45 protein-coding genes, 4 tRNA genes, 3 rRNA genes and 1 riboswitch (1 of these 53 running past the window's edge) are annotated in these 57,671 nt (G+C 47.5%); of the genes, 34 read left to right on the top strand and 18 right to left on the bottom strand.

From position 1 onward, the window contains the following. The 5 genes from dnaA (at window position 1) to LY387_RS00025 (ending at window position 7,039) form a co-directional block, all read left to right on the top strand. Window positions 1-1,407, top strand: coding sequence for a chromosomal replication initiator protein DnaA (dnaA, locus tag LY387_RS00005; RefSeq protein WP_096994000.1), 1,407 nt, complete (start codon window positions 1-3; stop codon window positions 1,405-1,407). Between the two features lie 87 nt (window positions 1,408-1,494). Then, on the top strand, window positions 1,495-2,595 hold the full coding sequence (gene dnaN, locus LY387_RS00010) for a DNA polymerase III subunit beta (protein ID WP_042502452.1): 1,101 nt from the start codon (window positions 1,495-1,497) through the stop codon (window positions 2,593-2,595). Window positions 2,596-2,610: 15 nt separating this feature from the next. Then, window positions 2,611-3,693: a DNA replication/repair protein RecF gene (gene recF / locus LY387_RS00015; protein ID WP_234494899.1), complete on the top strand. Its 1,083-nt coding sequence runs from the start codon at window positions 2,611-2,613 to the stop codon at window positions 3,691-3,693. A 12-nt stretch (window positions 3,694-3,705) separates the two neighbouring features. Then, entirely contained in the window at window positions 3,706-6,123 is a 2,418-nt protein-coding gene (gene gyrB, locus LY387_RS00020; RefSeq protein WP_234494900.1) for a DNA topoisomerase (ATP-hydrolyzing) subunit B, read from the top strand. Between the two features lie 481 nt (window positions 6,124-6,604). Further along, entirely contained in the window at window positions 6,605-7,039 is a 435-nt protein-coding gene (locus LY387_RS00025; protein WP_042478137.1) for an Hsp20 family protein, read from the top strand. Between the two features lie 99 nt (window positions 7,040-7,138). Here LY387_RS00025 and LY387_RS00030 read toward each other — a convergent pair whose 3' ends face one another. From LY387_RS00030 to glyQ, 4 genes are all read right to left on the bottom strand, one after another. Continuing rightward, the gene (locus tag LY387_RS00030) at window positions 7,139-8,398 is read right to left on the bottom strand and encodes a valine--pyruvate transaminase (protein ID WP_234494901.1); all 1,260 of its coding nucleotides are present in this window, start codon (window positions 8,396-8,398) and stop codon (window positions 7,139-7,141) included. A gap of 195 nt (window positions 8,399-8,593) precedes the next feature. Then, entirely contained in the window at window positions 8,594-10,678 is a 2,085-nt protein-coding gene (locus LY387_RS00035) for an alpha-amylase (protein WP_234494902.1), read from the bottom strand. Window positions 10,679-10,884: 206 nt separating this feature from the next. Next, on the bottom strand, window positions 10,885-12,966 hold the full coding sequence (glyS, locus tag LY387_RS00040) for a glycine--tRNA ligase subunit beta (RefSeq protein WP_234494903.1): 2,082 nt from the start codon (window positions 12,964-12,966) through the stop codon (window positions 10,885-10,887). 2 nt (window positions 12,967-12,968) lie between these two features. Further along, entirely contained in the window at window positions 12,969-13,889 is a 921-nt protein-coding gene (gene glyQ, locus LY387_RS00045) for a glycine--tRNA ligase subunit alpha (protein WP_234494904.1), read from the bottom strand. 415 nt (window positions 13,890-14,304) lie between these two features. Between glyQ and LY387_RS00050 the strand changes: the two genes are divergently transcribed. After that, window positions 14,305-14,859, top strand: a complete 555-nt coding sequence (locus LY387_RS00050; protein ID WP_042478147.1) for a TMEM165/GDT1 family protein — start codon at window positions 14,305-14,307, stop codon at window positions 14,857-14,859. 141 nt (window positions 14,860-15,000) lie between these two features. Continuing rightward, window positions 15,001-15,261, top strand: a complete 261-nt coding sequence (locus tag LY387_RS00055; RefSeq protein WP_042478170.1) for a hypothetical protein — start codon at window positions 15,001-15,003, stop codon at window positions 15,259-15,261. A 35-nt stretch (window positions 15,262-15,296) separates the two neighbouring features. Here LY387_RS00055 and tusA read toward each other — a convergent pair whose 3' ends face one another. Continuing rightward, window positions 15,297-15,545 carry a sulfurtransferase TusA gene (tusA, locus tag LY387_RS00060; RefSeq protein ID WP_042478150.1) on the bottom strand — a complete coding sequence of 83 codons (249 nt, stop codon included), beginning with the start codon at window positions 15,543-15,545 and terminating at the stop codon, window positions 15,297-15,299. A 482-nt stretch (window positions 15,546-16,027) separates the two neighbouring features. Here tusA and LY387_RS00070 point away from each other — a divergent pair, with 482 nt between their 5' ends. After that, window positions 16,028-16,969: a LysR family transcriptional regulator gene (locus LY387_RS00070; protein ID WP_042478152.1), complete on the top strand. Its 942-nt coding sequence runs from the start codon at window positions 16,028-16,030 to the stop codon at window positions 16,967-16,969. 66 nt (window positions 16,970-17,035) lie between these two features. On the opposite strand, the gene LY387_RS00075 is transcribed toward LY387_RS00070, so the two are convergent. From LY387_RS00075 to fadB, 3 genes are all read right to left on the bottom strand, one after another. Then, window positions 17,036-18,016 carry an MDR family oxidoreductase gene (locus LY387_RS00075; protein WP_128649930.1) on the bottom strand — a complete coding sequence of 327 codons (981 nt, stop codon included), beginning with the start codon at window positions 18,014-18,016 and terminating at the stop codon, window positions 17,036-17,038. Between the two features lie 160 nt (window positions 18,017-18,176). Continuing rightward, window positions 18,177-19,340, bottom strand: coding sequence for an acetyl-CoA C-acyltransferase FadA (fadA, locus tag LY387_RS00080; protein WP_234494906.1), 1,164 nt, complete (start codon window positions 19,338-19,340; stop codon window positions 18,177-18,179). 26 nt (window positions 19,341-19,366) lie between these two features. Then, on the bottom strand, window positions 19,367-21,535 hold the full coding sequence (gene fadB, locus LY387_RS00085) for a fatty acid oxidation complex subunit alpha FadB (RefSeq protein WP_234494907.1): 2,169 nt from the start codon (window positions 21,533-21,535) through the stop codon (window positions 19,367-19,369). Window positions 21,536-21,754: 219 nt separating this feature from the next. Between fadB and LY387_RS00090 the strand changes: the two genes are divergently transcribed. The 17 genes from LY387_RS00090 to thiH all read left to right on the top strand — a co-directional run bounded on the left by LY387_RS00090 (window position 21,755) and on the right by thiH (window position 37,498). Continuing rightward, window positions 21,755-22,378, top strand: a complete 624-nt coding sequence (locus tag LY387_RS00090; RefSeq protein WP_234494908.1) for a YigZ family protein — start codon at window positions 21,755-21,757, stop codon at window positions 22,376-22,378. A 31-nt stretch (window positions 22,379-22,409) separates the two neighbouring features. Beyond that, complete coding sequence (locus tag LY387_RS00095; RefSeq protein ID WP_112460744.1) at window positions 22,410-23,867, top strand: TrkH family potassium uptake protein; 1,458 nt, start codon at window positions 22,410-22,412, stop codon at window positions 23,865-23,867. A 46-nt stretch (window positions 23,868-23,913) separates the two neighbouring features. Then, window positions 23,914-24,441: a menaquinone-dependent protoporphyrinogen IX dehydrogenase gene (gene hemG / locus LY387_RS00100; RefSeq protein ID WP_234494909.1), complete on the top strand. Its 528-nt coding sequence runs from the start codon at window positions 23,914-23,916 to the stop codon at window positions 24,439-24,441. Window positions 24,442-24,902: 461 nt separating this feature from the next. Then, window positions 24,903-26,454: ribosomal RNA gene (locus LY387_RS00105) — 16S ribosomal RNA — on the top strand. Window positions 26,455-26,543: 89 nt separating this feature from the next. Continuing rightward, window positions 26,544-26,619, top strand: a tRNA-Glu gene (locus LY387_RS00110). A 2-nt stretch (window positions 26,620-26,621) separates the two neighbouring features. Then, a tRNA-Lys gene (locus LY387_RS00115) sits at window positions 26,622-26,697 on the top strand. Window positions 26,698-26,731: 34 nt separating this feature from the next. Further along, window positions 26,732-26,807: transfer RNA gene (locus LY387_RS00120), tRNA-Val, on the top strand. A 356-nt stretch (window positions 26,808-27,163) separates the two neighbouring features. Then, window positions 27,164-30,051, top strand: a 23S ribosomal RNA gene (locus tag LY387_RS00125). Between the two features lie 127 nt (window positions 30,052-30,178). Then, window positions 30,179-30,294 (top strand): 5S ribosomal RNA (gene rrf / locus LY387_RS00130). Together the 16S, 23S and 5S rRNA genes with 4 tRNA genes alongside form the textbook arrangement of a ribosomal RNA operon. Window positions 30,295-30,334: 40 nt before the next feature. Beyond that, a tRNA-Asp gene (locus LY387_RS00135) sits at window positions 30,335-30,411 on the top strand. A 370-nt stretch (window positions 30,412-30,781) separates the two neighbouring features. Next, window positions 30,782-31,165, top strand: coding sequence for a fluoride efflux transporter CrcB (gene crcB / locus LY387_RS00140; RefSeq protein WP_234494910.1), 384 nt, complete (start codon window positions 30,782-30,784; stop codon window positions 31,163-31,165). 57 nt (window positions 31,166-31,222) lie between these two features. After that, window positions 31,223-31,322, top strand: a riboswitch (TPP riboswitch). Window positions 31,323-31,435: 113 nt separating this feature from the next. Further along, window positions 31,436-33,358 carry a phosphomethylpyrimidine synthase ThiC gene (thiC, locus tag LY387_RS00145; protein WP_234494911.1) on the top strand — a complete coding sequence of 641 codons (1,923 nt, stop codon included), beginning with the start codon at window positions 31,436-31,438 and terminating at the stop codon, window positions 33,356-33,358. A 31-nt stretch (window positions 33,359-33,389) separates the two neighbouring features. Next, the gene (locus LY387_RS00150; RefSeq protein ID WP_234494912.1) at window positions 33,390-34,619 is read left to right on the top strand and encodes a thiamine phosphate synthase; all 1,230 of its coding nucleotides are present in this window, start codon (window positions 33,390-33,392) and stop codon (window positions 34,617-34,619) included. Then, entirely contained in the window at window positions 34,612-35,379 is a 768-nt protein-coding gene (locus LY387_RS00155; protein ID WP_234494913.1) for a HesA/MoeB/ThiF family protein, read from the top strand. The genes LY387_RS00150 and LY387_RS00155 overlap by 8 nt, the downstream gene beginning before the upstream one ends. A gap of 20 nt (window positions 35,380-35,399) precedes the next feature. Continuing rightward, the gene (thiS, locus tag LY387_RS00160) at window positions 35,400-35,603 is read left to right on the top strand and encodes a sulfur carrier protein ThiS (protein ID WP_234494914.1); all 204 of its coding nucleotides are present in this window, start codon (window positions 35,400-35,402) and stop codon (window positions 35,601-35,603) included. 3 nt (window positions 35,604-35,606) lie between these two features. Beyond that, complete coding sequence (locus LY387_RS00165) at window positions 35,607-36,374, top strand: thiazole synthase (protein ID WP_234494915.1); 768 nt, start codon at window positions 35,607-35,609, stop codon at window positions 36,372-36,374. Window positions 36,375-36,385: 11 nt separating this feature from the next. Further along, window positions 36,386-37,498 (top strand): 2-iminoacetate synthase ThiH, encoded by a 1,113-nt coding sequence (thiH, locus tag LY387_RS00170; protein ID WP_234494916.1) that lies wholly within the window; start codon window positions 36,386-36,388, stop codon window positions 37,496-37,498. A 79-nt stretch (window positions 37,499-37,577) separates the two neighbouring features. On the opposite strand, the gene LY387_RS00175 is transcribed toward thiH, so the two are convergent. Both LY387_RS00175 and LY387_RS00180 read right to left on the bottom strand, forming a co-directional pair. Beyond that, window positions 37,578-39,365: an aminopeptidase P family protein gene (locus tag LY387_RS00175; protein ID WP_234494917.1), complete on the bottom strand. Its 1,788-nt coding sequence runs from the start codon at window positions 39,363-39,365 to the stop codon at window positions 37,578-37,580. 141 nt (window positions 39,366-39,506) lie between these two features. After that, window positions 39,507-40,448: a LysR family transcriptional regulator gene (locus LY387_RS00180; RefSeq protein WP_234494918.1), complete on the bottom strand. Its 942-nt coding sequence runs from the start codon at window positions 40,446-40,448 to the stop codon at window positions 39,507-39,509. 157 nt (window positions 40,449-40,605) lie between these two features. Here LY387_RS00180 and LY387_RS00185 point away from each other — a divergent pair, with 157 nt between their 5' ends. Beyond that, window positions 40,606-41,751 carry a multidrug effflux MFS transporter gene (locus LY387_RS00185; protein ID WP_234496024.1) on the top strand — a complete coding sequence of 382 codons (1,146 nt, stop codon included), beginning with the start codon at window positions 40,606-40,608 and terminating at the stop codon, window positions 41,749-41,751. A gap of 92 nt (window positions 41,752-41,843) precedes the next feature. Further along, a complete protein-coding gene (locus LY387_RS00190) occupies window positions 41,844-42,128 on the top strand; it encodes a hypothetical protein (protein WP_042478912.1) in 285 nt (94 codons plus the stop codon). A 72-nt stretch (window positions 42,129-42,200) separates the two neighbouring features. Here the strand turns inward: LY387_RS00190 and LY387_RS00195 are convergent, their stop codons facing one another. The 4 genes from LY387_RS00195 to LY387_RS00210 all read right to left on the bottom strand — a co-directional run bounded on the left by LY387_RS00195 (window position 42,201) and on the right by LY387_RS00210 (window position 44,732). After that, the gene (locus LY387_RS00195; RefSeq protein ID WP_042478909.1) at window positions 42,201-42,653 is read right to left on the bottom strand and encodes a DoxX family protein; all 453 of its coding nucleotides are present in this window, start codon (window positions 42,651-42,653) and stop codon (window positions 42,201-42,203) included. Next, a complete protein-coding gene (locus LY387_RS00200) occupies window positions 42,650-43,441 on the bottom strand; it encodes a DNA-binding domain-containing protein (RefSeq protein ID WP_234494919.1) in 792 nt (263 codons plus the stop codon). The genes LY387_RS00195 and LY387_RS00200 overlap by 4 nt, the downstream gene beginning before the upstream one ends. After that, complete coding sequence (locus LY387_RS00205; protein WP_234494920.1) at window positions 43,441-44,298, bottom strand: DUF692 domain-containing protein; 858 nt, start codon at window positions 44,296-44,298, stop codon at window positions 43,441-43,443. The genes LY387_RS00200 and LY387_RS00205 overlap by 1 nt, the downstream gene beginning before the upstream one ends. A 173-nt stretch (window positions 44,299-44,471) precedes the next feature. Further along, the gene (locus tag LY387_RS00210) at window positions 44,472-44,732 is read right to left on the bottom strand and encodes a DUF2282 domain-containing protein (RefSeq protein WP_042478904.1); all 261 of its coding nucleotides are present in this window, start codon (window positions 44,730-44,732) and stop codon (window positions 44,472-44,474) included. Between the two features lie 262 nt (window positions 44,733-44,994). Between LY387_RS00210 and uvrD the strand changes: the two genes are divergently transcribed. Continuing rightward, window positions 44,995-47,166 (top strand): DNA helicase II, encoded by a 2,172-nt coding sequence (gene uvrD, locus LY387_RS00215; protein ID WP_234494921.1) that lies wholly within the window; start codon window positions 44,995-44,997, stop codon window positions 47,164-47,166. A 731-nt stretch (window positions 47,167-47,897) separates the two neighbouring features. Here uvrD and LY387_RS00220 read toward each other — a convergent pair. Both LY387_RS00220 and rarD read right to left on the bottom strand, forming a co-directional pair. Next, entirely contained in the window at window positions 47,898-48,554 is a 657-nt protein-coding gene (locus LY387_RS00220; protein ID WP_112478781.1) for a LysE family translocator, read from the bottom strand. A gap of 17 nt (window positions 48,555-48,571) precedes the next feature. Beyond that, window positions 48,572-49,489: an EamA family transporter RarD gene (gene rarD, locus LY387_RS00225; RefSeq protein ID WP_234494922.1), complete on the bottom strand. Its 918-nt coding sequence runs from the start codon at window positions 49,487-49,489 to the stop codon at window positions 48,572-48,574. Window positions 49,490-49,694: 205 nt separating this feature from the next. Here rarD and recQ point away from each other — a divergent pair, with 205 nt between their 5' ends. From recQ to LY387_RS00240, 3 genes are all read left to right on the top strand, one after another. Then, entirely contained in the window at window positions 49,695-51,530 is a 1,836-nt protein-coding gene (gene recQ, locus LY387_RS00230; RefSeq protein WP_234494923.1) for an ATP-dependent DNA helicase RecQ, read from the top strand. Continuing rightward, window positions 51,523-51,825: a DUF3630 family protein gene (locus LY387_RS00235; protein ID WP_128649908.1), complete on the top strand. Its 303-nt coding sequence runs from the start codon at window positions 51,523-51,525 to the stop codon at window positions 51,823-51,825. Before recQ ends, LY387_RS00235 begins: the two co-directional genes overlap by 8 nt. Window positions 51,826-52,035: 210 nt before the next feature. Next, window positions 52,036-52,707 carry a 7-cyano-7-deazaguanine/7-aminomethyl-7-deazaguanine transporter gene (locus LY387_RS00240; RefSeq protein WP_042503155.1) on the top strand — a complete coding sequence of 224 codons (672 nt, stop codon included), beginning with the start codon at window positions 52,036-52,038 and terminating at the stop codon, window positions 52,705-52,707. Between the two features lie 92 nt (window positions 52,708-52,799). On the opposite strand, the gene gppA is transcribed toward LY387_RS00240, so the two are convergent. Then, a complete protein-coding gene (gene gppA / locus LY387_RS00245; protein WP_234494924.1) occupies window positions 52,800-54,296 on the bottom strand; it encodes a guanosine-5'-triphosphate,3'-diphosphate diphosphatase in 1,497 nt (498 codons plus the stop codon). Window positions 54,297-54,348: 52 nt separating this feature from the next. Beyond that, on the bottom strand, window positions 54,349-55,641 hold the full coding sequence (gene rhlB, locus LY387_RS00250) for an ATP-dependent RNA helicase RhlB (RefSeq protein ID WP_234494925.1): 1,293 nt from the start codon (window positions 55,639-55,641) through the stop codon (window positions 54,349-54,351). A 108-nt stretch (window positions 55,642-55,749) separates the two neighbouring features. Between rhlB and trxA the strand changes: the two genes are divergently transcribed. From trxA to LY387_RS00265, 3 genes are all read left to right on the top strand, one after another. Beyond that, a complete protein-coding gene (gene trxA, locus LY387_RS00255; RefSeq protein WP_042478899.1) occupies window positions 55,750-56,076 on the top strand; it encodes a thioredoxin TrxA in 327 nt (108 codons plus the stop codon). A gap of 192 nt (window positions 56,077-56,268) precedes the next feature. Then, window positions 56,269-57,528, top strand: a complete 1,260-nt coding sequence (rho, locus tag LY387_RS00260; RefSeq protein WP_042478896.1) for a transcription termination factor Rho — start codon at window positions 56,269-56,271, stop codon at window positions 57,526-57,528. Between the two features lie 129 nt (window positions 57,529-57,657). After that, window positions 57,658-57,671: the 5' end (the start) of a hypothetical protein gene (locus LY387_RS00265; RefSeq protein WP_234494926.1), read on the top strand. 985 nt of this gene lie beyond the right edge of the window; 14 of the gene's 999 nt are visible here — the first part of the coding sequence; it begins with the start codon at window positions 57,658-57,660; its stop codon lies beyond the right edge, outside the window.

Here is a 57,671-nt window from a genome sequence, read left to right on the forward strand (position 1 = left end):
GTGTCATCTTCGCTTTGGTTGCAATGTTCGCAACGTCTACAAGAAGAGCTACCCGCTACCGAATTCAGCATGTGGGTCAGACCATTACAAGCTGAGCTTAATGACAACACCCTGACTCTATTTGCGCCTAACCGCTTTGTACTCGACTGGGTGCGCGATAGATACCTCAACAGCATTAATCGTCTACTAAAAGAGTATTGCGGTAATGATGTGCCGAATCTTCGTTTCGAAGTTGGCAGCAAGCCAGTTTCTGCGCCACCAGCACCTAAGCCAGTTAAGACCGCAGCGGATGTTGCGGCTGAGTCTTCTGCACCTGCGCAGCTACAAGCGCGCCAACCTGTGCATAAAACCTGGGATGATGAAACAGAGGTCTCTGACATCAACCATCGTTCGAACGTCAACATCAAGCACAAGTTCAACAACTTCGTTGAAGGTAAGTCGAACCAACTTGGTCTTGCTGCGGCGCGTCAGGTCGCTGATAACCCTGGCGCAGCTTATAACCCACTATTCTTGTATGGTGGTACAGGTCTGGGTAAAACCCACTTATTACATGCAGTGGGCAATGCCATCGTAGATAACAAACCCAACGCGAAAGTGGTGTACATGCACTCGGAGCGTTTTGTTCAGGACATGGTTAAGGCGCTACAAAACAACGCGATTGAAGAATTTAAGCGCTACTACCGTAGTGTCGATGCGCTGCTTATCGATGATATTCAATTCTTCGCTAATAAAGAGCGCTCGCAAGAAGAGTTCTTCCATACCTTTAATGCGTTGCTTGAAGGCAATCAACAGATCATCCTGACATCGGATCGCTATCCTAAAGAGATCAACGGCGTAGAAGATCGCCTGAAATCTCGTTTTGGTTGGGGTTTGACTGTGGCTATCGAACCACCTGAGCTAGAAACTCGCGTGGCGATCTTGATGAAAAAAGCCGAAGACCATCAAATTCACTTAGCCGATGAAGTCGCCTTCTTTATTGCTAAACGCCTGCGTTCAAACGTTCGTGAGCTGGAAGGGGCACTAAACCGTGTTATCGCCAATGCGAACTTTACTGGTCGTCCAATTACCATCGATTTTGTTCGTGAAGCGCTACGTGACTTGCTGGCGTTGCAAGAGAAGTTGGTGACGATTGATAACATTCAAAAGACGGTTGCTGAATACTACAAGATTAAAGTGGCGGATCTGCTTTCTAAGCGACGTTCTCGCTCAGTCGCTCGCCCGCGTCAGTTGGCGATGGCGCTAGCCAAAGAGCTGACCAACCACAGCCTACCAGAGATTGGTGATGCGTTTGGTGGTCGTGACCACACTACCGTGTTGCACGCGTGTCGTAAAATCGCTCAGCTGCGTGAGGAAAGTCACGACATTAAGGAAGACTATTCCAACTTAATTCGCACGCTTTCTTCATAATAGTGGCATAATCACTATAATTAGCATTCAAGTTATTGTATTTCGCATATAAGTGGCATGGATTGCCATCTTTACGAAGAGTTATCTATGAAATTTACTATCGAACGTCACCACCTACTAAAGCCGCTACAACAAGTCTCTGGCGCACTGGGCGGTCGTCCTACATTACCTATTTTGGGCAACTTGCTACTTAAGGTAGAAGAAGGGGTACTTTCTCTTACTGCGACAGACCTAGAGGTTGAGCTGGTAAGTAAAGTAACGCTAGAGAGTGAGTTCGAAGCAGGCAGCGTAACGGTGCCTTCACGTAAGTTCCTCGATATCTGTCGTGGGCTACCCGATGACTCGACAATCACTATCGTACTAGAAGGCGATCGCGTACAAGTGCGCTCTGGTCGTAGCCGTTTCTCCCTTTCCACATTGCCAGCGAGCGATTTCCCAAATATTGAAGATTGGCAGCAAGAAGTGGCGGTGACGGTGACTCAAGCTGAGCTTAAGTCGCTGATCGACAAGACTCAGTTCTCAATGGCTAACCAAGATGTGCGTTACTACCTAAACGGTATGTTGTTTGAACTGGACCAAACAACATTGCGTTCAGTGGCGACCGATGGTCACCGTATGGCGGTAGCAACGGTGGCGCTAGAAGGCAGCTTTGACAACAAACAGATCATTGTGCCGCGAAAAGGTGTACAGGAGTTGTCTAAGCTTCTCGATGCGCCAGAGCAGCCAGTCACGCTGCAAATTGGCAGTTCTAACATCCGTGCTGAAGTGAACAACTATGTCTTCACTTCTAAGCTTGTTGATGGTCGTTTCCCCGATTATCGCCGTGTAATGCCGCAAAATACCGACAAAACACTCGAAACAAACTGTGATGAATTGCGTCAAGCGTTCTCCCGTGCCGCGATTCTGTCGAATGAGAAATTCCGCGGTGTTCGTGTCAACCTAGCGGACAACGAGATGCGCATTACGGCTAATAACCCAGAGCAAGAAGAAGCGGAAGAGATGCTCGACGTGAACTTCCAAGGTGACGCGCTCGAGATTGGTTTCAACGTTTCTTACGTTCTCGATGTACTTAACACGCTTCGCTGCGACCAAGTACGCATGTCGATGTCCAATGCCAACGCCAGTGCTTTGATTGAAAATAGCGAAGATGACAGTGCCATGTACGTGGTGATGCCAATTCGTCTCTAAGGCGAGCATGACGTTATGCCGCTTACGCGTTTAATCGTACAGCAATTTCGAAATATTAAAGCCTGTGATATCGAACTATCCACAGGCTTTAACTTTATTATTGGCCCCAACGGCAGTGGCAAAACCAGCTTGTTGGAGGCGATCTATTTGCTCGGTCATGGGCGCTCATTTAAGAGTTCGCTCACCGGCCGAGTGATACAAAATGACTGCCAAGAGCTGTTTGTACATGGCCGTTTTTTGAACTCGGATCAATTTGAGATACCCATTGGCATTAATAAGCAGCGCGATGGCTCAACTGAGGTTAAAATAGGCGGTCAATCTGGGCAAAAGTTAGCTCAGCTTGCCAAGGTATTGCCGCTGCAACTTATCCATCCTGAGGGCTTTGAATTGCTCACTGATGGCCCTAAGTTTCGCCGGGCATTTATCGATTGGGGTGTGTTCCATTCGGAACCCGGTTTTTTCGAAGCATGGGGGCGTTTTAAGCGCCTGAGCAAGCAGCGTAACGCGCTTCTGAAAACCGCGACCAGCTATCGAGAACTGAGTTATTGGGATAAAGATCTAGCCCAGCTTGCTGAGCAAATCGATGGTTGGCGCCACACTTATGTCGAGCAAATGAAAACCTTGGCCGAAGAAATGTGTCAGTCTTTTCTGCCAGAGTTTGAAATCAAACTCGGCTATTATCGTGGCTGGGAAAAAGACACGCCGTATGGCGAGCTCTTGGAACGTAACTTTGAGCGTGACCAGGGTTTGGGGTACACCTTTAGTGGCCCAAATAAAGCCGATTTAAGAATTAAAGTGAACAACACTCCTGTAGAGGATGTGTTGTCTCGTGGTCAGCTGAAATTGATGATGTGCGCGCTGCGCCTTGCGCAAGGGCAGCATCTTGCAGAGTTGACCGGAAAGCAATGTATCTATTTGATAGATGACTTTGCTTCAGAATTAGATAGCCTGCGTCGTAAACGCTTAGCGGATTACTTAAAACAGACTCAGGCTCAAGTTTTTGTAAGCTCTATTACCGAAAGCCAAGTTGCCGACATGATTGACGAAAATGGCAAGATGTTTCATGTGGAACATGGCACAATAGAGCAAGGTAAATAGTGAGAGAAACTCATGTCAGAAAATTACGATTCATCGAGTATTAAGGTACTAAAGGGTCTGGATGCGGTACGTAAGCGTCCAGGAATGTACATCGGCGACACGGACGATGGAACCGGTCTACACCACATGGTTTTTGAGGTGGTTGATAACTCAATTGATGAAGCGTTAGCAGGTCACTGTAACGACATTATCGTGACTATTCATGAGGACAACTCTGTTTCTGTAAGCGATGATGGTCGCGGTATCCCAACGGAAATGCACCCAGAAGAGCAAGTCTCTGCGGCAGAAGTTATCATGACGGTACTTCACGCGGGTGGTAAGTTCGATGACAACTCGTACAAGGTATCGGGTGGTCTGCACGGTGTAGGTGTATCGGTAGTAAACGCGCTGTCTAAACAAGTGACGCTGACTATCCATCGCGGCGGCCAAATCCATACTCAAACCTATCATCACGGTGAGCCAGAAGCGCCACTGACTGTGATTGGTGATACCGATAAGACAGGTACAGAGATCCGTTTCTGGCCAAGCGAAGAAACCTTCTCAAACGTCGAGTTCCACTACGATATTCTTGCCAAGCGTCTACGTGAACTGTCGTTCCTAAACTCAGGTGTATCGATCAAGCTCATCGATAAGCGCGAAGAAGACAAAATGGATCACTTCATGTTTGAAGGTGGTATCCAAGCGTTTGTTGAGCACCTAAACACCAACAAGACACCAATCATCCAAAAAATCTTCCACTTTGATAATGAGCGTGATGACGGCATCACGGTTGAAGTGGCGATGCAGTGGAATGATGGCTACCAAGAAAACATTTACTGTTTTACCAACAACATCCCTCAACGTGACGGTGGTACTCACCTTGCGGGCTTCCGTGCTGCACTAACGCGTACGCTGAACTCGTTCATGGATAAAGAGGGCTTCTCTAAGAAAGCCAAGACGGCGACGTCAGGTGATGATGCTCGTGAAGGTCTAACCGCTATCGTATCGGTGAAAGTGCCAGATCCGAAGTTCTCAAGCCAAACCAAAGACAAGCTGGTTTCTTCTGAAGTGAAATCCGCGGTTGAGTCGGCGATGGGTGAGAAGCTGTCTGAGTTCCTAGTAGAGAACCCAGGTGAAGCGAAGATTGTTTGTACTAAGATTATTGACGCCGCTCGTGCACGTGATGCAGCGCGTAAAGCGCGTGAAATGACACGTCGTAAAGGCGCTCTAGACCTAGCGGGTCTGCCAGGCAAACTGGCTGACTGTCAAGAGAAAGACCCAGCGCTTTCTGAACTGTACATAGTGGAGGGTGACTCTGCGGGCGGTAGTGCTAAGCAGGGTCGTAACCGTAAGAACCAAGCGATTCTTCCACTGAAAGGTAAGATCCTAAACGTTGAGAAAGCACGTTTCGATAAGATGCTTTCTTCACAAGAAGTGGCAACGCTAATTACAGCTCTAGGCTGTGGTATCGGCCGTGATGAGTACAACCCAGATAAACTGCGTTACCACAACATCATCATCATGACCGATGCGGACGTCGATGGTTCTCACATCCGTACGCTGCTTTTGACCTTCTTCTACCGTCAAATGCCAGAGCTTATCGAGCGCGGTTACGTGTACATCGCTCAGCCACCGCTTTACAAAGTGAAGAAAGGTAAGCAAGAGCAGTACATCAAAGATGAAGATGCGATGAACCAATACCAAGTTTCATTGGCACTGGATAACGCCGCTCTGCACGTGAATCCTGAGGCACCAGCGCTAGCCGGTGAAGCGCTAGAGAAATTGGTACAGCAGTTCAACGGTGCAGTGAAAATTGCCGAGCGCATGGCTCGTCGTTACCCGCACGCGCTAGTGAGTGAGTTCATGTACACCCCACGCCTAACGGCTGAGCAGTGTCACGATGCGGCCGCGGTTGAAGCATGGTCTAAGCAGCTTGTTGAGCAGCTCAATGCCAAAGAAGTGGGCGCAAGCCAATACAGCTTCGAGGTTGAACAGCACGCTGAGCTAGGTCTGAACCTACCGAAAATCATCGTGCGTACTCACGGTGTGACTCATGAGCATGTGCTCAGTATCGATCTACTGAACTCGAAAGAGTACGGCAAGCTAGCATCTCTATCGGAAGCTCTAGAAGGTCTGATTGAAGAGGGGGCTTACGTGAAACGTGGTGAGCGTACTCAACCGGTGAGCAACTTTGAAGATGCCCTCAACTGGCTAATCAAAGAGTCGCGTCGCGGTCTCAGCCTACAGCGCTACAAAGGTCTAGGTGAGATGAACCCAGATCAGCTTTGGGAAACCACTATGGATCCAGAGACACGTCGCATGATGCAAGTAACGATTGAAGATGCGGTTGGCGCAGACCAGCTGTTCACGACGCTAATGGGCGACCAAGTAGAGCCTCGTCGTAACTTCATCGAAGAAAACGCACTGAAAGTAGCTAACCTAGACGTTTAGATTGATTTCTCTTCGCTGGCTGAACTGATTTCTGCGTCGAAGGTGCTCATTTATACCTATAAATTGCGCGCCTTCTCCTTGAACTCAGCTCACCCAGCTTCGATAAACCAATCTAAAAACAAAAAGACTGCCTTACACGGCGGTCTTTTTTGTTTTTAACTCTATGAAAAATAAACGTTATAAAAATAATTTAAGAAAATGGCTTGAAAGCGAATTTCGTCATCCCTATATCTATTTGTGAAGAGGGAGCTGTCTTGCTCAAGAGAGAAGAAACAGACCTTTTAAACGCCTGCAAAGTATCGCTCAGTGGAGGATAGCTTTAACGGCACACTTTAAAAACTGATTTATTGCTACGTCCCCGAACAGCAAGGCTGTCAGCGGAGTGGTGGATAAGTCCCTTAGTCGTCACTACATCCGTTTATAGGATGGGTGTAGGTGAAAACTCACGGCTAAGACTATTGCTTACTATGAGGATAGCATTATGAGAACTGTAGATTTCACTCCTTTATACCGCAACGCAATTGGCTTCGATCGTCTATTCAACATGATGGAAGCGAACTCAGCGAAAAACTCTTCTGGCGGTTACCCTCCATACAACATCGAGCAACAAGATGAGAACCACTTCCGTATTACTATGGCTGTGGCTGGCTTTGCTGAAGACCAACTCGATCTGACTCAAAAAGAGAACATGTTGATTGTTAAGGGTGAGCGTAAAGCCGAAGAAGGTAAAAACTACGTGTACCAAGGTATCGCAGAGCGCGATTTCGAGCGTAAGTTCCAGCTAGCTGACTACGTGAAAGTCGTAGGTGCGAGCATGGAGAATGGTCTACTTCACGTTGATCTAGAGCGCGAAATTCCAGAAGCGATGAAGCCACGTAAAATTGAGATTGGTGGTAACAAACTGATCGAAGGCTAATCATTTCGCTGAAACGAAAGCCCTGATATAAAGAGTGAAAGAGCGCCAGACGGCGCTCTTTTTGTATCTATTCTATTGTTATCTTTTGTTTTTGGAGCCTTAATCGCTAGTGCCTTGCGCGTATGCTTTAGCCACTTCTTCCGCGATAATCGCGATACCTTGCTGCATCTTGTCGTCATCTTGCACATAGTTCATGCGCAGACATTGATGGGCATGATCCCATTCATCTTCCTGACCAATAAAGAAGTATTCCCCTGGGACAATCAACACGCCGCGATCTTTCAAGCGTTGGTAGAGCTCCATAGTGGTAATGGGTAGCTCATCAAACCATAGCCACAAGAAGATAGCGCCTTCTGGCTTATGGATTCGAAAACGGGAATCGGTAATCGCCGATTGTAATAACTCAACCGCGCGCTGGGATTTTTGCTGGTAGAACGGCTTAATCACATTGGAACTGAGCTCTAGAATGTCACCTTTCTCAATCATGTGATGGGCAAGTGCAGGACCAAAGCTGCCCGGCGCCAGGCTAATAATGCCATTCATATTGGTCATCGCTTGGGTGACTTCTTCACTGGCAATCACGATACCGCAGCGCAACCCTGGCAGACCTAGCTTGGATAAGCTCATGCAAAGAATGGTGTTCTCATTCCAAAACGGCTCCACATCTTCAAAGATGATGTTTGGGAATGGCAAACCGTAGGCGTTATCGATGATCAGTGGGATGTTATTCTCTCGAGCCAGTTTATCCAGTTTATGGATTTCTTCGTCGGTGAGTACGTTACCCGTTGGGTTGGTTGGGCGAGAGGCACAAATCGCCGCAACAGAATCATCGATCTCTAAGTGTTCGAAATCCACATGGTATTTGAATAGACCGTTATCAAGCAGCTCGATTTCTGGGTGGTAGGAGACAAAGATGTCTTCGTCTATGCCTGCGTCACCATAACCAATGTATTCTGGCGCAATTGGCAGCAAAATTTTCTTGTGGCTGCCATCGCTTTGCTTACCTGCGAGTAGGTTAAACAGATAGAAAAAACCACTTTGGCTGCCATTGGTTAGGCTGATGTTCTTTTCGGTAATGTTCCAGCCATAGGTATCGCGCAGCAGTTTAGCGAGCGATTTAACAAACGCATCTTTTCCTTGTGGACCGTCGTAGTTGGCCATGGCGGCCACCAGTTCACCACTGGCGAGGAGGTCACTACTGGCTTGGTGAAAATACTCGAGCATGGCAGGAATGGCGGCTGGGTTGCCACCTCCGAGCATGATGGCGCCTGGAGTGCGAAGGCCATCATTAAGATCATCCATTAATTGGGTAATACCTGAGTAACGATTAAATTTTTCACCAAACTTCGAAAATTGCATTGCTGTACCTAGTTCATCGTGTTCACTTGTTGTGTTTTTAAGGGGTTTTATCCTGCTGGTGGCAAGATGAACCTTTGAACATACAGCAATGATAACTAGAGGCAAAGCACTATTTGAATGCAAAGAAAATGAGCAATAAGAAAGGAGCGCAGTAGCGCTCCCTTTGATGTGATTGAGTAGGCCTTAATCTATTGATTATTCGCCAGTGTAAACGATGAGTACCTTGTCATCTTGGTAACGACGTTCAAACGCATAGTACCCGCTTTGCTGGCGGGTAATATGTTCACCCATAGCAATGGCAGGGTGACGTAGGCGGAAATCGCCTAATGTTTGCCAGTGCTTCAATAGGGTTTCGCGCTGACCCGTTATCTTATCCCAAGGCATGTCTGAGCGCGTACCTTGGTGTGAGTCAGAGCCACTGACACCTAGGTCTCTTGCTATCTCATCACCATAGTAGATCTGCACCGCACCCGGACTTAACATCAGTGCATTGGCGGCACGCATCTGATCATCAATGCTTCGGCTTCGAGATGCCCAGAACAGTGAAGTGTCGTGCGAAGAGAGGTAGCTCAGCACATTAAACTCACTGTCGCTGTTAATGCGCTCTGCATAGCGGCGATAGTCACTGTCTAGGTTAGCGAAACACTTCAATGCCTTAGGGGCAACGTCGCCTTGGAACTCGAAGTTAATGATAGAATCAAAGCCGTTATCGAAATACGGGCTCTTCACCACGCTGTGTGCCCAAACCTCACCGGTCATCCAGAACGGTTTATCATCCAGTGCCTTGTCTGGGTTGTTTTGTTTCCACTCTGCCAGTGCTTCATTACTGGCTTGCTTGAGCTTGGCCCAGCTTTCCATTTCGACGTGTTTAGCGGTATCGACACGGAAGCCATCGATGCCATACTCGCGAACCCAATCTGTTAGCCAGGTGATCAAATGCTCACTTGGCGTGGCTTGAATATCTTTGGCATTGGTCTCTTTATTACGATAGAAGTTCGGCAGGCCTGTCTTCTGTGTCGATTCTGTTTTTAGATCCGGCAAGAAGTTAAGTGACATGGTTCTGTCGTTGTATCCAGGTGCGTCGTAGTCACCGATGTCGGTACGGATCCAATCCTTACCCCACCATTTATCCCATGCCTCGTCATCACTGTACTTGATGTAATCATTAAAGCTGTGCCAGCTTTGCCCGGATTTAGGTTGCCAATCGGTCCAGTTTTCACCAAGCTCTTGTTTCGCCTCTTCATCAGAGAGGTACAGTTTTCCAAAGCCAAATTCTTGCATGTCCGCTAACGTGGCGTAGCCGGTATGGTTCATAACTACATCCCAAACGACTCGGATACCTTTCTCATGGGCAGTATCGATAAACTGACGCAACTCCGCCTCTGTGCCCATGTTGGCATCGAGCTTGGTCCAATCTTGATGGTAATAGCCGTGATAGCCATAGTGCTTGAAGTCACCTCTATCACCGCCACCAACCCAGCCATGAATTTGCTCCAGTGGTGAGGTGATCCAGATGGCATTGACGCCAAGCGATTCAATGTAGTCGAGCTTTTTAGTCAAACCGGCTAGATCGCCACCATGGAAGGTACCGATCTCATGTTTGCCGTCTTTGCTTCGCCCATAGCTGTTATCGTTATCTGGGTTGCCGTTGTAGAAGCGATCGGTCATTACGAAGTAGACCGTCGCGTTGTCCCAATCGAATTCCGCCTTCGGTGCCTGTTCTGCAGGCTCTAGCAGCAATAGGCCCTGGCTGTTTGCGCCAGGCTGCAGCGCTATCTTACCGCTGCTGACCGTCGCTTGTTGTCCGCTCAGCGCATCTCTAAGCACAGTGCCATCGGCAAAGGTAGCACTAACATCAATGACTTTAGGGCTGTCAGTGGCAACAGGGCAGGTAGAGGTAAAATCGTTACTCTGTTTCGGTTTCACCTTTACGGTGAGCTCGTTGTTGGTTGGATTGAGCGTAAACTGGTAGGTATTCGCCTTGAATACTCGCATCGGAATGGCCGATTCCCCGGCACAATCATCGAGCTTTAATGGGCGGTTGAACTTAATGCGCGCATCTTCAGCCAAAGCAAAGTTGCTGCCACAGGTTTGTGCATTATCACCGATAGAAAAGGTATAGCTGCCTTTATCAAGCTTCTTTTCTGCAACCAGCAAACCTTGTTCATTGGCAGCAAAAGCCACTTGTTGGTCATCTAAGCTAAGTAGTAACGCGTCATCTGGCAATTGGCTGCAGGCGCTGAGCATCGCCACTGAGAGTGAAAGTAGGGTCTTTTTCATGGGTTCTCTTCCTTGAAGTTATCCCACGTTTATATCAAATATCGACCTCTACATTCTGAGTGCTATAACCGCTAGTTTGTAGGCAAACTCCCTACAATTTTCATACTAGTTCACAGAACTAACAATAACTTGTTGCTGATTGTCAGGTACAAAAAAGGGAAGCGGATGCTTCCCTTTCATTAACCAATATTGCCTAAAACTGACGACTATTTCTGAAGAAGTGAAATGTCGGCGATTTGTAGGAACAGGTTACGCAGGTTGTTTAGTAGCGTTAGACGGTTCTTCTTAAGTGCTTCGTCATCGGCCATGACCATCACATTATCGAAGAACGCATCCACAGGCTCACGTAGGTCAGCAAGCTTGCTTAGTGCTTCTTGATAGTTACCTGTCGCGAATGCTGGCTCAAGGGCTTCAGTCATCACTTCAACGTTCTCTGCTAGTGTCTTCTCTGCATCTTCTTGTAGAAGTGCAAGGTCGATTTCAGCTGCCAGTTCGCCGTCGAATTTCGCTAGGATGTTACCTACACGCTTGTTCGCTGCCGCCAGTGCTTCTGCTGCCTCTAGCTCACGGAAGTGAGATACCGCTTTAACGCGCTGGTCGAAGTCTGCTGGTTTGGTTGGACGGTTAGCCAGTACTGCTTGGATGATATCCACGCTGAAGCCTTCATCTTTGTACCATGCATTGAAACGACCAAGCATGAAGTCGATGACGTCGTCGGCAACGTTCGTGTTGGTTAGCTTGCTAGTACCGTCTTCTTGGGCAAACAGAGACTGAGCTTTCGCAATTAGGTCCGTTAGGTCTAGGTTGTAGCCGTTTTCGACGATGATACGAAGTACACCTAGAGACGCACGACGAAGTGCGAATGGGTCAGAGCCCTTAGGTGCTTGGCCAATACCAAAGATACCGACAATCGTATCTAGCTTGTCTGCCATTGCGACTGCTGAAGAGATACCTGTGCTTGGTAGCTCGTCACCGGCGAAACGTGGCATGTACTGCTCGTAAAGCGCCAGTGCTACTTGCTCATCTTCACCATCGTGAGTGGCGTAGTGCATGCCCATGACACCTTGGGTATCGGTAAACTCGAATACCATAGAGGTCATTAGGTCACACTTCGCTAGAAGGCCAGCACGCTTAGATTTCTCAACGTCAGCATTGATTTGCTCAGCGATGTAGCCAGCAAGCTCTGTGATGCGGTCTGTTTTGTCTTTGATAGTACCAAGCTGCTTCTGGAAGATAGCTTGCTCTAGCTCAGGTAGACGGTCGATAAGAGGGCGCTTACGGTCAGTGTTAAAGAAGAATTCCGCATCCGCTAGACGTGGACGCACAACCTTCTCGTTACCTTCGATTACGTAGCGAGGCTCTTTAGATTCGATGTTAGAGACGAAGATAAAGTTAGGCAGAAGCTTCTTGTTCTCGTCATACACTGGGAAGTACTTCTGGTCACCTTTCATGGTGTAAACCAGCGCTTCAGAAGGCACCTTCAGGAACTCTTCTTCGAACTTCGCCGTAAGAACCACTGGCCACTCAACGAGTGATGTTACTTCTTCAACTAGGTCATCCTCTAGATCAGCGACACCGCCAACTGCTGCTGCCGCTTTTTGCGAATCAGCTAGGATGATTGCCTTACGCGCTTCGTAATCTGCCATCACTTTACCGCGCTCTTCTAGGATCGCAGGGTATTGCTCAGCAGAATCGATAGTGAACTCTTGCTCACCCATAAAGCGGTGACCACGGATAGTACGGTCAGAGGCTACGCCTAGGATCTCGCCTTCGATAAGGTCAGAGCCCATTAGCATAGTCAGTGTTTTAACAGGACGGATGAACTGAGTCGTCTTGTTACCCCAACGCATTGGTTTCGCGATTGGTAGGTTAGCTAGCGCTTTAGCTGCAAGCTCAACCACGATTTCAGTCGTTGCTTGGCCTTTGACTTCTTGTTTGAATAGTAGCCATTCGCCTTTGTCTGTCACTAGACGATCCGCTTGCTCAACAGTGATACCGTTACCGCGAGCCCAGCCTTGAGCCGCCTTAGTTGCATTACCGTCAGCATCGAATGCCACAGAAACCGCAGGTCCACGCTTTTCTACCACTTTATCTGCCTGACTTTCAGCAAGACCAGCGACCTTAAGTGCTAGACGACGAGGAGCCGCGTACCATTTCACACCTTCGTGTGTTAGGTCTGCACCTTTCAGCTCTGCTTCGAAGTTCGCTGCAAAAGCTTCTGCAAGGGTACGAAGCTGCGTTGGTGGTAGCTCTTCAGTACCGAGTTCAATTAGAAATTCTTTTGCCATGATTACTTCTCCTCGTCTTTTTTAAGCATTGGGAAGCCTAAGGCTTCACGTGATGCGTAATATGCTTCTGCAACCGCTTTAGTCAGGTTGCGGATACGAAGGATGTAACGTTGGCGCTCTGTTACAGAGATAGCTTTGCGTGCATCAAGGATGTTGAATGCGTGAGCCGCTTTAAGAATGCGCTCATACGCTGGAAGAGGAAGAGGTTTCTCTAGCTCTAGCAGCTCTTTGGTTTCTTTTTCACACTGGTCAAAGTAAGTGAATAGGAAATCTACGTCAGCGTGCTCAAAGTTGTAGGTTGATTGCTCAACTTCGTTTTGGTGGAAGATATCACCGTAAGTGACCTTGCTGCCGTCGGGTGCGATGTTCCACACTAGGTCGTACACAGAATCTACTTCTTGGATGTACATCGCTAGACGTTCGATACCATAAGTGATCTCGCCAGTTACTGGCTTACACTCAAGACCGCCAACCTGCTGGAAGTAAGTAAACTGAGTCACTTCCATACCGTTTAGCCAGACTTCCCAACCAAGACCCCATGCGCCTAGCGTTGGGTTTTCCCAGTTGTCTTCTACGAAACGAATGTCGTGTACTAGCGGGTCGATACCAAGCACTTCAAGTGAGCCTAGGTACAACTCCTGAATGTTATCTGGAGAAGGCTTAAGCGCAACTTGGAACTGATAATAGTGCTGCAGACGGTTCGGGTTCTCGCCGTAGCGACCATCGGTCGGACGACGTGAGGGTTGAACGTATGCCGTAGACATTGGCTCTGGGCCAAGTGCACGTAGACATGTCATTGGGTGAGAGGTGCCTGCACCTACTTCCATATCTAGTGGTTGAACAATAGTACAACCGTTCTGTGCCCAGTAATCCTGCAGCGCGAGGATCATTCCCTGGAAGGTTTTGATATCGTATTTTTGCATAGTAATTCGCGCAATTCTCTAAGTGAAAAGGTGTTTCTGATATTCAGAAAATAACAAATAAGTATACCGACTAATCGGTAAGGGGAGTAGGGGTAAAAGTGCTGATTTAATCATCATAAAGGTAAAAAAATGCGGTTTTTCGGAGTTATTCGCTGTGTGAAGGGGCGTAAGCTCCAATATTGTTGAAATTGATTCATTGAGTGATTACAATGCCGTCATCTTTGGGGAGTAGCTTATCCATACACTCACAAGCGTTTGGATTCGTTCGTCAACATAATTGGTGCAAAATCACCATGGCGCTCGAGACTTGTGCCCGCAAGTTTAGCAAGACCATAGATAAACATCGTGAACCGGGGTGGGGCGCGAGGTTTGTCTATAGGTTAAATACTATAATCCCTGCCCCTTAGAGCATGTCGTGAGCGTTTTAGCTATATCAATTACTACTGTGGCACTTGCCGAAATTGGCGATAAGACCCAACTTTTATCTCTGCTGCTGGCCAGTCGTTACCGTAAACCTATTCCTATTATTGCCGCTATCTTTTTAGCGACCATTGCCAATCATGCATTAGCTGCATGGCTGGGGGTTGTAGTGGCCGATTATCTATCACCGGAAGTGCTTAAGTGGGTATTAGTGGTCAGCTTCCTTGCCATGGCTGCATGGATCTTGGTGCCGGATAAACTCGATGACGATGAAAGTATCTCAAGTCGCGGTCCGTTTATCGCCAGTTTTATCGCATTCTTCATTGCTGAAATTGGCGATAAAACTCAGATAGCGACCTCCATTCTCGGCGCGCAATACGCGGATGCGCTGACCTGGGTGGTGATTGGTACTACGGTGGGTATGCTACTAGCCAATGTGCCTGTCGTCTTGATTGGTAAGCTATCAGCGGACAAGCTTCCGCTTGATTGGATTCGTCGTATTACCGCCATTTTGTTCGTAGGACTCGCCATCGGCGCTGCTGTTTTTTAATAACAATATCAACTAAATATCAAACTTTAATCGGGATCAAACTCTCGCTCGAATCTGATGAAATTCGTGATGAATGACATATTAGTGTCATAATTGTCATGGTACTTTAATCATGTGGATCCTAGCGAGAGGGCAACGATTATGCTTACACGTTACACAGGAATGACCGCGGAAAGCCAAAGCCGTTTATTCACCTTCGGTTTGGTATTAACACTGCTTGGGATGGTACTCACCGATATGTGGATACCTATGGTCGTCGGTGCCATCGTCATGGCAGGATTGGCCGTCGAATCTTGGATTCGGGTTCAGCATTTGATCCCAATGCACAACGAGATCCGTTCGATGCAAAAGCAGATAAAGAAACTGCAATCTGAGATCAGAACGCTCGAATATGACGAATAGTAAAAAGGCTGCCAGTGGCAGCCTTTTTTAGTGCGTTACGCTAACCCTTTTTTAATCAAATAAAGGTAAGGAACGGTTTCTGTCTGAGCACTCAGCAATTGGTGATCCATAAAGCGACAGAAACTTGGAATATCGCGCGTCGTCGAAGGGTCGTCGGCTTTCACTAACAACACTTCACCTTCTTCCATCTTACGAATTGTCTTCCTGACCATCATCACTGGCTCTGGGCAGCGCAGTCCTTCGGCTTCGAGTGTTTGCGTCGCTAGGTCTGTATTGATTGTCATCGGGAACTCTTTCTTACTAAAAACAGCTCAAATTCTACTTATGAAGAAAAAATATGCAATAACCCCTTGGCAAAAGGAATTTTTTGTTTTAACTTTATTAACAAGTTGGTAACAAAGGGGCAGGGACGTAACTATGTTAACCGTACTAGACAGGATTACAATTTACTCGGTGCTTTGCTTGATAGCATTCTGTGCCTTGGTATTACAGCCTCCCCAACAAGCCGGGTGGGCGCCGTTAATAGGTTTAAGTGTCTCTATAATGGGTCTCTGGTTAGAGGTAAGACGCTGGCAAGATGTTTCAGAAGAACAAGAGAATTAACATTTAGTAAACATTCTTGCAAATTAGAACTTCCAATACATTTTACGACATTCCGACACTATCCCCATTTTCTTGGGCTTCCCCGCTGAAAGGCGGGATTTTTTTTATCTGAAGAAAAGAAAACCAAGTGTACACTAGGGGAAGAACTACGTAGGAAGAGCTTATGGAACTCGAAGAAATCTATCGTCGCGACCTCAATTTATTGGTGGCATTGAAGGTGCTGGTGGAAGAGGGCAGTGTTAGTCAAGCGGCCGTGCGACTCAACCTAAGCCAATCCGCAACGAGTCGAGTGTTAGGTCGATTGAGAGACTTATTAGGGGATCCGCTTTTCACCCGTCAAGGACAGCGAATCATTCCTACCAGTAAAGCGCTCGAGATATGTAAGCAAATTGACCAACCGTTAGAGTCCTTCCGTCAGTTGCTGACACCCAGTGAGTTCAATCCCTACTATTGTAACGAGCGCTTTCTCATCGCGACGACTGACTATGCGATGCAAACCATCCTTCCTTATGCATTGCCGAAGATTTATCAGCTCGCGCCTAATATCTCTTTGGAGTTCGCTCCACTGCAACACGAGAGCCTTTTTAAACAGCTCAGCACTGATAAGGTCGATATGGCGATCTGCCGTCCTACGGGTTCGGTTACACCATTACACCAAGAAGTCTTGGGCCCGGTCGGCGTCTCTTGCTTAGTTTCCAAGCAACATCCGTTAGCGGATAAACCCGTATCGCTTGAGGATTATATCAATGCGCCTCATGCCATGATTGCGATCAGTGACGGCGTTAAAGCTCTGCTGGATGCCGCGCTTATCAACCAAAACCCTCGAAAAATGGTACTGCGTGCCTATCATCTTGAAGCGGCATTGGCGATAGTTGATAGCATGCCATTGATCATTACCGTACCAGCTGATCTCGCTTATTTAGTGGCAGATCGCTACGATCTCGTGATAAAACCACTGCCTTTTGCTTTTACTCCGTTTGATTATTCTCTGATTTGGCACGCGCGATGCGATACCTCGGAGTCTCAGAAATGGCTTCGCTCGGTAGTAAAAGAAGAGTGTGGAAAGTTGATTGCGAAACGAATTGAAGATGTGGGTTTAGGTTAATGACCTTCCCAGATGCAAAAAAGGCTCTCGTGATGAGAGCCTTTTCTCTAATGAGGCTGTTACCAATTAGATTTTAATAGTAACGCGACCTGTTACAGCACCGTTAGTGATGTCTTCTGCCGCTTGAATCGCATCTTCTAGCGCTACGGTTTTGCTTGCTTGTGCATAGTATGACTCAGGAAGTAGCGTCGCTAGCTGTTCCCAAGCTTTGATGCGTTTTTCGCGTGGGCACATTACAGAGTCAACACCCTGTAGACGCACGTTACGCAGGATAAATGGCATCACTGTAGTAGGTAGGTCAAAGCCACCCGCTAGACCACATGCTGCGACAACACCGTTGTAGTTCACCTGCGCAAGCACTTTAGCAAGCATGTTACTGCCTACGGTATCGACAGCTGCAGCCCAGAATTGACGCTCAAGCGGTTTCGCTGGCTCTTCCAGTTCGCTGCGCTCAACAATGCGTGATGCACCGAGTGATTTTAGTAGTTCGCCGTTCGCTGAAGCGCGGCCTGTTACTGCCGCCACTTTATAACCTAGTTGGTTAAGTAGCGTAACAGACACACTACCCACACCGCCACTTGCGCCTGTGACCAGTACTTCGCCGTCTTCTGGTTTTACGCCTGCATCAACAATGGCTTGTACACATAGCATCGCAGTAAAACCTGCAGTACCGATAGCCATCACTTTTTCTGCATCGAGACCTGCTGGCATTGGCACTAGCCAGTCACCGTTTAGGCTCGCTTTCTCAGCCATGCCACCCCAGTGATTCTCACCGACCCCCCAGCCAGTGAGAACCACTTCGTCGCCTTCCTTGTAACGAGGGTCGTCTGATTGCGACACTACGCCAGAAAGATCGATACCCGGTACCATTGGGAAATTGCGGATGATTTTACCTTTACCGGTAATCGCCAACCCATCTTTGTAGTTCAAAGATGAATATTTTACATCTATTTTTACATTACCTTCTGGAAGCTGTGACTCGTCTACCTGAGAAATAGTAGCGATTGTTTTTTTGTCTTCTTGGTTAAGTAACAGTGCTTTGAACATGATGTTCTCCAATGAGTTGACGTGTTATCTGCTGCAAAGTGTAGGTGAGAAATTCGAAAAAAAACAATGAAACTTCAACATTAGATACATGCATTACATGCATAAATAAAAACAGCCCCGAAAGCGGAGCTGTTTGCGTTGAAGAACCGTAATGAGAGGGCTACGGTCTTTCAAAGATGGTTGCAATACCTTGACCCAAACCAATACACATAGTGGCAAGACCGATCTTAGCGTCTTTGTTTTCCATGATATTGATAAGTGTGGTCGAGATACGAGAGCCCGAGCAGCCGAGTGGGTGACCGAGTGCGATGGCGCCGCCATTCAGGTTAACCTTCTCGTCGACCACATCCAGTAGGCCAAGATCTTTGGCACATGGCAGTGATTGAGCCGCAAATGCTTCGTTTAGCTCAACAATGTCGATGTCGTCCATCGTTAGGCCCGCACGTTTAAGCGCTTTTTGCGTGGCTGGTACCGGGCCGTAACCCATAATCGATGGATCGCAGCCTGCAATGGCCATAGAGCGGATCTTCGCGCGAATGGTTAAACCAAGCTCATTGGCTTTGTCTTCGCTCATGATCAGCATGGCAGACGCACCATCAGACAGTGCCGATGACGTACCTGCGGTTACCGTGCCATTTGCAGGGTCAAAGACTGGACGAAGCTTAGACAGCCCTTCAACATTGGTTTCTGGACGAATCACCTCATCGTAATCAAGGGTAAACAGTGAACCATCTTCAGCATGACCTTCGGTCGGCAAGATCTCGTTCTTAAAGCGACCTTCAACGGTCGCTGCTTGCGCTCGCTGGTGGCTTCGCGCTGCAAACTCATCTTGTTGCTCACGGCTGATGCCATGCAATTTACCCAGCATCTCGGCGGTGAGACCCATCATGCCCGCTGCTTTTGCGACGTTTTTAGATAGCTGAGGGTGGAAGTCCACACCGTGCGTCATAGGAACGTGCCCCATGTGCTCAACACCACCAATTAGGCAGATCTCAGCATCACCAACCATGATTGAGCGCGCCGCGTCATGCAATGCCTGCATAGATGAGCCACACAGACGGTTTACCGTGACCGCACCAATCTCAATCGGTAGCCCTGCCAGCAGTGCTGCATTACGAGCAACGTTAAAACCTTGCTCTAGGGTTTGCTGTACACAGCCCCAGTAGATATCTTCAATCTCTTCTGGCTTTACTTGTGGGTTGCGAGCCAAGATACCTTTCATTAGATGTGCCGATAAGTCTTCAGCACGCTGATGTCTAAATGCACCACCCTTGGAACGACCCATAGGTGTACGAAGACAATCAACAACGACAACATTTTTCATTTTGATATTCCTCATCCAGTCGGTGGTTACAGTGAGCTAGCTTGTTGCACGTCATAGAAGCGCTTGCCAGAGCTTGCCATATCGACCAGCGACTGAGGCACCTTGTACATTGCACCTAGCGATTCATATTGCTTCGCCATCACAACGTAGTTATCGATACCGATACTGTCTAGATAGCGGAACACACCACCTCTAAATGGAGGGAAGCCTAGGCCATAGACCAGCGCCATGTCTGCTTCTTGTGGTGTTGCAATGATGCCCTCTTCCAAACACAGTACGACTTCGTTGATCATTGGAATCATCATGCGTTGAATAATGGTGTCATCATCGAATGATTGTGCAGGCTTGCTGACTGACTCAAGCAGTGAATTGATGTCTTCACTCGGTGCTTTCTTAGGGCGACCGCGTTTGTCCGTGGTGTAAGCATAGAAACCCGAGCCATTCTTCTGACCATAGCGAGTGTTTTCAAATAGCACATCAATGGAATCACGCTGATCTTTTGCCATACGCTCTGGGAAGCCTTCCGCCATCACCGCTTGTGCATGGTGCGCGGTATCAATGCCCACCACATCAAGTAGGTAAGCAGGGCCCATCGGCCAGCCAAACTTGCGCTCCATGATTTTGTCGATTTGAATGAAGTCCGCGCCATCCGCCAGAAGCTGACTAAAGCCACCAAAGTATGGGAATAGAACACGGTTAACAAAGAACCCTGGGCAGTCGTTCACAACGATAGGAGATTTACCCATCTTCGCAGCGTAAGCAACAACGCGGTTGATGGTTTCTTCCGAGGTGTGCTCACCGCGAATGATTTCGACCAATGGCATGCGGTGTACAGGGTTAAAGAAGTGCATACCACAGAAGTTTTCTGGGCGTTTTAGAGACTTCGCAAGAACATTGATAGGAATGGTTGAGGTGTTAGAGGCGATGACGGTGTTTTCGCCCACCATCTCTTCGACTTCACTCAGCACTGCGGCTTTGATTTTTGGATTCTCTACCACCGCTTCCACAATCACATCGCTTTGCTCAATACCGGCGTAATGTAGGCTCGGGGTAATAGAAGCCAGCACGCCAGCCATCTTAAATCCGTCGATACGTCCACGTTGTAAACGTTTGTTGAGAAGTTTAGAGGCTTCGGTCATACCAAGTTCAAGGGATGCTTGAGCGATGTCTTTCATGATGACAGGTACACCTTTGAGCGCTGACTGATAAGCGATACCGCCACCCATAATACCAGCACCCAGTACTGCTGCGCGCTCAGTCTCTTTACCAGACTTAGCGGCTTTCTTAGCAAGACCTTTGATGTACTGATCATTAAGGAAGATGCCAACCAGTGCGTTAGCAACATCTGAACCAGCAAGATTGATGAAGTAGTTCGCTTCTACATCAAGCGCTTCATCACGACCATAGCGAGCAGCTTCTTCAATCGTTTTGACTGCGGCCATTGGCGCTGGGTAGTGAGGACCAGCTTTTTGTGCCACTAAACCTTTCGCCATGGTGAAGCTCATCATGGATTCAAGTTTGCTAAGAGTCAGCGGTGATACTTTTGCTTGGCGACGTGCTTTCCAATCAATCTTCTCATTGATGGCAAGCTCGATAGTGTTCAGAGCAGAATCATACAGTGCGTCGGTTTCGACGATGGCGTCGATAAGACCGACTTTCAACGCTTCATTGGCTCTGCAGGCTTTGCCTTGTGTGATTATCTCCATGGCACTGTCTGCGCCGATCAATCTTGGCAAACGAACGGTACCGCCAAAACCCGGCATGATACCCAGTTTTGTTTCTGGTAGACCGATGCTGGTGGTCTTGTCACCAATTCTAAAGTCCGTCGCCAATACACACTCACAGCCACCGCCTAGTGTGTGGCCTTTTAATGCAGATAGCGTTGGTACTGGCAAATCTTCCAGCTTGTTGAAAATGTTGTTAGCGAATCCTAGCCATTCTTTGAGTTCGGCCTTTGGTTTTGCAAACAAACCAAGGAACTCAGTGATGTCAGCGCCCACAATAAAGGCACTTTTATCCGTCGTTAGGATAAGTCCCTTAAGATCACTCCATGCAGCAAGCGCATCGAGGGCTTTGTCTAAAGATTCGAGAGTAGCCAGATCAAGTTTATTGACCGACTGGGGAGAGCTAAAGCACAGCTCGGCGATGCCGCTGCGTACTTCCTTTACCTGTAGAGTTTCAGATTGGTAAATCATTGTCATTCTCCGTGACAGACAATCCGTGATTGTGTGAAAGCGGTTGTTATAGTTTTACTTCTGGTTAGACCAGTTATTTAAGTGTGTACCGCATCGAATTTAATTTCAATACATTTTTTAAACAACTGTTTAACATTATGACCAGTGTCCAATCTTGGAGTCAATTGCTATTGCTCGTGCTAGAATACCCCTTTTAGGCGACAAACCTCGTAAAAGCCAATGAACTCAACTGCATACTTGATACCTGAGCACCCAGTTCTTTTTGAAGAAGAGATCAAAAAGAGCGTGTTCATCACGCAAATCGCTCATACGCCGAGTATTGAGTTGGCGAAAGCATTTGTTGATCAAGTGAAGAAACAGCACAGTAGTGCCCGACATAATTGTTGGGGCTTTGTGGCGGGACGTCCTGAAAATTCGATGATGTGGGGCTTTAGTGATGACGGTGAGCCGTCTGGCACCGCAGGCAAGCCTATCTTGGCGCAGCTTAGTGGTTCTGGTATTGGAGAGCTCACTGCGGTGGTCACGCGTTATTCTGGTGGTATCAAGCTTGGAACGGGCGGTTTGGTGAAGGCTTATGGTGGCGGTGTACAACAAGCACTTAAGCTGATTCAAACAATCGAAAAAAAAATCACCACACAATTACGTCTAGAGTTAGACTATGCATTCGTGTCTATAGCTCAAGCCGAGCTGAGTCGTTTCGAAGCGGTTGAGGTCGAGTCGCACTACACCGACAAGGTCATTCTTATTGTTGAGTTAGAAGTGAACCATGTTGATGCACTGACGCAGAGTATCATTAATAAAAGCGGAGCCAAGGCAATGGTCTCCCCAGTAGAAAACAACTAGGACGTAACGAAGCAGCGCTTCATCAACTCATATGCAATTTCGATCCATAATTCGCATTGTCGGACTGCTACTCGCTCTGTTTAGCGTTTCAATGCTCGCACCCGCTTTAGTCGCACTGATTTATCGAGATGGTGCGGGTGTGCCTTTTGTGACCACCTTTTTCGTCCTACTTGTTTGTGGCGGGTTTTTCTGGTTTCCAAACCGTCGTCATAAACACGAGCTCAAAGCCAGAGATGGCTTCCTTATTGTTGTACTGTTTTGGACCGTAATCGGTAGTGCGGGTGCACTGCCATTTTTGATTTCTGATTATCCCAATGTCTCTGTCACGGATGCCTTCTTTGAATCCTTCTCGGCACTCACGACGACAGGGGCGACAGTGATCGTTGGCTTGGATGAGCTTCCTAAAGCGATTTTGTTCTATCGTCAGCTACTTCAGTGGTTTGGTGGTATGGGTATTATCGTACTTGCTGTGGCCATATTGCCGGTACTTGGTATCGGTGGGATGCAGCTCTATCGGGCAGAGATCCCAGGACCAGTTAAAGACAGTAAGATGACGCCGCGTATTGCAGAGACTGCAAAAGCCCTTTGGTACATCTATCTCAGTCTAACTATTGCCTGTGCAGCGGCGTTTTGGGTGGCAGGCATGACGCCGTTTGATGCGATTGCCCATAGCTTCTCGACGATTGCGATTGGCGGCTTCTCGACACACGATGCGAGTATGGGTTATTTCAACAGCCCGGCTATCAACATGATTACCGTTGTATTCCTGCTGATCTCTGCGTGTAACTATTCTTTGCACTTTGCGGCTTTTGCCTCTGGCGGCGTGCATCCTAAATATTATTGGAAAGATCCTGAGTTTAGAGCCTTCATCTTTATTCAGGTGGTTCTGTTTTTGGTGTGCTTCCTTATCTTGCTTGAGCATCACTCCTACAATTCCATGTATGACGCGTTCGATCAGGCTCTGTTCCAGTCAGTTTCAATATCGACGACAGCCGGCTTTACGACAACGGGGTTCTCTGAGTGGCCACTGTTCTTGCCGGTACTCCTGCTGTTCTCTTCATTTATTGGTGGCTGTGCAGGTTCAACGGGTGGCGGCATGAAGGTCATTCGTATTCTCCTACTGACACTGCAAGGTGCCCGTGAAATGAAGCGCTTGGTTCACCCAAGAGCGGTGTATACCATCAAGGTTGGCGGAACAGCTCTATCTCAGCGCGTTGTCGATGCAGTATGGGGGTTCTTCTCCGCTTACGCGCTGGTGTTTGTGGTGTGTATGTTGGCACTTATCGCAACGGGTATGGATGAGCTGAGTGCTTTCTCTGCCGTAGCGGCGACACTGAATAACTTGGGTCCAGGTCTTGGTGAGGTGGCTCTTCACTTTGGTGATGTGAACGACAAGGCGAAATGGGTACTGATTGTGTCGATGCTATTTGGGCGATTGGAAGTGTTCACTCTTCTTATATTACTAACGCCAGCATTCTGGCGAAGCTAATTCATCAATACCACTTTACTAATAGATGGCAGCGAAGGAAATTATCGTGGAAAAAGTTCTCTATCTCTATTCTTCTCGCGAAGGACAAACAAAGAAAATCATTGGGCGTATTGCTGAGCAGCTTGGTCACAATGATGCTGCCGTTATTAACCTGCATGAAAACCCAGATGTAAATCTGCGTGACTATGACAAAGTACTGATTGGTGCCTCGATTCGATATGGCCATCTTAATAAGAAGCTGTATCAGTTTATTGAAGCTCACCAAAAACAACTGGGTGAGATGAAGGCGGCGTTCTTCTGCGTGAACCTGACGGCAAGAAAAGAAGACCAAGGTAAAGATACGCCAGAAGGCAGTGCATACATAAAGACGTTTCTTAAAAAGTCGCCTTGGCAACCGACCCTTATTGGTGTTTTTGCCGGTGCCCTCTATTACCCTCGTTATAATTCGTTTGATCGCTTTATGATTAAGTTAATTATGACCATGACCGGCGGCGAAACGGATACCTCCAAAGAAGTTGAGTACACCAATTGGGAGAAAGTGGGGCGGTTTGCTGAGAAATTTGCCCAGCTATAGAGAGAAAACGTTGGTTTTTGCGCCGTTTTGACTCGTTTTTAAGCGAACGATAAAAAAAAGCGAAAAACTTTAAAAAAAGGGTTGCCAAGTTTAATCCGATCTCTATAATGCCCCCTCGCTGACACGGGAAAGGACAACGAAATCCCCAACGAGTCAGAAGGTCACAAGCTTCTAAGAAGCTTAGCAAAATAAGTTGAAAAAAGTGGTTGACACGAAAACTTATCTCGCTAAAATGGCCGTCCGTTTTGAGCGAAGCTCGAAACAAGCTCTTTAACAATATAAACCTATCAATCTGTGTGGGCACTCGTTGATGATAATCAAATTAGATATTTCTCTTAATAAAGAGCGGTATCAAATTAGGTTTCAATGAAACGAAGTGACCATTGAATCGAAAGATTCAGCACAGTCAATTCAAACATTACTTATGTAATGTTCAGTATTCATTGAGCCGACAAAATCTTAAATTGAAGAGTTTGATCATGGCTCAGATTGAACGCTGGCGGCAGGCCTAACACATGCAAGTCGAGCGGAAACGAGTTAACTGAACCTTCGGGGAACGTTAACGGCGTCGAGCGGCGGACGGGTGAGTAATGCCTGGGAAATTGCCCTGATGTGGGGGATAACCATTGGAAACGATGGCTAATACCGCATAATAGCTTCGGCTCAAAGAGGGGGACCTTCGGGCCTCTCGCGTCAGGATATGCCCAGGTGGGATTAGCTAGTTGGTGAGGTAATGGCTCACCAAGGCGACGATCCCTAGCTGGTCTGAGAGGATGATCAGCCACACTGGAACTGAGACACGGTCCAGACTCCTACGGGAGGCAGCAGTGGGGAATATTGCACAATGGGCGCAAGCCTGATGCAGCCATGCCGCGTGTGTGAAGAAGGCCTTCGGGTTGTAAAGCACTTTCAGTCGTGAGGAAGGCGGTGTCGTTAATAGCGGCATCGTTTGACGTTAGCGACAGAAGAAGCACCGGCTAACTCCGTGCCAGCAGCCGCGGTAATACGGAGGGTGCGAGCGTTAATCGGAATTACTGGGCGTAAAGCGCATGCAGGTGGTTAGTTAAGTCAGATGTGAAAGCCCGGGGCTCAACCTCGGAACTGCATTTGAAACTGGCTGACTAGAGTACTGTAGAGGGGGGTAGAATTTCAGGTGTAGCGGTGAAATGCGTAGAGATCTGAAGGAATACCGGTGGCGAAGGCGGCCCCCTGGACAGATACTGACACTCAGATGCGAAAGCGTGGGGAGCAAACAGGATTAGATACCCTGGTAGTCCACGCCGTAAACGATGTCTACTTGGAGGTTGTGGCCTTGAGCCGTGGCTTTCGGAGCTAACGCGTTAAGTAGACCGCCTGGGGAGTACGGTCGCAAGATTAAAACTCAAATGAATTGACGGGGGCCCGCACAAGCGGTGGAGCATGTGGTTTAATTCGATGCAACGCGAAGAACCTTACCTACTCTTGACATCCAGAGAACTTAGCAGAGATGCTTTGGTGCCTTCGGGAACTCTGAGACAGGTGCTGCATGGCTGTCGTCAGCTCGTGTTGTGAAATGTTGGGTTAAGTCCCGCAACGAGCGCAACCCTTATCCTTGTTTGCCAGCACTTCGGGTGGGAACTCCAGGGAGACTGCCGGTGATAAACCGGAGGAAGGTGGGGACGACGTCAAGTCATCATGGCCCTTACGAGTAGGGCTACACACGTGCTACAATGGCGCATACAGAGGGCGGCCAACTTGCGAAAGTGAGCGAATCCCAAAAAGTGCGTCGTAGTCCGGATTGGAGTCTGCAACTCGACTCCATGAAGTCGGAATCGCTAGTAATCGTGGATCAGAATGCCACGGTGAATACGTTCCCGGGCCTTGTACACACCGCCCGTCACACCATGGGAGTGGGCTGCAAAAGAAGTGGGTAGTTTAACCTTCGGGAGGACGCTCACCACTTTGTGGTTCATGACTGGGGTGAAGTCGTAACAAGGTAGCCCTAGGGGAACCTGGGGCTGGATCACCTCCTTATACGAAAGATTATTGCGATGAGTGTTCACACAGATTGATGGTTTATGATGTAAAGAGATAATGTAAGTGCCCAACACTTACAACTTAGTGTCCCGTTCGTCTAGAGGCCTAGGACACCGCCCTTTCACGGCGGTAACAGGGGTTCGACTCCCCTACGGGATACCATTGGGTCGTTAGCTCAGTTGGTAGAGCAGTTGACTTTTAATCAATTGGTCGCAGGTTCGAATCCTGCACGACCCACCATTTCCTTCCACGGGAAATGTAAAAAACTAAATGTGGGCGATTAGCTCAGTTGGGAGAGCACCTCCCTTACAAGGAGGGGGTCACTGGTTCGAGCCCGGTATCGCCCACCACTCTCTAAGAATTTTTGGATTAAGAATTTCCAAACCACTTCAGTAAAGCGTACGTGGTTGGAATTTTTGACGCCGCAAGGCACTGAGAATCTTTAGAAAGTGCAATTAGTTTGCATAGCTCTTTAACAATTTGGAAAGCTGACGAATAAGAATTGATTATTCTTATTCAATTAAAAGTTCTCAAATCCTAGATGATTCCTTTTTTACAAAGAAATGATTTAGGTACCAACACACATTCAAGTGTTCTTGGGAATAGCGAAAGCTATTCATATTTGAGTCCGGCAAAATCGAGTCTGCACATGTATAAAAATTGCAGACAACTTTGGTTACGTAACAAAGACCCTTTGGGGTTGTATGGTTAAGTGACTAAGCGTACACGGTGGATGCCTTGGCAGTCAGAGGCGATGAAAGGCGTAATAACTTGCGATAAGCCCAGATTAGGTAGTAATAACCTTTGAGTCTGGGATTCCTGAATGGGGAAACCCACCTGCATAAGCAGGTATCGCTGAGTGAATACATAGCTCAGCGAGGCGAACCGGGGGAACTGAAACATCTAAGTACCCCGAGGAAGAGAAATCAACCGAGATTCCGAAAGTAGCGGCGAGCGAAATTGGATTAGCCCTTAAGCTTTTAATGAGACAGGTGAAGGCTCTGGAAAGTGCCGCGATACAGGGTGATAGCCCCGTAACCGACATCTCATCATCAGTGAAATCGAGTAGGGCGGGACACGTGATATCCTGTCTGAATATGGGGGGACCATCCTCCAAGGCTAAATACTACTGACTGACCGATAGTGAACCAGTACCGTGAGGGAAAGGCGAAAAGAACCCCTGTGAGGGGAGTGAAATAGAACCTGAAACCGTGTACGTACAAGCAGTAGGAGCACCTTCGTGGTGTGACTGCGTACCTTTTGTATAATGGGTCAGCGACTTATATTCAGTGGCAAGGTTAACCGTTTAGGGGAGCCGTAGGGAAACCGAGTCTTAACTGGGCGTTCAGTCTCTGGATATAGACCCGAAACCAGGTGATCTAGCCATGGGCAGGTTGAAGGTTGAGTAACATCAACTGGAGGACCGAACCGACTAATGTTGAAAAATTAGCGGATGACTTGTGGCTAGGGGTGAAAGGCCAATCAAACCTGGAGATAGCTGGTTCTCCCCGAAATCTATTTAGGTAGAGCCTCGGACGAATACTACTGGGGGTAGAGCACTGTTAAGGCTAGGGGGTCATCCCGACTTACCAACCCTTTGCAAACTCCGAATACCAGTAAGTACTATCCGGGAGACACACGGCGGGTGCTAACGTCCGTCGTGGAGAGGGAAACAACCCAGACCGCCAGCTAAGGTCCCAAATTATAGCTAAGTGGGAAACGATGTGGGAAGGCTTAGACAGCTAGGATGTTGGCTTAGAAGCAGCCATCATTTAAAGAAAGCGTAATAGCTCACTAGTCGAGTCGGCCTGCGCGGAAGATGTAACGGGGCTAAGCTATAAACCGAAGCTGCGGCAATGCATTTTATGTATTGGGTAGGGGAGCGTTCTGTAAGCCGTTGAAGGTGGATTGTAAGGTCTGCTGGAGGTATCAGAAGTGCGAATGCTGACATGAGTAACGATAAAGGGGGTGAAAAACCTCCTCGCCGGAAGACCAAGGGTTCCTGTCCAACGTTAATCGGGGCAGGGTGAGTCGACCCCTAAGGCGAGGCCGAAAGGCGTAGTCGATGGGAAACGGGTTAATATTCCCGTACTTCTTACAATTGCGATGGGGGGACGGAGAAGGCTAGGTGGGCCTGGCGACGGTTGTCCAGGTTCAAGTGCGTAGGCTTGAGAGTTAGGTAAATCCGGCTCTCTTTAAGGCTGAGACACGACGTCGAGCTACTACGGTAGTGAAGTCATTGATGCCATGCTTCCAGGAAAAGCCTCTAAGCTTCAGATTGTAAGGAATCGTACCCCAAACCGACACAGGTGGTCGGGTAGAGAATACCAAGGCGCTTGAGAGAACTCGGGTGAAGGAACTAGGCAAAATGGTACCGTAACTTCGGGAGAAGGTACGCTCCTCGCGGTGAAGTCCCTTGCGGATGGAGCTATGGGGAGTCGCAGATACCAGGTGGCTGCAACTGTTTATTAAAAACACAGCACTGTGCAAAATCGTAAGATGACGTATACGGTGTGACGCCTGCCCGGTGCCGGAAGGTTAATTGATGGGGTTAGACTTCGGTCGAAGCTCTTGATCGAAGCCCCGGTAAACGGCGGCCGTAACTATAACGGTCCTAAGGTAGCGAAATTCCTTGTCGGGTAAGTTCCGACCTGCACGAATGGCGTAATGATGGCCACGCTGTCTCCACCCGAGACTCAGTGAAATTGAAATCGCTGTGAAGATGCAGTGTACCCGCGGCTAGACGGAAAGACCCCGTGAACCTTTACTACAGCTTGGCACTGAACATTGACCCTACATGTGTAGGATAGGTGGGAGGCTTTGAAACTAGTACGCCAGTATTAGTGGAGCCGTCCTTGAAATACCACCCTTGTAGTGTTGATGTTCTAACGTCGACCCCTTATCGGGGTTGCGGACAGTGCCTGGTGGGTAGTTTGACTGGGGCGGTCTCCTCCCAAAGAGTAACGGAGGAGCACGAAGGTGGGCTAATCACGGTTGGACATCGTGAGGTTAGTGCAATGGCATAAGCCCGCTTGACTGCGAGAATGACAATTCGAGCAGGTGCGAAAGCAGGTCATAGTGATCCGGTGGTTCTGAATGGAAGGGCCATCGCTCAACGGATAAAAGGTACTCCGGGGATAACAGGCTGATACCGCCCAAGAGTTCATATCGACGGCGGTGTTTGGCACCTCGATGTCGGCTCATCACATCCTGGGGCTGAAGTCGGTCCCAAGGGTATGGCTGTTCGCCATTTAAAGTGGTACGCGAGCTGGGTTTAGAACGTCGTGAGACAGTTCGGTCCCTATCTGCCGTGGGCGTTGGAAGATTGAAGGGGGCTGCTCCTAGTACGAGAGGACCGGAGTGGACGAACCTCTGGTGTTCGGGTTGTGATGCCAATCGCATTGCCCGGTAGCTAAGTTCGGAATCGATAACCGCTGAAAGCATCTAAGCGGGAAGCGAGCCCTGAGATGAGTCTTCCCTGGCACTTTAAGTGTCCTAAAGGGTTGTTCGAGACTAGAACGTTGATAGGCAGGGTGTGTAAGCGTTGTGAGGCGTTGAGCTAACCTGTACTAATTGCCCGTGAGGCTTAACCATACAACACCCAAAGGGTTTTGATGGACTCAAAGTAAGAACATTGAATGTGTATGAGAACACATTAACAGCTTTCCAGATATTTTGGCTTTTAGCTTTTTTGAAAAGCTGAAAACCAAAGCAGAATTTGCTTGGCGACCATAGCGTTGTGGACCCACCTGACTCCATGCCGAACTCAGAAGTGAAACGCAATAGCGCCGATGGTAGTGTGGGGCTTCCCCATGTGAGAGTAGGACATCGCCAGGCTTTAAATTTTGGACACTTGCATTAGCGAGTATGCCACTGCGGAGTGGTAGTTCAGTTGGTTAGAATACCGGCCTGTCACGCCGGGGGTCGCGGGTTCGAGTCCCGTCCACTCCGCCACTTATTAGAAAACCCGATGCGAAAGCGTCGGGTTTTTTATCATCTATAGTTTGGTAGCTTCCCTTTCAAGGAAGTCGAGTCCCGGTTGTATGCAACCCTAGACTGGGCGTCCCCGCCATTTATCAAGAAGCCTCGTTTAACGACGAGGTTTTTTTGCATTTGTAATTCTTTAATTATCTCGTACTGTATTCATCTGTAGCAATCAAACCACACTCAGTGCAAACGTTACTCCTGTAACTTTTGAATTTTTGGTAGGGTTCAGCCCACTACATCATCAAAATTTATCCTTAGTTTCCTAGATCTTCACTCGAATTTATAGAGTGTTCGTATATTATTACTCCCATCAGTAAGTTTTTTAAAAAGAGTGGTTATGGGACAGCTTTCAATTTTAGGCTTTATAGCAATCGGTGGGGCATTTGGCGCTTGCAGTCGCTATTTGATTTCTGAGCTTTGTGTGATGATCCTAGGGCGTGGTTTCCCTTATGGTACGTTAACCGTGAATGTTGTCGGTTCGTTTATCATGGGGCTGTTGATAGCGGCTTTTGAGGCAGAGGTGTTTGCTCCAGAGCCATGGCGTCAGATCATTGGTCTTGGCTTTTTAGGCGCATTGACGACATTCTCTACCTTTTCGATGGACAATGTATTACTAATGCAGCAAGGCGCATTTTTGAAGATGGGACTAAACGTGCTCCTTAACGTTGTGTTAAGTATCTCAGCCTGTTGGATAGGTTTTCAAATTTTAACCAAAAGTTAGTCAAAAACCACTCAACGGTTATTGAATGTTCGGAATCTTTTCTTCTATAATCGTTGCCAATACTTGTCGGAGTGCCCTCTGGGCTGAGACCGTTAATTCGGGATCCGTTGAACCTGATCTGGTTAATACCAGCGAAGGGAACAAGAGAATAAAAGTAACTTCACCTCTTTTATTATCAAATAGCTCGCGCTATTGCAGTTGATACCTCTTGTATTCACACATCCGTCAAGCATTTATCTTTTATAACTATATGATATATAAGGAAATGCTATGTCGACACGTAAGCAAAATAGACTAGACGCAAAGAACTTCATCGATACGTTATCGGTGACGCCTTATCCAAACTCAGAGAAAACCTATATTCAAGGTAGCCGCAGCGATCTGCAGGTACCGATGCGTAAGATCTCTCTTTCCGATAGTCTAATTGGTGGCAATCAAGATAACCCTGTATACGAGCCTAACGAGCCTATACACGTGTATGACACCTCTGGCTTATACACAGACCCTCAACATGACATCGACCTCTACAATGGCCTCCCAAAGCTCAGGGAGCAATGGATAGAAGAACGCCTAGATACGGAAGTACTAGACGGTGTGACTTCTGAGTTCGCCAAGGAGCGTTTAGCTGATGAAACCTTGGATGAGCTTCGTTACGGTCAATTACCTCGCATTAGACGTGGTGCCGATGGAGCATGCGTTACTCAACTTCACTACGCTCGCAAAGGCATTATTACTCCTGAGATGGAGTACATCGCCATCCGCGAGAATATGGGACGTCAAAAGCTTAAAGACGAAATGCTCACTCAGCAGCACCCTGGACAACACTTCGGCGCTAACCTACCAAAAGAAATCACTCCTGAGTTTGTGCGTAAAGAGGTTGCTGAAGGGCGTGCCATTATACCGTCAAACATCAATCACCCAGAGTCTGAGCCAATGATCATTGGTCGAAACTTTTTAGTGAAGGTTAACGCCAATATCGGTAATTCATCGGTCACGTCATCGATTGAAGAAGAAGTAGAAAAATTGGTGTGGGGTACGCGCTGGGGTGCCGATACCGTGATGGATTTGTCTACCGGACGAAATATTCACGAGACTCGAGAATGGATCCTTAGAAATAGTCCAGTACCGATCGGTACCGTTCCTATGTATCAAGCATTAGAAAAGGTAAATGGTGTAGCTGAGAATCTTACATGGGAAGTGATGCGAGATACACTGATAGAGCAAGCGGAGCAGGGGGTTGATTACTTTACGATCCACGCGGGTTTGCTCCTACATCATATCCCATTAACCGCAAAGCGTGTGACAGGCATTGTAAGCCGAGGTGGTTCTATTATCGCTAAGTGGTGTCTTGCGCATCATGAAGAGAGCTTCCTCTACACTAACTTCAAAGAGATCTGTGAGATTTGTGCACGCTATGACGTTGCGTTATCTCTAGGCGATGGGCTGCGCCCCGGTTCGATAGCCGATGCTAACGATGAAGCTCAGTTTGCTGAGCTTAGAACGCTTGGTAAACTGACTAAGATAGCGTGGGAACATGATGTTCAGGTAATCATTGAAGGCCCAGGCCATGTGCCAATGCATATGATTAAAGAGAACATGGAAGAGCAGCTTAAACATTGCCACGAAGCGCCTTTCTATACTCTAGGTCCATTGACTACAGATATTGCACCTGGCTATGACCACATTACCTCAGGTATCGGTGCTGCAATGATTGGTTGGTATGGCTGCGCTATGTTGTGTTATGTGACACCCAAAGAGCATCTTGGCCTGCCCAATAAAGAAGATGTGAAGACAGGTCTTATTACTTACAAACTTGCCGCACACGCTGCTGATTTGGCAAAGGGTCATCCGGGCGCTCAGATCCGTGATAATGCACTGTCAAAGGCAAGATTTGAGTTCCGCTGGGAAGATCAATTCAACCTCGCTCTCGACCCCGATACAGCACGCCAATTCCATGACGAAACCTTGCCTCAAGAATCTGGGAAAGTTGCCCACTTCTGTTCTATGTGTGGTCCTAAATTCTGCTCAATGAAAATCTCACAAGAGGTTCGCGAGTATGCAAAAGACTATCAATCCAATGAAAATATTGAGGTCAAATTAATCGATGATCCCCTTGAAGGAATGCGTCAAAAATCTCAGGAGTTTAGGGCGACGGGTGCCGAACTTTACCACCCAGCTGTCACCAAAGAATAACTCTACCAACTAGAAGACTAAGGAGCTTCCGTTGAAACTTTTATTGCCCTCTATTTATGCGCCTGTACATTCTCATATTGAGGATGTACTTCAGCTTGCAAGTAAGGTTGGCTTTGCTGTCGAGTCCATCGAACTTTCTATCTCAGACCAATGTGAGGTAGTGACGATTGTTGATGGAAATGAAGTCAGTACGATTTCTAGCGACAGTAATAGTAAAGAACACTTTGCTAACTGTGACTATCGAGTTCGCTATTCACATGATTTAAATGAAACACAGTTATCGAGTAACCTTGCATCGCTTGAATTTGGCGATGTCTACATCGATGTCACTAGCGCTAATAATTACGCTGATGTTTGGTCGTGTAGAGAGGACACCATAAAGGCTTCAACGGACGCCAATAAGGTCATAGACAAGGATAATCATTTTGCTTGGTTTGTTGTCTGCTTAGCTCTGGATTTTCCTCTTGAGGATACGATGATGCTCGCAAGAGCAGGGAGTGTTTCACGTGAAACATGGCCAGCTCAGCTCGAGCAGTTTTCAGTACCCGTTATTGAAAACCATCACCTTGGCATTCGTGTTGGCTGGGCCGTTGATGCGTCCAACCAAGCTTTCCCTACAGTGAGTAAGCAAAAGCTAGGTCTCTATCCAGTGGTTGATAGCATTGAATGGATAGAGCGTCTGCTAAAGCTAGGTGTCAAAACGATTCAGCTTCGAATCAAGCAACCTGACACACCTAACCTTGAACAACAAATAGAACAAGCTATAAGACTTGGTGAGAAGCATGATGCACAAGTCTTTATTAATGACTATTGGCAGTTGGCACTAAAGCATGGTGCGTATGGTGTTCACTTAGGGCAAGAAGACATCGAAGTTGCGGACCTAAAACAACTAGCTGAGCAAGGCATTGCGTTAGGGCTATCGACGCACGGTTACTACGAACTGCTGCGCATTATCCAGATTAATCCGAGCTACATTGCTTTAGGCCACATTTTCCCAACAACGACTAAACAGATGCCGTCGAAACCACAAGGGTTAGTTAGGTTGGCCTTATATCAAAAGCTCATCGATTCGATTCCTTACGGTGATGTAATCGGCTATCCGACGGTCGCTATTGGTGGGATCGATCTTAAAACAGCGAAACCCGTTTGGGACTGTGGTGTTACGAGTCTAGCGGTTGTACGAGCTATTACCTTATCCGACAACGTACCGGCAGTACTTGATAACTTTGCAACGATTATGAGTGAGCGAACACATGATTAACGATGTTCAGTTCAAACAGTATTTGAGACAACTCAGCTTGACGAATGTGGGTGAAGCAGGACAAGCAGATATTGTGAACTCTCATGTTTTGATCATTGGTTGCGGTGGCCTTGGAACTGCCGCAAGTATCTATCTAGCTGGAGCTGGGATCGGCCGAATAGTGCTAGCAGATGATGATGTCATTGAAACATCCAATCTACCTAGACAAGTTACTTATGGCTACGCAGATGTCGGTGTGTCCAAGGTAGCGTGTTTGGCTAAAAGTCTCACCAACCAAAACCCGAATATTAGCGTCAGAGCGATTAATAAGAGGCTTGAGGCTAGCCAGTTAGCGTTAGAGATATCGCTTGCAGATGTGGTTGTGGACTGTAGCGACAACATCACTACACGCCAGGCTGTTAACCAGTACTGCCGTCAACATAATACCGATCTAGTGACTGCTGCAGCAATTGGATGGAATGGGCAACTGAGCGTATTCCCTTTTTCATCCAACCTAGATGTACCGTGTTATCGCTGCCTGTATCCATTTGACGAGATAACAGGGGCGTCAAAATGCTCTGAATCAGCGGTAATGGGTCCTGTGGTTGGGATGATGGGGGTCTATCAAGCATTGGAGACACTAAAGCTGATCCTAGCCGTTCATCGTGATAGCCAAGATAAACAGTTGCCAGATTTGAGACTATTCGACGGACTCAACGGTAGTTGGCAATCATTGAGAATTAACAAAGACACTGAATGCAGTGTGTGCGGCAACAAGTAAAAAGAAGTAAGAGAGCAGAGATGATTCAGTTAAAAGTAAATAATTCCATCCATCAGATGTCGCAAGAAACTAACCTAGCTAACTTGCTTGCAGAGCTAGATATTGACGCGCTAGGTTGTGCGATTGCTGTCGACGATCAGATCGTTCCTAGATCGGAGTGGCCTACATTCACTGTCAAAGAAAACATGTCCATCAATATTTTTCAAGCGATAGCAGGGGGCTAACTGATGCTGAAGATTGCAGATAAAACCTTTAACTCAAGACTTTTTACCGGTACCGGTAAATTCGCTGATCAGTCGTTGATGATGAAGTCTATCGTAGAGAGTGGTTCAGAATTAGCGACGATGGCACTGAAGCGGGTTGATCTCGACGGTCAAGATGATGACATCTTGCGTCCTCTAATCAGTAATAAGGTCAACTTGCTTCCCAACACCTCAGGTGCAAAAAACGCAAAGGATGCAATATTTGCGGCTCATCTAGCGAGAGAAGCATTGGGTACTAACTGGTTAAAATTGGAAATACACCCTGACCCGAAATACTTATTACCTGATCCAATTGAAACATTAAAGGCGGCGGAGCAGTTGGTAAAGGATGGCTTTATTGTTTTACCTTACTGTCACTCTGATCCGACGCTTTGTAAACATCTAGAGGAAGTAGGCTGTGCTGCTGTGATGCCATTAGGTGCTCCAATTGGAAGCAATAAAGGCATAGTCAGTAAAGACTTCTTAGAGATCATTATCGAGCAAGCGAATGTGCCTGTTGTCGTCGACGCTGGAATTGGTGCGCCTTCTCATGCGGCACTTGCCATGGAGATGGGGGCCGATGCAGTCTTGGTTAACACAGCAATAGCCGCTGCTGCTGACCCAGTCGCGATGGCTCGTGCATTTAAGTTAGCAGTAGAATCAGGTCGCATCGCTTATGAAAGTGGATTGGCTGGTACCGTGAATCACGCTGTTGCGTCTAGTCCGCTTACTGCATTCCTTGATTCGATGTAGGAGAGAGCACCATGAGCTTTGTTGAAGAACATGCTAAGTATGACTGGGATGACGTTAGGTTGTCTATCTACGGCAAAACAGCGGGCGATGTGCAAAGAGCTTTGTCTAAATCTCGTCTTGATCTAGAAGATTTCAAAGCATTGATTAGTCCTGCAGCCGAGCCTTTTCTAGAGCAAATGGCGCAGCGTTCCTTCGCTCTAACTCGTAAGCGTTTCGGTCATACTATGTCTATGTACATTCCCTTGTACTTATCCAACCTGTGTGCCAACGCGTGTACTTACTGCGGCTTTTCCATGGAAAACCGTATTAAACGTAAAACACTATCGAAGCAGGAAATAGCACTCGAATGTGACGTTATTAAACAAATGGGCTTCGACAATATCCTTTTGGTGACAGGCGAGCACGAGAATAAGGTGGGAATGAACTACTTTAACGAAGTCATTCCTGAGATCAAAAAACACTTTAGCTATCTTGCGATGGAAGTGCAGCCTTTAGATAAAGAAGATTACGCGATATTAAAGCAGCACGGCTTAGATGCGGTGATGGTCTATCAGGAGACCTATCACAGACGTACCTATGCAGAACATCACCTGCGTGGTAACAAGATGGATTTTGATTACCGACTGGATACGCCGGACCGTCTTGCGCAAGCTGGCATTGATAAAATTGGTATCGGATCTTTGATAGGACTCGAAGAGTGGCGCACCGACTGTTTTTACGTCGCGGCACACCTTCAGTATCTTGAGAGTCGTTATTGGAAAACCCGTTATTCGATCTCGTTCCCTAGGCTTAGACCTTGCGAGGGAGCACTGCAACCTAAGTCGGTGATGACAGACAAACAGTTAGTTCAGCTGATCTGCGCTTATCGATTATTCAATAACGAGGTTGAGTTGTCACTGTCGACTCGTGAATCAGCCACGTTTAGAGACCATGTTTATCCTCTCGGTATTACCAGTATTAGCGCAGCATCTAAAACACAGCCAGGCGGCTACGCTAACGACGAAGAAGAGCTAGAGCAGTTTGCCATTAGTGATGAGCGAAGTGCAGAGCTTGTTGCAGCCTCTGTTAAAAGGGCAGGTATGGAACCGGTTTGGAAGGATTGGCACCAGTCTTACTCTGGATAGTAACTCTTACATGTTTCACGTGAAACAACGAAAAAAGGCGCTGTAAACCAGCGCCTTTTCTTTATCTAACGGATTAATCTTAGAGTGGCTTACAAGCTTCCTCTAGCCACACCAGCGCTTCCCCCTCGACTAATGGAGAGACGTCGCTCCAGACTTTTTGATGATACTGATTCAACCAAGCCTTTTCGCCTTCAGTGAGTAGTTCTGTCACGATATTGCGTTTGTCGATTGGGCAGCGAGTCAACGCCTCAAAACCGTACATTACGCTATCACCATTTGTTGCCTTTTCGACAACAAGCTCAAGGTTCTCTATACGGATACCGAACTCATCTGCACGATAGTAACCCGGCTCATTTGACAACACCATGCCAGGAACCAGGGGAGTATTGTTAACAGCCTTGGCTATGCGCTGTGGTCCTTCATGAACACTCAGGAAATGACCCACACCATGACCTGTACCATGGTCGTAGTCGAAGCCATTTGCCCACAAATGCTGGCGAGCTAATACATCTAACTGGTGACCACAAGTTCCTCTCGGGAAGAGTGCAGATGCGAGACTGATATGACCCTTTAGTACCAGTGTAAACTGACGCTTCATTTCGTCACTAGGCGTACCGATTGCGATGGTGCGAGTAATATCTGTCGTGCCGTCTAGGTACTGACCACCTGAGTCTACAAGGTACAAGGTATCTTGAATGATTGGGCCTGGTACTTCCTGGTTTTCATGATTGTAATGGCACATAGCAGCATTACCAGCAGAGGCCGAAATGGTATCAAAGCTGAGGTCGACAAGGCTTGCATCCGCGCGGCGGAAGGTTTCTAGCTTGTCAGCAAGTACAGCTTCGTCATACAGATTACCAGCCGCAACTTCTGCATCAAGCCAGCAGAGGAAGTTGGTCATCGCAGCACCGTCGCGAATGTGGCTCTGCTTCATGCCTTCCACTTCTACAGAATTCTTAGCCGCCTTTGGCATCAAACATGGATCGGCGATTTCCAGCAGCAATGCACCATATTGCTCTAATTTGAGCTTGAACCAAGCGTTACTTGTCGCTGGGTCCAACGTGACTTTTTTGGTTTCTAGAGTTTTAAGGACACTCTCTAAAGTCTCAGGGAGGCAAACTTCTACGCCTTGCCCAACGTGAGAATTGAAGGCTTCACGGTCTTCGATTCTAGATGGGTCGATGAAGAACTGCGTTTTACCATCGGAGTACAGGATGGCATGGGAAAGCAAAACAGGTAGGCGTGAAACGTCGAGACCACGAATGTTGAGCATCCAACAAATAGAGTCTAGCTCAGTAATTATGGCGGCATCGGCACCAGACTTGTTCAGTGACTCTGCAAGCGTCTTACGCTTCTGTTCACTGCTTTGACCAACCTTGTCTAAAGGCATCAAACGAACGTTACTTAGCAGAGCGTCAGGGCGGTCGCTCCAGAATAGATCAATCGGGTTTTCATCAACAGCAACGAGCTCGTACTTACCTGCAAGCTGATCAATTGCGCCTTGATACCAACTCCCTCTATGCATGCGTGGATCAACGGCAATGCGAGCACCAAGCTCAACTGACTCCATAGTCCATGTTAGTGGTGGTTGTTCAATAAGGTGGCAGTAGTCAAAAGTACCTGCTGGAACTTGCTTGCGAACTTGTACCGTATAGCGACCATCAACAAAAATAGCGGCTGATTGGCGAGTGATAACCGCTGCACCTGCTGACCCAGTGAACTGCGTTAGCCAGTGAAGTCGCTCGTTGTGAGCTGGGACATACTCGCCCAAGTACTCGTCTTCATGGGCAACAATAAACGCATCCAAGTTATTGTCGGTGAGCCAAGATTGAATCTGTTCAACTCGGCGAGAAATCTGTTCCTGCATCTGTAGTTCCTTTGTCTCGGCGAAGCGTGTCACCTTACTATTATTTGCTCTATAAGCTAGCGCTTTTGCGGATGATATACAATCGATTCTATGCTCAGATGAAACTATCCACCAATAGTTACTACGATCAAATTTGGTTCGTTATCTTAAGTGCAATGTTTTCTGACGAATGATGTCGATAAGCCAGTTTAGAGCCGGGTCGCGGTCTCTATCTTTATGCCAAAATAAGGTGTAGGCCATCGGAGGAAACTCTAAGGGCAGTGGCAAGACTCTCAGTCCCATTTGCTCAGCGACCAAATGAACAAAATGCCTCGGTGCGGTAAAGACAAAATCGGTGTAGCTGCAAAGGGCCGCTGCATTATTAAAGTCAGGAACTGTAATGGCGATATCACGCTCTTTACCCATATCAGCGAGTTTGTAGTCCAACAGCCAGCGGTCGCTTCCATCACAGCGTACTTGTACATGTCGCAAGGAAAGGTAGGTATCTAGGTTCCAAGGTTTAGAAAGAATAGGGTGGTTTGCACGAACCAGACACATCTGATTGTCTCTATACACCTCAAGTTCTTGGATATCGTCTGGGGTGACCATAGTGCGGATTGCATCTCGAATATCAATGTCTTTACCAGTGATGCCAAGATCGAGTTCGCCTTTTTGCATCTGCTCAAACGTCGATTCGTTCCAAGCATGAGTACTAATACTGAGATTAGGACCTTGACTGAATATCGCAGGTAAGAAATGCGGCATGATGAGAGGGTAGACGCTCTCAACGGCTGCAATGTGGAAACGGTATTCACTGGTGGTCGGCGAAAACTCTGGTGGCGCAGTAATCGACTGCATGTGAGTTACCAAAACATCAAGTTTCGGCTTAAGCTGAAGGGCACGAGGTGTGGGAGACAAGCCATGAGCATGACGAGTAAATAGCGGGTCATCAAACAACTCACGTAGTTTGGATAGAGATTTACTGACCGCGGATTGGGTTAGGCACAATCGATTTGCTGCCCGAGTCACATTGCATTCATCTAAGAGAACCGACAAACAGAGCAATAAATTGAGATCGATCCGACTCAGCTTTTCTAAGTTCATAGTGAGAAATTCCTACTAGGAATAATGCTAATGAGTATAAACCATTTCTGCTCATATCATAACGAATATAGAATCGCATCCCAATTGAACACATTCTATCGGTAAGAGGCGACCTTTGAATAACACCCCTTCTAAAGTCCAAGTAGCAGCGCTCGTCATGTTGGTATTTTTTAGCCCTTTGGCTATTGATATTTATCTGCCAGCATTGACGCAGATCTCTTCATCTTTTGATGTCGCACATACTCGTGCGCAGGACACGATCACTTGGTTTTTGATTGCGATGGGTGTAGGTCAACTCTTTGCAGGGCCACTTGCCGATAAACTAGGACGTCGAACGGTTGCCCTTGGTGGTATCGCTATCTACGGAATGAGTGCTTGCTTGGCGTGGGCAGCTCAATCTATCGAGTGGATGCTTGCCGCAAGGTTGCTACAAGGCTTAGGTGCGTGCGCGACATCTGTAGCGGCCTTTGCAACCGTTCGCGATATGTATGGGCCAGAGCGCAGCGGAAAAATGATCAGTTACCTTAACGGAGCCATTTGTTTTATTCCGGCACTCGCTCCAATCTTGGGCAGTTATTTAACACAGCAATTTGGCTGGCGCGCAAACTTCAGTTTTATGGCTGGATTTTCACTTATGGTTGGAGGCATGGTTCTGCTTAACATGCGTGAGACCAATCCTGCTCAAAGTGGCGAAAAGTACTTTGCTTTGTCTCGCTACACACAGGTGCTTAGTACACCAACTTTCTTATTTCATGCCACGCTATGTTTGCTGGCGATGGGGGTTATTCTTGCCTATGTGACGTCTGCACCCGTAGTCTTGATGGAACAAATGGGTTTGTCGATGAATGCCTTTACGTTCTGGTTCGGCCTTAATGCGGTGTTTAATATCGCTGCCTGTATGTTAGCGCCAAAAATCATGGACAAGGTGGGGACCCACAAAACTCTGCAACTCGGTATTGTTACTTTATTGACAGCTGGCGCAGCCATGGTGTGGGGAGCGAAGTTCTACACACCGGCATCGTTTATGGTTCCAGTCATTCTTTCATCGATAGGCTTTGCCCTTATATTGGGGGCTGCGGCGGGTAAGGCGTTAGCACCATTTGGCGATAAAGCTGGCACAGCTGCTGCGCTACTTGGCTTGTTCCAGATGAGTGGTGCTGGCCTTTTGGTTGGTATCATGCAGCGAATGGGTTTAGAAGCTCCTTATATGATTGCACTACAAATGTGGCTTGTACTGCCTGCACTAATTATCCTCAAGACAAAAGTTGGTAAAGGCTGGCATCAAACTGTAAAAATCGGCTAATTTAAAATCGATTTAGTTTTCCCAATTGAAAAAACGGGTGTATATTTAGCTCTATATACCCCGTATTAATTAATAACTGGATAAACGCAGTAATGTCTTTGACAACGTACGAAATGGCTCGTGTTCTCGAGCAAATGGAAGAATCTCCAGAAAAAATCATGTTTGGTAAGTTGCTCAATGAATTGGGTAACCAAAGTGAAGAGCGTATACGCAGTGCCGCTAAACAGGTACCAATCCATATACTGCGAGATATTGTTTATCAATTTCAGCAAGTCATTGAATCTCGTAAAGGTGAGCAGGTAGAGTCACTCGCCAAAGAATTGGCAGAACAAGGCATTTCAGCTGAAGAATTAAAAGCCTTTCTTGCGAACAAGTAATCCATCGTTTTATTAAAAAGCCCGGTATATTTATACCGGGCTTTTTACTTCCTACATTATTCAATCAACAGATTATTTTATCTGTGAACGAATGACTTTATCTGCGGATATAGGTCCAGGTCCCCATACGACGACGACTAATATCATCAAGCCCCAGAGTTGGTGGTCATAGAACCCTTTTTCCCAAAGCAGTGGGTATGAAACAACGGCAATGATATTAAACACAAACAAGACAGCTGCCATTGGTCGAGTAAACAAGCCGAGAGCAACAAACACCGGCAAGATCAATTCTGCTGCGGTACCCATATATGCCGCCAACTCCCAGGGTAAAATCGGCACTTGGTACTCGAGCTCAAATAGATAAAGCGTGCTGTCCCAAGACGCAATCTTGGTTAGTCCAGAGTTAAAGAAAACCCAAGCGACCCACAGGCGGCAGAACAGTAGTAGCAATGGTACAAAGCCAGCTTGAAGCGTATCGATTAGCTTATCGTAGCTTACTAGCCAATTAGAGAGTGTTGATTTCATGTCATGCTCCTTGCGGTGTGCTCGTTATGCAGAGTAAATCCAGCTACAACATCCAAGGCGAATATACTTGGTAGTGCCGTTAGGAGAGCAGGATCAATGAACTTAAGTGGCTGCTGGTGAGACAAAGCGGTCAACAATTGAAAGCTAGTCTCGTCGATCACATGTATGGTAGGGGATGCCAATCCATGCTTTATGACGAGCACGGATTCGGGTTGATTGATATTGAAATCATCGAGCTGCTCGTTGTGAATTGCCTCTATAAGGCTTGCGATAGCAAACATAGACTGCATCAAACGATGATTTGGTTTCACATGAAACACAAGCTCACTGTGCTGTGTTTCTGGTACTAGAGTCATGTTGACGAGTGGCTCGATGTCATCATTAATGCTGCTTAACGGACATTGATTAAGTGCATCAATCGCTGATTCTAGCGTCATGACATCGACTAAATAGGGAACCGCGCTTGTAATGTTGTCCAGTTCAGATACGGAGTGCGTGAAGCCTTCCCCATAGTCGGCGACATTGCCTGATTGTGGGGGATGATGAATGATGTGGTGTTTTGCCATTGACTGGAAACACTCCTCTCCCACGAGCTGTAATGTTATTGGATAGCAGGCTGCTAGTACTTCACTTAGGCTAATGACGAAATTATTGCGATAGACTTGCATACGATCATCGGCACTAAAGTGGTCGCCGACAATATATTGGTTGATGCTGCTATCAGTTTGGCAGAGGGAGCGACTGAAGGCCGATTGCAGTTCACTAAGACTTAGTTCGCTGGGATTCATTATGCGCTCCTCAATGTCTGCGTGCTATTTTCAACGAGAATATCGATCGCCTTCTCAGCTTCTTCGAGTAGCACTTGCGGCTCGGGGATATCGAGATCCCACTCAATGAGAGTAGGGACTGGAGCGTTTGAACCGTTCCACTCTCGATATAACTCCCATACTTCATCCGATACCCGAGCACTGTGGGTATCAATCCAAATTTCACCTTGCTCAAGCTGCTTACGGGTAAAACCGGCTAAATGAATCTCGTCTACGGTCGTTGGATCGACAGCGGCAAGATAGCGATTTGCATCGTAGCCGTGGTTGAAGCAAGAGACATGCACGTTGTTTAGGTCGAGTAACAGACGGCAATCAGTACGACGTTGCACTTCGGAGAGAAATTCCCATTCTGGAATGGTCGAGTGATTGAATCGCAAATAGCTGGATGGGTTCTCAATTAATAGCGGCCTTTGAATTGCATCTTGTACTTGAAGCACATTGCGACAAAACAGTATCAACGCTTCTTCCGTATAGGGAAGTGGTAGCAAGTCATTAAAATAATGCCCACCGTGCTCACTCCAACTTAGGTGATCCGAAACAGCAAATGGCTGAATGTCATCGATGAGCCGTCTGAGCTGATGTAAGTGTTGAGTGTTTACTTCTGACGCCGAACCCAAAGAAAGACCGATACCATGACAGCTGATATTGACCTGATCGCGAATCGCCTTTAACTGACGGTACTCAGCGGTATGCGATAGGAAATAATTTTCGCTATGAATCTCAAGCCATCCTACCTTATCAGCATGCTGCTCAAAGTAGTCTAGGTGTGGTGTGCGTAATCCAACACCAACAAGCTGAAAGGCACGACTTCGATCCATGATGATCTCCCTGATCTGTTTGATTTTGTGGGTAACTTGTAGAAAACGAAAGGGGCGCATCGTTACGCCCCTTCGGTCTTGTTGTAACTTGAAAACGTATGAACAAACAAAGTGAAGACAAAGTTACAATCAAGCTATGCTGATAGCATTGTCGCTTCTAGCACGCGGGACGGTTACGCAGACTCTGTGCTACCACCAACCAGTTTGCCGCATAGGCCCTTAGGGACAACAACGAAGGCATCTTTCTGGTTATCTTCTTTAGCAGTACCTGCACATGAGCTGGTTTTTGTTGCACAGTCGTTTTTCCCAGCTTTTGATACGCCGTAGCATTTCTCTTTATCTGCTGCGTGTGCTGGTGCTGCGCCTAGTGTTGCACCGCCAAGAGCGATTAGACCGGTAACTGCTGCAGTGATAGCTAGATTAGTAGTTTTCATAGTACTTTCCTCGAGACTTGATCCATGTGGTTTATTTTCACAGGTCACTGTTTGCGACTTGCTTATCCAATAGGATAGGAAGCCAAACAAAAATCTTTCAAAAAGATCAAAAAAACTTTGTAATAATGTTAAGTGTCATGATATATCATTGATTTGTATTTAATTTTTTTAAATTTAAAATTAAGAAAATTTTCTGAAATGGTGAGACTGTTTGAGTTATAATCAACTGATATGTATAAATAACCAGTAGCTAAGACTCATCATGGATCCTTCTCTTCTTCTCGACGGTCTCAATGACAAGCAGCGTGAAGCTGTTGCAGCCCCTTTAGAGCACATGCTCGTCCTTGCCGGTGCAGGCAGTGGTAAAACGCGCGTTCTGGTGCATCGTATTGCTTGGCTTATGTCGGTAGAGAACGCCTCTCCGTTTTCCATTATGTCTGTGACCTTTACCAATAAAGCGGCAGCAGAGATGAGAGGGCGTATTGAAGAGCTGATGATGGGCAGTGCTTCTGGTATGTGGAACGGCACTTTCCATGGCATCTGTCACCGCATCCTGCGTGCGCATTATCTCGATGCTAAGCTTCCAGAAGATTTCCAGATCATTGATACCGACGATCAGCAAAGGCTGTTAAAACGTCTCATCAAGGCGCAGAACCTGGATGAGAAGCAATGGCCAGCACGTCAGGCAGCTTGGTGGATTAATGGTAAGAAAGATGAGGGGCTACGACCTCAACATATCGATAGCTACCAAGATCCTGTGACTAAGACCTATTTGCAGATCTACACCGCGTACCAAGAGGCGTGTGATCGTGCTGGGCTGGTGGACTTTGCAGAAATCCTGCTGCGTGCCCATGAGCTGCTGCGTGATAACAAGTTTGTTCGTGAGCACTACCAAGCGCGCTTCAAACACATTCTGGTGGACGAGTTCCAAGACACCAACAACATCCAGTACGCCTGGCTGCGCATGATGACCGGCGCTGACTGTAAGGTGATGATTGTTGGTGATGATGACCAGTCTATTTATGGCTGGCGTGGTGCTAAGGTCGAGAATATCCAGAAGTTCTTAGATGAGTACCTAGGTGCGAAAACCATTCGCCTTGAGCAGAACTACCGCTCCACTAAAACCATCCTTGAAGCTGCCAACGAGCTGATTGCCAACAATACTGAACGTATGGGTAAGGAGCTATGGACGGAAGGTAACGAGGGTGAAAAGATTTCTGTTTACTCTGCGTATAACGAGCTGGATGAAGCGCGTTTTGCCGTGGGTAAAATCAAAGAGTGGCATGATAAAGGTGGCAGTCTGACAGATTGCGCCATGCTATATCGAAACAACGCCCAGTCCCGTGTTTTAGAAGAAGCCTTGATTCAAGCGCAGCTGCCATACCGTATCTATGGTGGTATGCGATTCTTCGAGCGCCAAGAGATCAAAGATGCTCTGGGCTATTTGCGCTTGATGGCCAATCGCAACGATGATGCCGCATTTGAACGTATTGTGAATACACCGACTCGTGGGTTGGGGGATAAAACCCTAGATACCATTCGTTTTGCCGCTCGCGATCGCGGGGCAACGCTATGGGAAGCGAGTATTGCACTACTGGATGAAAAGGTTCTTGCTGGGCGCGCTGCTGGCGCGCTATCGCGTTTCATTGAGCTTATCAATGCACTCGAAGACGACACGTTCGAATCGCCGCTTCATGAGCAAACTGACCATGTGATCAAGACCTCTGGGCTATTTGCTATGTACGAGCAAGAGAAGGGCGAGAAGTCTAAGGCGCGCATTGAAAACTTGGAAGAGCTCGTCACCGCAACGCGTCAGTTTGAGAAACCCGAAGAAGCGGAAGATATGACGCTGCTGACGGCGTTCTTAACTCATGCAGCGTTAGAAGCTGGAGAAGGTCAAGCCGATGAGTTTGATGATGCGGTGCAGCTAATGACACTGCATAGTGCTAAAGGTCTCGAGTTCCCAATGGTATTTATGGTGGGGGTTGAAGAGGGCATGTTCCCTAGCCAGATGTCGGCGGAAGAAGCGGGCAGGTTGGAAGAAGAGCGTCGCCTCTGTTATGTGGGTATGACGCGGGCGATGGAGAAGCTGTTCATCACCTACGCAGAGATGCGTCGTCTTTACGGACAAGACAAATATCATAAGCCGTCTCGTTTTATCAGAGAGTTGCCAGAGACATGCTTGCAAGAAGTTCGTATGAAGGCGCAAGTCAGCCGTCCAACGACAGCGGGACGCTTTAGCCAAACGGAAGTGAAGAATAACTTCAACGAAACGGGCTTCAATCTAGGTGAGCGTGTCATGCACCCTAAATTTGGTGAAGGAACCATCATCAACTTTGAAGGAAGTGGCCCACAAAGCCGCGTACAAGTTGCCTTTAACGGTGAGGGTATCAAGTGGTTGGTGACGCAGTACGCCAAGCTAGAAAAGCTGTAAACGATTCAACATGAACGTTTAACCAAAAGGAGCTTATCGATGGGCTCCTTTTTTGTATCTAGTGTTCTAGGTTGAGCCTTGTTTTGAATCGCTAGATCGCAGACAAAGAAAAACCCCGAGGGCTTGCGCCCATCGGGGTTATAGTCTTACTCGCAGCAATCCGGCTACTAAAAGTGCTCCATGCATCTAATCCATGATAGTGTGCTGTAATCCGTCAGCTTAGTCCTTTCGTCGCCTTCCTAGCGGTGTCCTAATGATCTTATCCTGATCTGCTAACAATCCTCGTTAGCGCACTTCACTTGTTCCCTGAGCGGTGTCCCTGACATCATCCTGATGCTAAGTCCTTGCCTCATCCAGAGGTGTCCATTGTCTTTCCTTAGTAGTAACCATCCTAGTTACTATTGCGTCCATTCAATGTCCAATTTGCTTTCCATGCCGATCATTCATCCTGAATAACCGTATCTTCTTCCTGAAGATGCCCAAATCCGTGAGCGTTTCCTGTTCCGTGTCAGCATCCTTCCGACATGGTTAATATTAAACGAAACTGGCCTCGGAGCAATCCAGTTAAACGGTAATAATCCACTGTCTCAGCAAAGCGAAATTATCTCTATTCTAATAAAAACAGATAGTTAGCTCGTTTTAGGGGTGAATGCTTGTAGCACGAAGCGATAAACACCTAAGGCTTTGTGAGAGATCTCTCACACGCTGCGTGTCGAATGGCGCAAAATACCCTAAAGGCCGGAAATCACCTGAGTGAAGATGGTCACACCAATTCCAGAAAACAGCACACCACATAGCCCATCGATGTAGATAGCCGCTGATCCAAGCTTACGCTGCATGCGCTTAGTCGATAGCGCCCAGGCTAAAAACGAGAACCAAGCCAAGGAAAGCGACCATAGAATTACGAGAGCCGCCACTTTACCCGGAATCGACATGGTTGATGGCACCAAGCTAGACATCAAACTAATAAAGAACACCAAGGCTTTCGGGTTGAGAATATTGGTGGTAAAGCCGCGAGAGAACGCCTGTCTTCGGCTAGAAAGCAGAAGACTAGGGTCATTGGCAAGGTCACTTGGCTGGTGGCGCTGTGCCCATCTACCCCATACGGAGCGCAAGGCGCCAATACCAAGGTAAAGCAAATAGCTGCCGCCAGCGATTTGCACCACGGCAAACAGTGTTGGGTGCTGATGTACGACATAGCTCACGCCCGTTAGACTGAAAATAGAGTGCAGCAAGATGCCAAATGACAGCCCCAGTGCAATATAAAAGCCAGTCTGGCGTCCAAATCGAGTCGCATTTTGTACCACGAGCGCAAAGTCTGGGCCTGGGCTCATGAGGGCAACAAAGTGCACCGTGGCGAGAGTGACTAGAATAGTGATTTCGTTCATTGTTTTCTGTATCTGTATTACTGAGTTTTAGCCATTGTCTTCTTATTGCTGCGATTGGTTTTTAGTCCATCGAAGCTAAATACCACCAATGCACCCCAAATGAAGGCAAAGGTGAGCGCTTTATCTAACGTAAAGGCTTCGCCATACACGAGTACCGCAAGCAAGAACATTAAGCTCGGGCCAATGTATTGGAAAAAGCCAAGAGTCGACAGCTTCAAGCGTGTCGCCGCACCGGTAAAGCACAATAGTGGTAGCGTGGTAACGATACCTGCAGAGATAAGCAGGAGGTTCAGTGTCGTGCTGTTATCCATCATATTGGACGTCGCCGTATCCGCGATAAATAGCACATAAATCGCGGCAGCTGGCAACATCACTAAGGTTTCAATGAATAGCCCGGTTTGAGCATCTAAACTGACTTTCTTGCGCAGCAAACCGTATAGGCCAAAGCTCATAGCTAGCGCGAGGGCGACAACGGGTACCGAACCAAATGCAATAAGCTGAATTAGAACGCCGATGGTGGCAAGTGCGACCGCAAACCACTGCAGTTTTCTAAGTCGTTCACCTAAAAACAGCATGCCGAGTATCACGTTGATGAGCGGGTTGATGTAGTAACCCAGGCTAGCATCGAGCATGTGATTGGCGTTAACCGCCCAGATAAAGATAAGCCAGTTAATACCAACGAGCAGTGCGGTGGTGACTAGGTAGCCCATCTTCTTTTTAGAGCGCAGCACATCGCGAACGCTGCGCCAGCGTCGACCAAAATGCAGCAAGACAGTCAGCAACACAAATGACCAGATCACTCGGTGGCTGAGAATTTCTAGGGGAGAAACGCTACCTAGTGCCTTAAAGTAGATAGGGGCGATACCCCACATTGTGTAGGCACCGATGGCGAGCAGTACGCCTTGTTTGGCTCTTTGTTGTTCTTCTAATGACATGCAAATTTTCTCAAGAGCAGGTCTGTGACCTAAAAGGGGGAGGAAAGCGTTTGAGTATAACGTGTTGTGGTGTTTTGGACTATTTAATGCTCGATCTGAAGCTACTTTTTCTTCACCTCGCAGAGCAAATTGAGTTTCCTTCAAGTGACAACCCCTCTACAATGTAGCGTTTTCAACCCATCAAAGACTTTCATCAGGATATTGCATGACAGCCGTACTCGCTGCAGAACAATCTGAATCACTACCCAGTTCGCAGTCGGTCTTAGAGTCCGTTTTCGGCTATCAAGAGTTCCGTCCGGGACAGCAAGAGGTTATCGATAGTGCCATTGCGGGCAACGATGGACTAGTGATCATGCCAACCGGTGGTGGTAAATCTCTGTGCTATCAGATCCCTGCCTTGGTGAGACCCGGCGTGACCTTGGTTATCTCACCACTGATTTCCCTGATGAAAGATCAAGTAGACCAGCTCAAGGCTGACGGCGTCGCTGCAGAGTGCATTAACTCGACTCAGTCGAGAGAGGCGTTGATTGATATCTATCGCCGCATGAACAGCGGACAGGTCAAGCTGGTGTATGTGTCACCAGAGCGTGTGTTGATGCACGACTTCATCGAAAGGCTAGAGCATATTGAGCTGTCGATGATTGCCGTGGATGAAGCGCACTGTATTTCTCAGTGGGGGCACGACTTTCGCCCTGAGTATGCCGCACTCGGTCGACTAAAAGAGCAATTTCCCTACGTGCCCGTTGTGGCGCTGACAGCAACCGCCGACGATGCCACTCGAAAAGACATCATCCATAGGCTCAATCTACAAAACCCTCATGAGTATTTAGGCAGTTTCGACAGACCTAATATTCGCTATACCTTGGTCGAGAAGCATAAGCCGGTCTCGCAGATCGTGCGCTTTCTTGGCGAGAACAAGGGCGGCAGCGGAATCATCTATTGTGGTAGCCGTAAGAAAGTGGAAATGCTCACCGAAAAGCTTTGTGGCAACCATATTCGAGCGGCAGGCTATCATGCCGGTATGGACACCGATGAACGCGCCTATGTTCAAGATGCGTTTCAGCGTGACGACATTCAGGTTGTGGTGGCAACGGTGGCCTTTGGCATGGGTATCAACAAGCCGAACGTACGTTTCGTTGCTCACTTTGATATCCCGCGCAACATAGAATCTTATTACCAAGAGACCGGCCGTGCAGGACGTGATGGTTTACCCGCAGAAGCCATGATGCTTTACGATCCTGCTGATATGGGCTGGCTGCGCCGCATGGTGGATGAAAAGCCAGAAGGACCACAAAAGCAGGTCGAGAATCACAAGCTTAACGCCATGAGTGCGTTTGCGGAGGCGCAAACCTGCCGTCGTCAGGTACTGCTTAATTACTTTGGTGAGTACCGAGAGCAGCCTTGTGGTAACTGCGATATCTGCTTGGATCCACCGAAGCACTTTGATGCCACCCAAGAGGCGCAAAAGGCGCTTTCATGTGTCTATCGCGTCAATCAAAGCTTTGGTATCAGCTATGTGGTAGAGGTGCTGCGTGGTATGTCGAATATCCGTATTCGCGAGCATGGGCATGACAAGCTCACCACTTACGGTATTGGTCGAGACCATAGTCACGATTACTGGGTGAGTATCTTTAGACAGTTGGTGCATAAAGGGTTATTGAGCCAAAACATCACTCGTAACTCGACGTTGCAACTGACAGAAGAAGCGCGTCCTCTTCTGCGCGGTGAAACCACGCTGGAGCTTGCTGTACCAAGACTCGATACCGCGGCGCGCAGCGCGAAATCCGATAAGCTGGCGTCGAAACACTACGACAAGAAGCTGTTTGCCAAACTACGTAAACTGCGTAAGTCGATTGCGGATGAAGATGGCTTGCCACCGTATGTGGTGTTCAGTGACGCGACCTTGATTGATATGGCGGAAATTTTACCGACCTCGTACGGTGAAATGCTTGCCGTGAACGGGGTGGGTGAGCGCAAGCTTGAAAAGTATGCGGATCCATTCCTCGACTTAATACAGGAGCATTTGACGGGTCATGGCTGATTTTGGTCTTCGTGAATATATTGAACAGGAAGGTAAACTGCTTATCATCACGCCTTCCTTTGACTTTGATAGTTTTGACTCGCTAGCGGTGTCGATGCTCGGCCAGCTTTCAGCTACGGTAGTAGAAAAGCAGTGGGATGCGGACATTCATACCTGGCTGGTGGATTTTGAAGGTTGTCGTATGCTGCTAAAAGGCGAGCATTACAGTGAGTCAATGTGGTTTGAGGCCTTGGATATTTCGGCGAGCAAAGAAGAGTTTGATTTCTTAGCGGGTCTATTTCGTCGCGGCTTTTGACCTAATACATTCAGTTGTTAGCTCGAAAACGTTTGCTCTATTATCCTCTATTGCGCGTCAAATTGATTAATGTATAATCGCCCGCCGCTGAGCTTAGTTAATCAAACAATGAGTTAAACAAGCAGGCACAATAAACCATTTTATTAGTCACTCGAGGCTTTGCCTCAACTTGGGTTCCCTCAACCCCAAGCAAAACGAAAAAGGTACAATATGAATCCGTTTTCTCCTGCGCAGCAGCGCAAAGCCCTGACATTTCTCGTTCTATTTCACTTGGTGATCATCGCATCCAGTAACTACTTGGTGCAGCTACCGTTTACTATTTTCGGTTTCCACACCACGTGGGGCGCATTTACTTTCCCATTCATTTTCCTTGCGACCGATCTGACCGTACGTATCTTTGGTGCTGGTTTAGCCCGTAAGATCATCTTCTTGGTCATGCTGCCTGCGTTGGCGGTGTCGTATGGGTTATCGGTATTGTTCTTTGAAGGGCAGTTCCAAGGCTTTGGGCACTTGGGTGAATTTAACCTGTTTGTTGCTCGTATCGCTGCGGCAAGCTTTATGGCTTACCTGCTGGGACAAATACTAGATGTGCATGTTTTCAACCGTCTGCGCCAAATGAAGCAGTGGTGGGTGGCTCCGACATGTTCAACACTGTTTGGTAACGCGCTGGATACGCTAGCCTTTTTTGCTATCGCATTCTACCAAAGCCCAGATCCGTTTATGGCAGAGCACTGGACTGAGATCGCCTTGGTCGACTACGGCTTTAAGCTGGTGATCAGTCTTGGTCTGTTTGTACCAATGTACGGCGTGCTGCTCAACTTCTTGGTTAAGAAGCTTACCGCAGTGAACCCAGAGTTAAAGGTGACCGGCGTAAAAGCCTAATGAGTCTCTAGAAGCTAAATATAAAAAATCCCGAACTGTTTGGTTCGGGATTTTTTTTTCACAGTAATCAGCTTGAGCCGCTGGGATCAGGCTTAGACCGCCTGAATCGTCAATGGCCAACCGGCATCTGACTGTCGGTTAGACTCGATTTCCAGCTCTGCTGCTGACAGAGGATGGGCTTCTAACCACTGCTTGTCGATAGAGAGCGTTAGGCTGTTGCCTTCACACTGCACTGCAAATTGAGGCTGCAGATCACGCTGACGGCGGTGAGTAATGATCACCGATAAGCGCAGTAGTCGCAGTACGCGCTCGGCACTTTGTGTCGATAAAGCATGCTGCGATGGCAGTGGTGTCAGTTGGTCTTTGTATCGACGAACCACTTCAGCTAGCAGATGCTTTTGCGCACGAGTAAAACCCGGTAGATCTAAGTTTTGAAGTAAGTACGCACTATGTTCACCGGCCTTTTTAAAGTCTAAGGTTAGGCCGATTTCATGCAGTTTTGATGCTGCTTCAAGCAGTGCAATGGCATGTGGCTCTTCAATCCAGCTTTCATTACCACAGCTTACCAATAAGCTGGTGGCAGTAGCCGCAACTTGATCGCCGTATTCCACATCGAGCTGACAACGGGTTTGCACGCTGTTAATCGTACGCGCACGAATGTCATCTTGTTGCAGCTCTTCGACCATGTCATACACCATGCCTTCGCGTAGCGCACCGCCCGCGAGTGTCATGGAGTCTATGTTCAACAGCTCAAAGATAGCGATTAGGATGGATAGGCCGCTTGGGAAAACCAAAGCCCGTTCCAGCGTTAGACCATCAATATCGAGCTCTTCGAGATGATCGGCTTGCATCGCTTGCTTTTGAAGTCGCTTGAGTTTGGCATGAGTGATGACCTCATCCATACCTTGCGCCAGCATGATCTCTTGCAGAGCTTGAACTGTGCCACTGGCACCCACACACACGTCCCAGCCCAATCCCTGATACTGCTCTAGAATTGGGGCGAGCGTCTGTTTGGCGCCTTCGATAGCGCGTTCGAAGTTGGCTTTGTTTAGCTGGCGGTCTTTAAAGAAACGCTCTAGCCAAGTCACGCAGCCCATTTTCAGACTGGTCAATGCTTTTGGCTCGAACCCTTCGCCAATAATAAGCTCGGTACTGGCACCGCCAATATCGACCACAAGGCGACGACCTGTACCGCCAGACGTATGAGCCACTCCTTTATAGATAGTCGCTGCTTCTTCTTCCCCGCTGATCACTTGGATTGGGTAGCCCAAGATTTGATTGGCCTTGGTTAGGAATACATCGACATTGGTCGCGGTACGCAGCGTTGCGGTACCGACGATACGGATGTTTTCCTTTGGGATATCCTGAAGTCGTTCTGCGAAAAGACTAAGACAATCCCAACCACGTTGCATCGCTTCTTGACTGAGGGCCATCTCATCATCAAGGCCTGCGGCCAAACGCACCTTGCGTTTAATCTTGGCCATGGTCTGAATGCTGCCATCGATATGACGTACAACCAACATATGGAAACTGTTGGAGCCAAGATCGATAGCCGCATACAAAGGTGAAGAATTCACTGCGAGACTCATAAAAACTGCTTACTTCCTGTTCAGATTACTGCTTATGTCAGATCTCGGCCTATTAAGACCTTGGTGATCTTGGCCTTCTTTGAGGCTTTCTGTTTGATGGTCGTGAACCACCTGTGTTAGTACGACGAGGACCTGAGTTACGGCTCTTCATAACAAGCGGAGCAGGCAGTTCGGTCAACAGCGCGCTTGAGTCATAGTCAGACACTGGAATGGAGTGCTCGATATACTCTTCAATCGCTGGCAGGTTGATCGCGTACTCTTCGCAAGCAAAGCTGATTGAGTGACCACTTGCACCAGCACGGCCTGTACGGCCAATACGGTGAACGTAATCTTCACAGTCGTCAGGTAGGTCGTAGTTGAATACGTGCGTTACTTGAGGGATATGTAGACCACGCGCTGCAACATCCGTCGCAACCAGAATATCCACATCACCTTTTGTGAATTGCTCAAGGATCTTCTCACGCTTCTTCTGCGGTACATCACCAGTCAAAAGACCTACGCGATGGCCGTCAGCAGCTAGGTGGCCCCACACTTTTTCACATTTATGTTTGGTGTTAGCGAAGATAATAGCGCGATCCGGCCATTCTTCCTCTACCAGCGTTTGCAGTAGCGCCATCTTTTCATTGTTTGATGGGTAGAACAGCTCTTCTTGAATGCGGTGACCCGTCTTTTGCTCAGGCTCAACAACCACGTGCTCAGGGTTATGCATATGTTCAAACGCAAGCTCTTGTACACGGTAGGACAAGGTTGCAGAGAACAGCATGTTGAGACGGTCTTTAGGCTCAGGCATACGGCGGAACAAAAAGCGAATGTCTTTAATAAAGCCAAGGTCGAACATACGGTCGGCTTCATCAAGCACTACAGCTTGAATGTTGTTGAGGTTAAAGACACGCTGCTTGTAGAAGTCGATAATACGTCCACAGGTACCGATAAGGATATCGACGCCCTGTTCCAGCTTAGCAAGCTGCTTGTCGTAGCTATCACCACCGTACGCAAGTGCTGTTTTCAGACCTGTGCTTTCAATGAGCGGCTTGGCATCATTGTGGATCTGGATAGCAAGTTCGCGCGTTGGAGCCATGATGATCGCGCGCGGTTGTGTCGCTTTGCGGCCCTCATGCTCAGGCGTATTTAACAGGTGATTAAAGGTAGCAGTGAGAAACGCGAGCGTTTTTCCAGTCCCGGTTTGGGCCTGTCCTGCAATATCTCGGCCGGCGAGCAGTACCGGCAGCGCCAAGGCTTGGATAGGGGTACAATATTCGAACCCTTTTTTTTCCAATCCTTCAATGATTTGCGGGTGCAAATCTAAATCGGCGAACTTTTGCTCTGTGATATGCGTCTTTTTCATCGGTATAGAATATCAGCTTAAGCTTGCAATACGAAGGTAAATACATTCCAATAGGAGATCTAATTGTTGGTGATTATCTCATCAATACAAAAAATATCGGAGTGAAAGATGAGTGAAAAGATTTTGCAGCTGACGGATGACGGTTTTGAAACTGATGTAATTAATGCTGCAGGCCCGGTTCTTGTTGACTTCTGGGCGGAGTGGTGTGGTCCTTGTAAGATGATTGCCCCAATCCTCGATGAAATCGCAGATGAGTACGAAGGCAAACTCACTATCGGCAAGCTAAACATCGACCAAAACGCAGGTACTCCACCTAAGTTTGGTATCCGTGGCATTCCAACGCTACTACTTTTCAAAGATGGCGGAGTGGCAGCGACTAAGGTTGGCGCACTGTCAAAAACTCAGCTAAAAGAGTTCTTAGACGAGAACTTATAATGAGAAGTAACGAAAACCGTGTATCTTAACAAATACACGGTTTTGTTTTTTTCAAAGCTAGACTAGACTCTTTTTTAGTGATAATTTATCGCACGTTAATTAAACAAGTGTTCACTTCTTGGTCGATCCTGTGACCAAATCCTTCTTAACAACAAAACAGATCCTATTTTGACTAAACAAACATCCACCACAATGAACTTAACAGAATTGAAGAACAGACCTGTTTCTGAGCTCGTTAAACTTGGCGAATCTCTTGGTCTGGAAAACTTAGCTCGTCTGCGTAAGCAAGACATCATCTTCGCCATCTTAAAAGCCCATGCGAAAAGTGGTGAAGATATCTTTGGTGACGGGGTCTTAGAGATTCTTCAAGATGGTTTTGGTTTCCTGCGTAGCGCAGACAGTTCATACCTTGCTGGCCCAGATGATATCTACGTTTCTCCAAGTCAGATCCGTCGTTTCAACCTGCGTACAGGTGACTCGATTGCCGGTAAGATTCGCCCACCAAAAGATGGCGAGCGCTATTTCGCACTTCTAAAAGTAAACACTGTTAACGCTGACAAGCCAGATAACGCACGTAACAAGATCCTGTTTGAAAACTTAACTCCTCTGCATGCTAATGAGCGCATGACTATGGAGCGTGGTAACGGTTCAACAGAAGACATTACTGCACGTGTTCTTGATCTCGCGTCTCCAATCGGTAAAGGTCAACGTGGTCTCATCGTGGCACCACCTAAAGCGGGTAAAACCATGCTGCTGCAAAACATTGCGCAGAGCATTGCCCACAACCACCCTGAATGTGAATTGATGGTTCTACTTATCGACGAACGTCCGGAAGAAGTAACTGAGATGCAGCGCCTAGTTAAAGGTGAAGTAGTGGCATCGACGTTTGATGAGCCAGCGTCTCGTCACGTTCAAGTTGCTGAGATGGTTATCGAGAAAGCGAAGCGTCTTGTTGAACACAAGAAAGACGTGGTTATCCTACTGGATTCTATTACTCGTCTAGCGCGTGCTTACAACACGGTAGTACCTTCATCAGGCAAGGTTCTTACTGGTGGTGTTGATGCGAACGCACTACACCGTCCTAAGCGTTTCTTCGGTGCAGCTCGTAATGTAGAAGAAGGCGGCAGCCTAACTATCATCGCAACAGCGCTAGTGGATACTGGCTCTAAGATGGATGAAGTTATCTACGAAGAGTTTAAAGGTACAGGTAACATGGAACTGCACCTAAACCGTAAGATTGCTGAGAAGCGCGTTTTCCCAGCGATTGACTTCAACCGTTCAGGTACACGTCGCGAAGAGCTACTAACGAAAGCAGATGAGCTACAGAAGATGTGGATTCTACGTAAGATTGTTCACCCAATGGGCGAAATCGATGCGATGGAATTCCTAATCGACAAGCTTGCTATGACTAAGACTAACGATGAGTTCTTTGACGCGATGCGTCGCCAGTAATCGTTAATCGAGTCCGCAAAGCGGACAACGAGTCTCAAATTTTAAACGTCACCCTTTTGGGGTGACGTTTTTGTTTGCACTTCCCCTGTTTCGCGCGCACAATACTGAGTGTGTTAACAGGAGGTTAATATGCTACAAGGATG

It is taken from the genome of Vibrio maritimus (assembly GCF_021441885.1).
Lineage (GTDB): Bacteria > Pseudomonadota > Gammaproteobacteria > Enterobacterales > Vibrionaceae > Vibrio > Vibrio maritimus_B.

What these genes read in the sequence shown, in the direction of transcription:
- dnaN (WP_042502452.1), top strand. Translation starts at nt 1,495, where the DNA reads ATGAAATTTACTATCGAACGTCACCACCTACTAAAGCCGCTACAACAA.
- recF (WP_234494899.1), top strand. Translation starts at nt 2,611, where the DNA reads ATGCCGCTTACGCGTTTAATCGTACAGCAATTTCGAAATATTAAAGCC.
- gyrB (WP_234494900.1), top strand. Translation starts at nt 3,706, where the DNA reads ATGTCAGAAAATTACGATTCATCGAGTATTAAGGTACTAAAGGGTCTG.
- LY387_RS00025 (WP_042478137.1), top strand. Translation starts at nt 6,605, where the DNA reads ATGAGAACTGTAGATTTCACTCCTTTATACCGCAACGCAATTGGCTTC.
- LY387_RS00030 (WP_234494901.1), bottom strand. Translation starts at nt 8,398, where the DNA reads ATGCAATTTTCGAAGTTTGGTGAAAAATTTAATCGTTACTCAGGTATT.
- LY387_RS00035 (WP_234494902.1), bottom strand. Translation starts at nt 10,678, where the DNA reads ATGAAAAAGACCCTACTTTCACTCTCAGTGGCGATGCTCAGCGCCTGC.
- glyS (WP_234494903.1), bottom strand. Translation starts at nt 12,966, where the DNA reads ATGGCAAAAGAATTTCTAATTGAACTCGGTACTGAAGAGCTACCACCA.
- glyQ (WP_234494904.1), bottom strand. Translation starts at nt 13,889, where the DNA reads ATGCAAAAATACGATATCAAAACCTTCCAGGGAATGATCCTCGCGCTG.
- LY387_RS00055 (WP_042478170.1), top strand. Translation starts at nt 15,001, where the DNA reads ATGCTTACACGTTACACAGGAATGACCGCGGAAAGCCAAAGCCGTTTA.
- tusA (WP_042478150.1), bottom strand. Translation starts at nt 15,545, where the DNA reads ATGACAATCAATACAGACCTAGCGACGCAAACACTCGAAGCCGAAGGA.
- LY387_RS00070 (WP_042478152.1), top strand. Translation starts at nt 16,028, where the DNA reads ATGGAACTCGAAGAAATCTATCGTCGCGACCTCAATTTATTGGTGGCA.
- LY387_RS00075 (WP_128649930.1), bottom strand. Translation starts at nt 18,016, where the DNA reads ATGTTCAAAGCACTGTTACTTAACCAAGAAGACAAAAAAACAATCGCT.
- fadA (WP_234494906.1), bottom strand. Translation starts at nt 19,340, where the DNA reads ATGAAAAATGTTGTCGTTGTTGATTGTCTTCGTACACCTATGGGTCGT.
- fadB (WP_234494907.1), bottom strand. Translation starts at nt 21,535, where the DNA reads ATGATTTACCAATCTGAAACTCTACAGGTAAAGGAAGTACGCAGCGGC.
- LY387_RS00090 (WP_234494908.1), top strand. Translation starts at nt 21,755, where the DNA reads ATGAACTCAACTGCATACTTGATACCTGAGCACCCAGTTCTTTTTGAA.
- LY387_RS00095 (WP_112460744.1), top strand. Translation starts at nt 22,410, where the DNA reads ATGCAATTTCGATCCATAATTCGCATTGTCGGACTGCTACTCGCTCTG.
- crcB (WP_234494910.1), top strand. Translation starts at nt 30,782, where the DNA reads ATGGGACAGCTTTCAATTTTAGGCTTTATAGCAATCGGTGGGGCATTT.
- thiC (WP_234494911.1), top strand. Translation starts at nt 31,436, where the DNA reads ATGTCGACACGTAAGCAAAATAGACTAGACGCAAAGAACTTCATCGAT.
- LY387_RS00155 (WP_234494913.1), top strand. Translation starts at nt 34,612, where the DNA reads ATGATTAACGATGTTCAGTTCAAACAGTATTTGAGACAACTCAGCTTG.
- thiS (WP_234494914.1), top strand. Translation starts at nt 35,400, where the DNA reads ATGATTCAGTTAAAAGTAAATAATTCCATCCATCAGATGTCGCAAGAA.
- LY387_RS00165 (WP_234494915.1), top strand. Translation starts at nt 35,607, where the DNA reads ATGCTGAAGATTGCAGATAAAACCTTTAACTCAAGACTTTTTACCGGT.
- thiH (WP_234494916.1), top strand. Translation starts at nt 36,386, where the DNA reads ATGAGCTTTGTTGAAGAACATGCTAAGTATGACTGGGATGACGTTAGG.
- LY387_RS00175 (WP_234494917.1), bottom strand. Translation starts at nt 39,365, where the DNA reads ATGCAGGAACAGATTTCTCGCCGAGTTGAACAGATTCAATCTTGGCTC.
- LY387_RS00180 (WP_234494918.1), bottom strand. Translation starts at nt 40,448, where the DNA reads ATGAACTTAGAAAAGCTGAGTCGGATCGATCTCAATTTATTGCTCTGT.
- LY387_RS00185 (WP_234496024.1), top strand. Translation starts at nt 40,606, where the DNA reads ATGTTGGTATTTTTTAGCCCTTTGGCTATTGATATTTATCTGCCAGCA.
- LY387_RS00190 (WP_042478912.1), top strand. Translation starts at nt 41,844, where the DNA reads ATGTCTTTGACAACGTACGAAATGGCTCGTGTTCTCGAGCAAATGGAA.
- LY387_RS00195 (WP_042478909.1), bottom strand. Translation starts at nt 42,653, where the DNA reads ATGAAATCAACACTCTCTAATTGGCTAGTAAGCTACGATAAGCTAATC.
- LY387_RS00200 (WP_234494919.1), bottom strand. Translation starts at nt 43,441, where the DNA reads ATGAATCCCAGCGAACTAAGTCTTAGTGAACTGCAATCGGCCTTCAGT.
- LY387_RS00205 (WP_234494920.1), bottom strand. Translation starts at nt 44,298, where the DNA reads ATGGATCGAAGTCGTGCCTTTCAGCTTGTTGGTGTTGGATTACGCACA.
- LY387_RS00210 (WP_042478904.1), bottom strand. Translation starts at nt 44,732, where the DNA reads ATGAAAACTACTAATCTAGCTATCACTGCAGCAGTTACCGGTCTAATC.
- uvrD (WP_234494921.1), top strand. Translation starts at nt 44,995, where the DNA reads ATGGATCCTTCTCTTCTTCTCGACGGTCTCAATGACAAGCAGCGTGAA.
- LY387_RS00220 (WP_112478781.1), bottom strand. Translation starts at nt 48,554, where the DNA reads ATGAACGAAATCACTATTCTAGTCACTCTCGCCACGGTGCACTTTGTT.
- rarD (WP_234494922.1), bottom strand. Translation starts at nt 49,489, where the DNA reads ATGTCATTAGAAGAACAACAAAGAGCCAAACAAGGCGTACTGCTCGCC.
- recQ (WP_234494923.1), top strand. Translation starts at nt 49,695, where the DNA reads ATGACAGCCGTACTCGCTGCAGAACAATCTGAATCACTACCCAGTTCG.
- LY387_RS00235 (WP_128649908.1), top strand. Translation starts at nt 51,523, where the DNA reads ATGGCTGATTTTGGTCTTCGTGAATATATTGAACAGGAAGGTAAACTG.
- LY387_RS00240 (WP_042503155.1), top strand. Translation starts at nt 52,036, where the DNA reads ATGAATCCGTTTTCTCCTGCGCAGCAGCGCAAAGCCCTGACATTTCTC.
- gppA (WP_234494924.1), bottom strand. Translation starts at nt 54,296, where the DNA reads ATGAGTCTCGCAGTGAATTCTTCACCTTTGTATGCGGCTATCGATCTT.
- rhlB (WP_234494925.1), bottom strand. Translation starts at nt 55,641, where the DNA reads ATGAAAAAGACGCATATCACAGAGCAAAAGTTCGCCGATTTAGATTTG.
- trxA (WP_042478899.1), top strand. Translation starts at nt 55,750, where the DNA reads ATGAGTGAAAAGATTTTGCAGCTGACGGATGACGGTTTTGAAACTGAT.
- rho (WP_042478896.1), top strand. Translation starts at nt 56,269, where the DNA reads ATGAACTTAACAGAATTGAAGAACAGACCTGTTTCTGAGCTCGTTAAA.